The sequence below is a fragment of the Limnohabitans sp. 2KL-51 genome (assembly GCF_003063645.1).
In the GTDB taxonomy this organism is placed as follows: Bacteria; Pseudomonadota; Gammaproteobacteria; order Burkholderiales; family Burkholderiaceae_C; genus Limnohabitans_A.
Genome location: NZ_NESJ01000005.1, coordinates 219,952 through 277,622, shown reverse-complemented (window position 1 = coordinate 277,622; position 57,671 = coordinate 219,952). Strand labels below are relative to the sequence as shown.

The window sequence follows — 57,671 nt, the reverse complement described above, 5'->3', positions numbered from 1 at the left end:
TCGGCCAAAAACGACTCCATGCCCCCCCGATCGGGTGGAAAAAACTTGCCAACATGGAGCACGCGCACGGTCATACGAAGATGCTAACTGATGGCGTGATTTACCAAAGAAATGGCTTTTGATATAGATTGGAAATCTGGTTTCAGGACGAAACAGGAAAAACCAGCAATTTATTGAGCGTTTGTTTGGCCACATCTCTTGAAAAAGTTCGGCGAATATTGTCCTTGCCGTTGATGACCAAAGAGTTCCAAAGGGTCTCATCGCTGTAAAGCCGCAAGAGCTCACGTGCGAAATCCTGAGGGGTATCGGCCACCAGAACGTGTTTTTCGTGTAACAAGTCCATACCTTCAACCGCCATGGAGGTCGCAACCACAGGTAACCCATGAGCCATGGCTTGATTGATTTTTCCTTTGACACCCGCGCCGTAGCGCAATGGCGCAATCGAAATCCGGCTTTGCGACAACAGATCGTCTAAATCTTGGACGAATCCCAGCATCTCAACACCAGGAGCATCGAAGTTTTGCAATTTAACAGGCATCTTGCTGCCAACGATGCGTACCCTCATCTCGGGAACTTCGGCATGCACGATGGGCCAAACTTCCTTCAAGAACCACTCAACGGCATCCACGTTGGGCAAGTGCTGAAACCCCCCCACAAAAAGAAGATGGTGTCTTTGATCTGAGGCCTGCGTATGCTCAACAGGTTCATGGACATTGGACAAGATTTCCACCCGAGCATCGGGTAATTCCAGTGCGAGCAGGTTTTTCTCCACAGGACTGACAACGAGTGTGACATCACTGCTTCTCATGACCAAAAGTTCCTGTCGCTTGGTGGCGGCAGCCATCTCAGCGAGTTTCTCAGACCCTTCTAATTGGGCCATTCTCTCTTCGCGCAAATAGTGCAAATCGACGGTATCGAACCATAAGCGAGCCTGCGGTGCGAACATTTTCACGGCTTTCAACAGAGGATGCGCTATGTAGTGACGACACAATACGACAACGTCATAAGACGCACCATTTTGTTTAAGTAATTCTGTGACAGATTGAATGTGGGGGCCATGCCAAAATTCAACACCGAGTTGCTGCAAATCTTTAGCATAGGGTTGCTGATATTCCAAGTTATCAGCAACAAAGGTCACATGTAAGCCCATGCCCACCATGACATCAAGAATGGCGCGCATCCTTACAGAACCCGAGTCAGTGTCTGGTCGAACAATACAAGCATCCACAACCAGCACCCTTCCACGGGCATCACGATTGATCTCTCGGTTTGGATTGTCACCGTTGGGGCGATGTGCCTCAAGAGTGGTTTTCCAACGTTCATAGAATATTTTTTGGTTGAGAACTTGGTGACGTTTGATGCCCTGTCCGACATCGGTGCCAGAAGTAATGCCTTCGTGATGCACGATCAGTGCTTCAGGTTGGTAGTAGACCTTTTGACCCCTCTCGCGAATCCGAGAGGCAAGATCAGTATCTTCGTAATAAGCGGGTGCATACCTGGAATCAAAGCCACCGAGTTGTTCCCATTCTGATGTCCGAAGAATTAAGCAGGCGCCAGAACAATAGTCCACAGCCCGCAAGTAACGATAAGCAGGATTTTCAGGATCCTGAAGTCTTCCCCAGTTCCAGGCCGAGCCATCTTGCCAAACAATGCCTCCCGCCTCCTGCAATTGTCCGTTAGGGTAGACCAACCGCGCACCTACCATGCCCGCATCAGGGCGCTGGGAAAAAACCGCAAGAAGTGCATCCAGCCAACCATGTGTTACCTGCACATCGTTGTTGAGCAAAAGAAGGTAATGGCCGCGTGCATGTCTTGCAGCCGCATTGCAATTGCCAATGAATCCAGAATTGCGATCCTGACGAATCCATCTGACACCTTTTACACATTTCAGAACCGATTCAGCTGGCTCAGGTGAAGCATCATCGGTAATGATGATTTCGACGCGCTCCAGCTGGGTATATTCTTGCAAGCTATGGAGACAGTTGTAAGTATGAAGATGTTGCCCATAAACAGGAATCACAATCGACACCAACGGCACAACATCCACCGAACATGTTCCCAATATCAAGGGCTCGATGGTGTTGCGCCATGGAGGAATACGTTCATCCAGCGGCAATTGAGGCGGCTCAGGCAGTGTCAATTTGCTGCGGATACGAGAAAGCAATGCCGCCACACCTTGCGTAAGCAGAATTCGCCAAGCCATCGGCCATTGACGAGTACCTCTCTGGATAATTTGCTGTATTTTTCTGAGCATTGAATAAATTTGTCTAATAAGACCCCCAACAGCTCGAAAAGGAGCCGTCAGTCGCCATGATCGGCTCGTCTCATAAAACTGAACCAAGGCTTGCCGTTCATGATCAAAGTCCTTCACCACTTGATCTTGTAGCGACTTAAGCTCGTCAATCTTTGAATTGAGTTCGTCAATCTCTGAATTGAGTTCGTCAATCTCTGAATTGAGTTCGTCAATCTTGGGCTGGAGTTCACCGATTGTCCCGTGCAACTGATCCATGACTACAAACCATGGTCTGCCTTCTCTAGCTTGGATATCTTGTAACGAAGCGTAAAGCTCATCGACTTCACGCAATCGTACTTTCAATGCTTGACGGGATTGCTGGTGGCCACATTCGACTCCATGTAAAAAGAGCACTTGCAGAGACAAATTTTTATCGTCAATAACACCTCTGGTTTCCGAGACGTCCGACTGATTTTTCAGTGATGGCGTCCAAACCACATTAACACTTGAATTCTTAATCCAGCCTAGCCAAACTCGCAGATACGCATCACGACGGCTTAATTGGAATTGCAAATGATCCCCAGAGACAATCTTGGGTTTGGGGTGAGCTAGAACCAGCAAAGCATCGAGGATCTCTGCGCTGTTGGCATTGGATGGGTACAGTTGATGAACAACTTGGCTCTGCAGCAAACGCTCAGAGACTGCGCCAGATGATTCCTGCGCGAGTATAGGCAACCCCGTCATCAGGGCTGCGTCAAGCGTATAAGACCAAGTTTCCGGAACTTGGCCAGGAACCCACAAAACATCAGCGCGTTGTAAATCCAGCAAATGAGGTAGTTGAGCGTCCGGGTATTCACCGGTAATGGTCAGAGGTAGGGCTGGCCAAACGGGGACAGCGTCAGATGTGTACCCAACGATCGTAAAGAAGACCGCAACCTCATGTTTTTGAGCCCATTTGGCTGCTGCAACCACACGATGCAAGCCTTTGAAGCCGGAAAGCCCCCCTGGAATCAACACTTTCACAGGTGAGGGTCCGGACCCAACATGACTGATCCATTCGTGACGAGGAGGATGCGCCATCAATTGAAATGTGATGTCAGGAAAATGTTTTTGCATCCGGCTGCTTACAGCCTGAGATGGCGCAATGACACGTTCGGCTTGCCGAAGTAGCGCGTACATCTCTTCTCGCCAAACCTCCACCCGCCATTGCCATGGGTTGGGCCTCAGTTGAATGCATTGCTCGCATTTTTCGAGTTCCGGTTCACCACAGTAGTTGACATCGTCTTGACTAAGATTATTGCGCGGACAATAAAGGCCAAAGTCATGCATCGTGATGTCAAGAGGCACCAACAACTGACGGTGCAATTGCAAAATTTCAGGCAGATGTCCATGCCAGTGGTGCAAATGCATTCTCTGGTAATGCCGGTCACGCAGTAAATTGATCGTCTTGTTGCGATCAGATTGTTTCCAAACGATCCTTTGCCCACTGCTATCTTCCAGACTCAAACCATTGGAGCCAAACGGGCGCAAAATTTCAATGCGCAAGGCATGCCCCGCCAGCTCAATCAGGTCCTGAATGTGCTTTTCAATCCCGCCACCCATGGCGTGAGTGACGAACAGCACCGCTGGCGGCAACGGGTACCCCATTGGCGTCTTGCCTTGAGCACGCAAGTGTTGAACAACGCGTTCACGAGCAGGCTCAACAGGGTCATTTGCGATGAACTCTTCAATCTCTTTGTTGTAGTCGGGATACAGTTCCGTCAGCTGTGCCAAGTTAAGTTGCTTAAGTGCTGCTGTATCGTCCAAGAACGAACGGCCGCCATGGTGTATCACAAATGCAGCGGGACATAAGCGATTGATAAATCCGGCTGCACGGACTCGCATGCAAAAGTCATTTTCTTCACCATACCCGCGCCCAAAACGTACAGCATCAAAAAGCCCCACACGATCCAGCGCACGCCTCCTGATCAACATGCAAAAGCCTATGGCCGTTGGAATGATTGGACAGTGTCCATCGTGGGCCTCAACAAGCGCCTGAACAAGGCTGTTGACGTCAAAGGCATTCGCAGGTGTATTGCCACAGAGTTGTGGATAGGAGCAAATTTCAGCATTGTTTGAAAACGGCGTCACTGTGGCTGTTTGCGGATCGTTATCAGCACACTCTACTAGCCGCTCAAGCCACCCAGGGGTGACCAAGGTATCGGAATTAAGAAGTACAACATCATGATGGCTGAGTGCCATTGCACGGTTGACAGTTCCGACAAAGCCAAGATTTTCCATGTTGCGCAAAACAATCAAGGGCAACGGGGCATCTGTTAATTTTTCAAGCTCCAGCAACCAATCGTTGATCCGTTGATCAGTTGAAGCATCATCAATGAGCGTAATGCGGGCCGTGCCACCACGTGTATTTTTAAGCACGCTCTCAAGGCAAGCCTTTGCTTCATGATGCGCGTTATAGACTGGAATAATGATGTCGATCATGCTGCGTGCTTGCGAAAAATCAGAACCACGTTATCTTCCCAGGCCCATGTTTGATTGACTTGCCATAACTGCTCAATGAGTTTTTGCTGATGCGCCACTTGTGCTTGCAACGCCTGCAAGTCATCGGCTGTTTTCAAACCAAGCTGCTTGAGCAATGATTGCCATAAAGTAAGCGGCTTTTGAATTGCTTCGGCAACCAAGGTTGGTGGCGTCATTTCGAAGTGTCCCACACAGCGCGAAGGAATATCTTGGCTGTTGTACTCTAGGCTCAGGCCATGAACTTGCGCCACGCCAGCAATGAGTGCAGGGTGATAAAAACGGACATGCTCTGGATCACGCCAAAAGCCAAGCAGTTGACTGCGTATCGATTCCGGATCTGGAAAAGTAAAAACGGCAAGACCGCCTGGCAACAGCGCTTGTGCACACAATCCGACCAGCCGATCCACAGCACTCATTGGAAGATGCTCAACAAAATGTGAGCAATAAAGTGCATCGTAAATGGCGCTGGATTGCTCGAGAAAGTCTAGCGCGTCCGCATGATGCACCTGATGCCCCAAGCTACGGGCAAAGCGAACAGCTGCTGGGTCACGTTCAACACCCTGCGCATGCAAGCCTGCGCGGCACAAAGCCTCCAGCATGACTCCAGTGCCGCATCCCACATCAAGAATTTTTTTCGACTGCTCAAAGTAGGCGACATGTTGTTGTTGCATGCGAAGCAATAGATTGTGGTCGCGCATGCCCAGGGCATAGACCCCATAATTCCATTCATTTTTTTGACCCGATTGGCGCTTCTCGGTCGAAATATTCTTCAAAGAAGAAAGCCAGCGTTGAGCGTGCTCATCCGTCGGAGCCAACGGGTCCTGTTCTGACTCAACACGCATGGCCACCCCCATCGCCAGGGTGACACGAATCAGGTCCAAAGTGGCGCCACACAAGCACTCGAACACCACAGCATCCGGCTTATAGGCCATCAAATGGTTGACGAATTTTTCAATCACCTTGAACGGCAAAAAAACAGCCTGGATCTCTTGCCAACACGTCGAAAGCGTCAGAGTATTGCCAGCGATCAAGCAGTCTTGCGCCTGCAGACGATCGTCAAAATACAAATGAAACGGTGGAATTTGCGCTGCCAATCGCTCAAATCTCACCACCACAGGCATTAAGGATTGTGTAGAAGGCAGTTCCATTGGGTTAAACATTGATGAATGGTTCTGCTAAAGGAAGGTGACTTAGCCATTCATTTTACTCACCCCGTCCAAGCTGTGGGGCAGTTAAGGGCCTCCCACGCAGCATTGGCAATGTTTTCGCTCTAATCAATGCGTCTCTGGTCGGTTATGCGGTCATGCCCAAGTATGATTTCACAAGAGGATGAATATGGCATTGGGATTTTGGCGCTTTTTTCTAGCACTGTTGGTCGCGGTTTCACATTTGTGGGATGGCATGATCCATGGCCCAGCCGCTTACGCGGTATGGGGCTTTTTCCTGATCAGCGGCTATCTCATGACATTGGGCTTCCAGACGCGTTACAACGAAGGATGGGGTGGCCTGCGTGATTACGCTTTCAATCGATTTCTGCGCATTTATCCCGCCTACTATTTAGCTTGTCTCTTGGGCTATGTTGCCCTGTTGGTCATGCCCCTTCAGGGTGTCAATCCATCGATGCTCAATGGTCAATTCGTCCTGCCACAGCACTGGCGCGACTGGGCTACCAATATCACTTTGTTACCGATCTGGGGCGCAGGCAATCTTTTGGTGCCCGTATCGGGTGCACTTGGGATCGAGGTCGGGGTGTACCTGCTGATCCCCCTCATGGCCAGAGGTCCCTCAGTGGCATGGCTGGCGTTGATCCTCAGCGCCATGCTCAATTGGCAACACGGCATAGAGACACCAACATTTGCTGTTCGCTATTCTCTGTTTCTGACCTGTTTCATGGCCTTTGCTATTGGCGCCTTGGTCGCCCATTACCGGGCTTACCTGCAGCGCTTGCGCGCACCTTGGCTGAGCAGCATGACCTGGCTGGCGCATTGCCTGTTATGGCTACGCTGGGACCAGTGGCCTTGGACCTGGGGTTTGTATTTTTCGCTTCTGCTGACGGCTTGGGTAATGGTGTCTTTTGCGGAGCGCAAATCCCACGCTCTCGACCGTTGGTTGGGCGATCTTTCTTACCCTGTTTACCTCTTCCATACGGTCATGGCCCTGTGGTGGTTCGGGTTGTTTGGAATGCAGCGCAACCTGGGCTTCATGCTGGCTGGACTGGTCAGCACGCTGGCTTTGTCCTTGCTGGTGGTGGTGGTGCTCGATCGGCCTCTCGAGAAACGCTTCAAGCGCCGTCGCTTGTTAGTCAAGCCCTAGCTTTTTTTACAGCCTTAACCCAAGGATGGCGTGGTTTTTTGCTTTGACTGGTCACACAACAGCGGTGCACCCGAAGGACAATCAGACAAACAAATCAGGCGCAATCAATTTAGCCTCTTCATCTCTGCTCGCTTGAACTTGCTCCAGGCTACTGCTTGGTGCCAATGATGACCATACCGCTGGATCTCTCAGCGTTAAGGCTCAGGCTGCGCAACCTATATGGGGTAACCGATTTGTCCAAAAAAGCAATGCCCTGTAAGCGGGTGCCGTTGGCAAACGAGGTGCAAGCGCCACTGAACGTTACCGTCATATTAAAAATATTCTTACCACTGGCACGGGGCGTCAATTGCCCAACCCGCGTGCAACCATTCTCAAGATTAGAAAACACACCTTGCATGTTGATGTCCACATGGTTAGGAATGATGATGTCCCGATCAGAACGTCCGAAAATCAAGTATCGGCCTGTCAGGTCCGACAGGGTGGCCCGCGCATCGTATCCCGCGTTGTAGGTCAGCGTAGCGGAAAAGCCCGCCAGACTGTTTGTCACCAGCGTACTTTGGGGTTTAACTTGGGCCTTGAGCGTTCCCGTCGAAAAGCCCTCTGTGGTAAAGCTGTAACTTCGACCTGATCCCGTCATTTCAGCGCCATCCGTTTGGGTTTGCCCCTGAAGTGCGCCCGAGACGAAAGTGCCCTGCGTCGAGGTGTAAATGCCCCAGCTCTCACCGTTTTCCAATATGGCCAAATGGACAGAGGTGCCTGTCGCTGCGGTGCCCGACCAATAGCCTTCGGCGTTTTGCGGCCCCTTGATTTCGGTGCTGCCACCTATGGCGGACGACTGATCAACAGAGCCGACTCCGCCTCCGCCTCCGCCTCCGCCTCCGCAAGCCGCGAGCAAGGTCAAAGTCAAAAGCCCTAGGATGAGGGTACGTTTGGACATGGTTTTATTGATGTGTTGATCATGGACAATAATGTCAAACTTCATAATATGCAAACAAAATCGATAAACAATCTTTTTTTCAGCGCCATGAACACAGCGACCTCCCTGTTTGACCAAGCGCTGCAAGCGCACCACCTGGCGCAATTGGCCCTAGCCCATGATTTGTACGAACAAGTTGGCGTGTCTGACCCGCAGCATGCCCAAGCCCTGCACCTGCGGGGCGTTATATGTTTGCAGTGGGGGCAGCAAGACACCGGCATCGAGCTGATTGTTCGGGCCCTTCAGCTGCAACCGGCCAATCCCAAGGCCCATTTCAACTTGGCCAATGCCTATTTAACGCAGCAGCGCTACGACGACGCACTTGACCACTTTGACCAAGCCTTGCAGCACCAGCCAGAGTATGTACAAGCTCTGCTTGGGCAAGCCCAGGCTCTTCGCCAATCAGAACGACCTTACAGCGCCATGGCCAGTCTGGCGCGTGCCCTACAAATACAGCCGCAGTCCCTCGAAGCCCACTTGGAGCTGGCCATAACCCAAGCTCAGCTTGCTCAGTTTGAGCCAGCCCGCTTGCGGCTGGCCCAGTTGGCGCAACAAGCCCCGGGTCATGCAGCCATCAAGCAAGCGTTGCAAGAAGTAGATCGTTTGTACCAAACGCACTCCCGGTTATTGCGCTCGTTTCTTGGTGCGTCTCCAACCCCACCCCAGCCCTCCCAGCTGGCATTAATGGGCATACTCGCGCACAGTCGTCAGCAATACGAGGCTTCCATTGCTTTTTTCAATGCATCGCTGGCCCTAGATCCACGGCAAGCCAAGGTCTGCAGCCAAAAAGGCCTGTCACACCTGGGTCTTGGGCAGTACTACGGGGCGATCGAAAGCTTTGACCGCGCCACGTCGCTTGACCCGAGCTTGAGTGAAGCCTGGCACAACGCTGGCAGTGCTCTGTGCGAGCTGCAGCAATACCCGGCCGCCATCACCCAATTCAGGGAGGCCGTGCGGACCTCTGAAGACAAGACACTGTCGCTTTTCATGCAACTGACGGCCCAGCTCAACGTTTGCGATTGGACCGACTTCGACGACATTCAACGCCAGGTCATTGCTCAAATCAAGCGAGGCCACTGCCCCATGCAGCCCTTACAAGTCTTGGCCATTTGCGGCGAACCCGAGTTACAACTCCAAGCCGCGCAAGCCCACTATAAAGATACTCAGGGACACGTCATCGAAACGCCCCTTAAGAGCCGAACCCACAGCGACGCTCGTCTGCGCATCGGATATTTTTCACGCGACTTCCGCGAGCACGCCGTGGCCTACCTCACGGCCGAACTGTTTGAGCTGCACGATCGCCGTCAATTTGAAGTCATCGCCTTCAATTTTGGCGAGCCAACCCGTGACCGGATGCAAGAGCGCTTGCGCCAATCCTTTGACCAATTCCATGATGTCGCCCATTTGGATGATGGACAAATCGTGCAGCTTGCTCGATCACTGCCAATAGACTTGGCCGTGGATCTGGCAGGCTATACCGCCGACAATCGTACGGGTCTATTTGCCCGCCGCGTGGCCCCCGTTCAAATCAATTACCTGGGTTTTCCAGGCACACTTGGGCATCCGCAAATCGACTACGTGATCGGGGATCCCGTGATCACCCCCGATTCGGGGCACACCAGTTTCTCGGAAAAAGTCATCTCGCTGCCTTGCTTTCAGGTCAATGACCGACAGCGCCCGATTTCAGACCGCGTGTTCACGCGCGACGAGCTCGGCATCCCAGACGGACACTTTGTTTTCTGTTGCTTCAATTCCAGTTACAAAATCACCCCGGCCATGTTCAACACTTGGTTGCGTATTCTTCAGGCCTGCCCAGCCAGCAGCTTGCTGCTGGTCAAATTCCACGACCAGACCGAGATCAACCTCAAGCAACACGCCAGGGCTCAAGGGCTGGACCCTGACCGCCTTATTTTTTGCCCCAAAGTGCCAACGCCTGACTATCTCGCGCGGTTCCGGGTTGCCGACCTCTTTCTGGACAGCAGCCCGTTCAATGCAGGCACCACCGCCAGTGATGCATTATGGGCTGGCTTGCCCGTTATCACTATTGCTGGGCAAGCCTTTGCGGGTCGCATGGCCGCCAGTTTATTGCACGCCGTCGGATTGCCCGAGTTGGTCGCTGAAGATGTGCCTGGCTACGAGCAGTTGGCCATCCGCTTGGCCACTACCCCCGGCGAGTTGGCGCAATTCAAGGACCGGCTCGCAGCGCAGCGGCTGCGAATGCCTTTGTTCGACACCCCAGTTTTTGTCTCGCGTTACGAAGCCGCCCTGCTGTTGGCTCACCAAAGGCAGCACCAAGGCCTGCCTCCCCAAGCCATCGACATGTCTCACATGCAGGCCATGCCGTAGCTTTAACAGTGTTTGATCCGACGCAAATGCACCCTGGTTGGGGTTTCATCACACCTTCATTGCGTGCTCCGTGCTTCGCGCCTGTCGCGCCTGTCGCGCCGCGCCAATAACGGCAGCTCTAGGAAACGACGCGACACGCTTGCCACCAGCAAAGTGAGCAGCACTGTCCATAACACCAAAGGCAACCCGTTCAGCGGCCACTCCAGCAAAGCGCGGATGATCGGAAAATGCCACAGATACACGCCATATGATATCTGCCCCAGCCACACCAGAGGGCCCGCGCGCAGCCAAACCAGATGACCCTGCCAACGCCCATTGTGCAGGCCATGCAGCCACATAATGGTCATCATACTGACCCCTGTGATGCCCAGGCTGTAAACCACAGGGTGCGTCCAATCGGCTACCGCCATCCAAGTCAGAAGTGCCAAGGGCACGCCCCACTGCAGCCCGTGTTCATACCGACGCATCAATTCCAGAGTTGGAACGCTCGACACCATCAAAGCCAATGCCGCCCCCCACAACAAGGTTTCGACTCGCACGTCGGTACCGTTGTAAAGTCTGTCCAAAGACGCCCCTTGGTCTTGCAAATATACCCGCCACAGCCAAGAGACCAGCGCCAAGAGCACCACCAAGCCCACCCGCAGGAATGGTCGCTGGGCCCAACGCAAGATACCCCACAACAGCAGTGGCCAGATCAAGTAAAACTGCATCTCAACCGCCAGCGACCAGGTGTGTCCCAGATCCACCAGCTGGTGCCAGTTCAAGGCCCTGGCCCAATTGCTGACATACGCCATAACCAGCAGTAAGTCCCAGCCCCTGTCGGGCCATGACTCAGGTGGCAGCCGAACTGCCAGCACTGCAACATACACCAGCAACAACAACAAGGCGGCAGGCCCAAGACGCCACCACCTGCGAGACCAAAACCGACCCAGCCGGATGCGTCCAAGCTGTTGGTATTCGAGCAACAAAATGCCCGTGATCAGGTAGCCACTGAGTGCGAAAAAAACATCTACACCGATAAAGCCACCGGGCAACAGTTGCGGGGCGGCATGGAACACCAGCACCGCCAGCACCGCCAGAGCCCGCACGCCATCGAGTGCCGGTTCGTGGTTCAAAGACGTTACGTGCACGGCCTATCACCCTTGAATGACCACCGCATCTTGGTTACCCCAGAAATGGTGGGGGACCACGCTCACCCTGGCATTGTTACCCAACACCCTTCGAGCGGTATTGAGAACAAAGTCGGGGCTGGTGAAGGTGGTGCCATACGCCTGACCGGGAATCGCGCTGGACTCGCTGGAGTCAAAAAACGCATAACCATCTTGGAGCTGTACCCCGGCCTGCTCGGCGCACTTAAGCCCGTGCGTCGAGAAAATCAACAAACCACCTGGGCGCAAAGCCCCATACAGCTGCGCCAGCCAATCTCCCCAAGTGCTTTGGGGCAAGTGGCTGAACAAGGACAATACAAAAATATGCTCGAAAGCTTGCAGAAACTGCACGTGGTGCGGCTCGGGGGTCGAATAAAAGCCCTGAACCCCCAGCAAGTCCTGCAAGAAGCCGACACTTCCAGGCACCACATCGCTCACTGTCAAAGCGCCTTGGGGTAAGCGCTTGACCAAATGCCGGGTAAAGCGTCCGTGACCACTTGCAAATTCCAGGAAAGCCTTAGATTGGCCCAGCACATGCCCGTGCTGCTCCATCAATACCTGCAGCTCTGTCATGGTGCGCCAACCATCTGACAAGTAATCCCGAATAGGGTGCGTTGAAGTGGGGTGGCTTGCAAAAAACCTGAAGATGTCGTCGTCCGGCGAAATCTGAGCGTTCACTCCCATCCAACTGCCATAGTTGCCGGGTAAGGCGTGAGCTTCTCGCAGGTTGTGCGCCGTCAGGTGGTGTGGCTGCAGAGTCAGCACGCCTGACAAACAGGCATTGGCGGTTTCCGCATCGCCCTGGGCCAAGTGCTTTGTGGCCAGCGTCATCAATAATTCGATTTCCGAATTCATGGTCATGGTTTCAACCAGCGGTGCTTCAAGTGAACATAGCCCAGCTCACGTGAATCGCCCAGCACATCAAATGGGCGTTCCACGTGGTCAAACAGGCGCAAGCCTTCCGGGTCCATGGCATGGGCCCGTGCGACATAGCGACCGGGCAGCAATGGAAGATCGTCAAACACAATGCGAAAGGCAAATAATCCCCGGGCATCGGCTTGCAAGGTATGCCCATCCATCTCGCTGACCACGCCATAGACCGGGGTGCCATCAGCCCGCACCACGCCCACCGCTACTTGGGGGGTACGCCCATCGGGCGACGCCACCAGGCCTGAGACCACCAACTTTCCTTGCAGGTCCAACGTTACCGCTGCATCTTCGGGCAGATCGTTCAGGGACATTTGCTTGACCTGGTAAATTCCGCCTGCATCCGGAACGGCTTCACCGGCCAGAAGGTCCTGCGGTGGTCGGTTTTTTTCTTCGTGCCAGGCTAAATATTGGCGCGTTACCCTTTGGGCGTCATCCAGCATGTGCAAGCGGCCATGTTCTATCCAGGCTGCGCGTTGGCAAAGTTTTTCAATGTGGTACGTGCTGTGTGAACACAACAGCAAGGTGCCCCCCTCGTTCAAGTAACGCTGCATCCAAGTCATGCATTTTTTCTGAAACGATTCATCCCCCACCGCCAGCACCTCATCGGTGATTAGCACCTCGGGCACCACACTGGTGGCCACAGCAAAGCCCAAGCGCACCACCATTCCCGATGAGTAGTGCTTGATGGGTTGGTCAATGTGGGGTCCAATGTCGGCAAAGGCTTGGATATCGGCCACTTTGTCGCGGGTTTGCGATGGGCTCAGGCCCATCAACGCGCAAGCCAGATCGATGTTTTGTCGGCCAGTGTAATCAGGGTGAAATCCCGCGCCCAGTTCCAGCAAGGCGCCTACCCGACCTCGCACCTGCACCAGACCTTGGGTGGGCTTGACCACGCCAGCAATCAGTTTAAGCAATGTCGATTTGCCTGCCCCATTGATGCCGACCAAGCCCAATGACTGTCCCCGGAACACCTCCAAGTTGATATCTATGAGGGCCTTAAAAACTTGGGCGGGTTCTTGGCCTTTCAGTCGCGACCAGACTTGTGCCAGTGGGCTTCCCCTTTCTTGGCTCAGTGGGTAACTTTTACTGACCCCTGTCAGGCGTATCAACGGGGTATCTTCAGCATCGTGGTGGCCCATGGATGCTGAGCTGTCGAAAGTGGTGGCGAGATTGGCCATCAGAGCATGTCTTCAAAATAAGGCGACAAGCGCAAAAAAAACCAACGTGCCATAGCCAGCCCCATGAGCGTCATCAAAACGCCGGTGATCCAGGCTAAGGCATCAAATGGCAAGGAAGTCAGCAGGTGGGCGCGTACTGGATCCAGTGCGTGCACCAAAGGGTTCAACTGCATCACGTTCGCCAGCCAGTTGGGCACAATGCTCATGGGAAACAAAATGGGGGTTGTATAAAACAACACGCTAACGAACTGCGCCAACAACTGCTCGACATCACGCACGAAAACCTGCAAAGAAGACAAGACCAAAGCCAATGACATCGCCATCAGCCAGAGCACTAACAGCCACATCAGAGACGCACCCAGTCCTGCCCAATGGATGTTGAATCCAAACACACCGAGGACCAACAAGACTATTCCAAAACCTAACCCATGCACTGCAAAGCTGGCCAAAACGGCGCTGTAGACCAGAATTTCGTGGTCAAACGCTACTTTTTTGACCAATGCTGCATTTTGCTGGATGGCACTGGTGCCTCGCACCACGCCTTCTTGAAAAGCCATCCAGGGCCATAAGGCCAATGCCACAAACAAAACATAGGGTTGGCCGAGCTGCAAATCGGGGACTTTGACCCGAAAAATCGCCTCAAAAACCAACGCGTACAAAGCCAGAAGGGCCAAAGGATTGATCAAAGCCCATACAACACCGACCAACGATCCTGCGTAACGGTTTTGGATATCTCGGCGAGTCAACGCCAATAAAAGTGCCCTGCGGCGCCAAACGACACCCAGGGCTGTGGATTCCAACATGCTTGGGATCCGTGATCGTTTCAGGGCTTTGCGCCTAATGATTTCTCTAACGTTTGCAAGTTGCCTTCGTCAAATTTGGATCCCTGAAGGATGCGCTCTCGTTCTTTAACACGCCCTTGCATCACGATGGCGTTTTGCGCCTCACGCATGAGCTGATCCTTGACTTCTGCAAACATTTTCACGCCAGCGGCTTTCTTGTCGGTCAGTTGAATGATGTGAAAACCGAAGGGGGATTCAAACACTTCACTCAACTCGCCCTTTTTGTTCATTGCAAACACCACATCTTCAAAATTTTTGATCATGCGACCGCGTGAAAAATAGCCCAAATCGCCACCTTTGCTGGCGCTGCCCGGGTCTTGAGACCGCGTTCTGGCCATTTCCGCAAAATCAGCACCTTTTTTAAGTTGCCCGTGGATTTCCAGCAGTTTTTCTCGAGCGTTGCTTTCCCCCGATCGGATCAAAATGTGACTGGCTCGCACCTGCTCAGGTTCGCCAAACTTGCCTTGGTTCGCGTTGTACGAGGTTCTTGCATACGCCTCGATGTCTTGTAGCGTAGGCTGGTTTTTTTGATCAATGCTTTCCAGCATGGCATCCGACAGGATTCTTTCTCTTGCTTTTTCGATGGCCTCTTTGACCAAGGGATTCTGTTCAATGCCAGACTTGACCGCGTCAGCGGCCAGTACGCGCCTGACGTGGATATTGCTGACCAATGCCCTGACTGCATCAGATTTTGTCATCTGGTCTTTTGTATTGTCGGGGCTGCGTTCTATTTGCTGTCTAATTTCTGATGCATCTACCGAAACTCCATACCCTGACACCAGGTTTTGGGCTTGTGCAGTTACCGATATCGAAACCATCAAGGCTAAGGTTGACCATTTGATCTTCATCACTGACATATGCGAGTTAAATGTTGTTTAACAATGAAAAAAGGACGGGGTTTCCCCCGTCCTCTCAACCAGAGTAAGTCCGAAAATTAACGGGTCACTTTGTTGCTGTAGCTGAAGCCATAATTAATGGCCGTACCACTGTTGTTGTTGCTTGCGCGAACAAACGCTTGGCCGATGATTGGCAATCCATTTGGGTTCTGCGAAGCGGCAGTGTTCAGACGAAGCCAACCATTTTCGTAAGCTGCATTTGTGATGTCGTTACGAGCAATCACTGCGCTCAATGCAGATTCTTGGAAAGAACCATCTTTGTTGACCGCGTTGATGCTGATCACAGCAGCTTCGCCGCAAACACCCACCGTTGTGGCTGTTGTTGTAGCAACTGTGCCAGGCGAAATCACAAAGCTGGCCAGCGCAGTACTTGTGGTGCTACCTGGTGTTGTCTCTTCGCGATCAAAGATCGTATTTGCAGCAGGACCAGCGATCGAGTTCAAGCACAAGATACGTGGATTGGCTGTAGAGAACAACAAGTTAGCAGCTTGGGTAGAAGAAGCTGTACCTGTCGATGGACCGTAGTACGCGCTGCCGGCGCCGACAGCTGTTGCCAAGTTGACTGCAGCAGTTGCTGTGCCGCCGCCAATAGTACCAGTCGTGCCTGCGACTGCAACGTTGTAAACAACGTTATTGATCGAGGTGGGTGTCAAACCAGTCGTGCTAGCACCGCGGTAAAGCGCACGTGCCACAGTACCGTTTGTGGCCAAGGGCACTTGGAGTGTGTTGCCATTGCTATCAGTCACTGTGTTGGACTTGTAGTTCACCACAGCGCTGTAACGGCGCATTGGCTGCGAGAACATGATGTCGGTCACAGCAGCGATGTCGTCTGAAGTGACGAACTGGTTCGACAAGCTACGGATGGCCAACTGTTCTGTTGTGTCGTCAGCTTGTGCTGCCGGGGTAAGAGATTCAGCTGTGTAACGTGTGGACATGTCAGGCAAATCGTAGTTTTGCGCAGTCAGTACACCCGAAGTGATCAATGGGTCAGCTGTAAAGAGAGCAGCTGTTGCAGTGGCCACATCGCCCCGAATTTACGGGAAGAAAACCAAGTTGGCTGTCGATGGCTCATTGCTGGTAACAACATTACCCGCGATTGTTACAACGCGGGCTTCCAGCGCTGTTGCCGCACCGGACCAGGCTGCTGTGGATTTTTGGTTCAGGATGATCCAATCACCAGTCAAACCAGTTGTAGGCGCAGCCAGTCCACGGGCAGTCAAAACGGCAACGGTACCATCGGTCCCGAGCTTCTCGCTCAACACAGCAGCCGTGCAAGGTGCACTGCCGTTGGCGTGCTTGATGGCAGTGAACAGAGCCGTGGCTTTGACAGGGGCTGTTTCATCAGTGGCAAGGGGAGGAATGTTGGCCATGTTGATGACTTCAACATAACCTTCAAGAGTTTGAGCCGCGCTTCCACCATCTACGCGATCAAGCACAAATGTTGGGTTGGTGCCCAAGCGAATGGTTTCAGGGATGGTGCAAGACTTGTCGCTGGTGGCCAACTTGGCTGAGCCAGTGGTTGCGTCCATGGTGACAGCAGCAGTCCAGATGTCACCTGGAGACAAGGCCACTTGGAAGTCATAGACGTCGTCCGAGTTGGCTGCGCCACGGAAACGAACCTTCACCAATTTGCCGTTGGTGGTATCGGTGTTTGTGATGGACAGCAAGGTTGCGTTGCTATTTTGCACCGTGTAGTAAGGGAACACCAGTTGGTGACCAATACCGTTGTCGTTGCGATAGATAGCTGAGCCGGTAGCAGCGCCAGCCACGTCGGTCACCGCCAGCGCATTGCCAGCCAGACCCAGACCACCCAAAGAGGCGGCGATGCTCAGAGCGAGTGTACTCTTTTTCATGAAAACTCCAGTTGAAAAGTTAATTAGCGCATCGTGAGATGTTGGCGCTAAGAGGATATTAACACAGCATACCTAGTCGTTCAACGCCTAAAAATCGGCTGCGGATGGGAAATGTTAAAAAAACGCAACAGTTTTCTGTTTTAGTGACTCCTCCAAGAAAAAAGATGGTGCCAACTTTGCTCAAAGCTTTTCAAGCTTCCACCATTGGCCTTCTTCTAGAATCCAAACCTCATCGAACCCAGACACCAGCGGCGCTTTGTAAAAAGTGGGCATCCGGATCTGACTGACAACCTGGATCACAACGTTGCATTTTTTGGGTTCGCAAACCACACGAACCACTTCCGCGGACTTCCACTTCACAGACGCAGCACCAGTTGCGAAGGCATATTGCTCTTTGGGCTTGAGCTTGCGGTAGGCAGGATTCAAAAACTCATAGGCTTGGTCATACTTGCCCGCCAGCAAAGCCTGCCAACGTTGTGTGGCCAATTTGCGAACAGTTTCTTCTGGGGGCGCAGGACTCAGGCTGGCACAGCCTGCCGCTACGCAAACCACAAGACAAGACGCAGCCCATGCGGCGAAGCGCTTGCCCTCAGCCACTGGCCTTTTTTTGCTAAAAGACAGCATCAAATTCATGGTCAGAACCCCAATTTAAATAGTGCGTTGAATTTTACCGGTGCAAAAAACCTGATCAGCCTCGCTCATCCACTCTTGTCAAGGCTTCGTGGAGGTGACGGGGGTCATCAGGATTTTCAAATCAGGTGTCCAGTCCACCGGTGCGGTTGGAAACAGCTTGCCAGGCAACAGGCCTTTCATGCGTTCGCGCACATCGTTGGCCAAGTCCCTGATTTCCAGGTCAGAGCGCACCACACGCGGCGTGATCATGACCAGAAGCTCTGTGCGGCCCGAGTTTTTGGAACTGGTGCCAAACAGATTACCCAAAATAGGGATGTCGCTCAAGAAAGGGATGCCCGTGCGGCCCGCGGTGCTGTTGTCGCGGATCAGGCCGCCCAGCACGATGGTTTCACCCGAGCGCACCGCCACTTTGCTGCCGATTTGGCGCTGCAAAAAGCTGCGCTGACCGGTGGCTGCGTCAATGCTGCCCACATCGGTGACCGACTGGTTGAGCTGCATGGACACCATGTTGCCGGAGTTGACCGATGGCGTGACGCTGAGGTTGACGCCGGTGTCTTTGTATTGAATGTTGCTGGAGACGTTTCCCCCTGTGGTGATGGTTTGGCCCGATTGCACGGGCTGCTGGGTGCCTACAGCGATGCTGGCCGTGTGGTTGTCCATGACCATGAGCGAGGGGCTGGAAATGACCTTGACCAGCGATTTGTCGGCCAATGCGTTTAGTACAGCGCGCACATCCCCCGTTGAGGTGGCCCATGTGTAAGAAAAGCCGGCCGGGGTGCTGCCCAATGCAGCGCCTGCCGCCCTGCTGAGCACGCCTTGGCCAATGCCGCCGTTTTTTTGCTCACTGAAGGCCCATTGCAAACCGTATTGCAAGTCGTCGTTGAGTGTGACCTCGACGATGCTGGCTTCAATGAGCACTTGTGAAGGGGGTACGTCGAGCCGCTTGAGGGTAGCTTCGACCTTGGCGTATTCGGCAGCAGTACCGTAAATCAACACCGCGTTGTTGATGCCGTCGGCCATGACGCGCAGGCCGCTGGCAAAGTTGACGGTGGTGATGCCTGCGCCTTGCACATTGCTGCGTCCGGCGTTGGGGTTGAGGGCCGCACTGGCTCCGCCGCCACCACCTTGCGCGTTACCCCCCATCACGCCCGCGCCTTGCGCCAAAGCGGGAGCGACACCGCTGTTGGGTGTTCCAGGGGGCTGCGCTGAGCCCGAGCCAAACAGCCCGCTGAGCACGTTGGCCAAATGGGCAGCTGAGCCGTTTTGTACCGGAAACACAAACAATTGGGGTTCGCTGGCGCTGGTACCCGGGCGGTCTATTTTGTCAAGCCAAGCCTTGGCTTCGTCAATGTAGGCCGCTCGTGGGGTGACCACCAACACGCTGTTCAAGCGCTCCAAAGGCACCACCCGCAGGGCTCCGAACAACGGAAATGACGGCGACATGCTAGCGCCACCGGCAGCGGCCCCGGCACCTGGCAATGCGCCCGAGGGATTGGCCGGGTTTCTGGCCAAGGCTTGAGCGGGCTGGTTGCCTGCAGCAGGGGCCTGTGTGGCGTTGCCACTGGCGGCCGATGCAGCCAAGGCCGCGCCCCCGCCAGGCGAGAAGATTTGCAGCGCCAGTTGGACTTCTTTGGTGGTGATGTATTTGAGGGGGATGACGGCCACCGACATGCCTTTGAGCATGTCGACATCAAAAGTACTGACGATGTCAAGCCAGCCTTCAGCTTGTGAGCGGTTGCCGGTCATGACCAGCAGGTTACGGACCGTGTCCACGCGCACAATTGCTTCACCGGGAGCCATGGGCTTCAAAATAGCCGCCATTTCTGCCGCGCCAATGTATTTGAGCGGAATGATGATGGCCCCATGACCCGGGGGCATGGGGTTGCTTTTGATGGCTTGACGCACCGCAGGCACCACGTTGCGCACCACATCAGGGCGGCCAATGTGATAGGTGCCCCGTGCGTCTTGGGCCATGACGAAACCGTTGGCCAGCAAGGCGTTTTCGAGCAAGAAAACCGCGTCGTCGGCCGACACATTGCCTTGGGTAGACAAAGTGACAGCCCCGGTGATGGGGGGGTGGATCAGGTAGTTGACCTTGGCCAATTCGCGCATGATGACGTGCACAACGTCGCCTAAAGGGGCGTTTTCAAACTTGAGACCGGCTGCGCCGCCTGCCAACGGGGTGCTTGCTTTTGGGCCAGCGATGACCTTGTCGTCACCCCGGATCATTTGCACGCCTTGCGCCAAAGGGGCCGGAGGGCTTTCTGCGCTGGCAGAGGCAGGCGGTGTCACCTTGACCGCAGGCGCAGCCGTTGTGCCCGCCGGGGCAGGCGTGAAAGAGATCACCACATCACCCTGCATTGGCTGCGCTTGCGGCGCTGAGCTCGCGGGTGTGGCCCCAGGCGTTGGGCTGCTTGCACGACCACCGATGGTGAAAGGGTCTACCGCTGGCGTTTGAGCCAGTAGGGGCTGGATGATCAGGGCGACAGACAAGGCGAGAAGGGTTGGGGCGATTTTCATAGAGAATATTTCCCAAAATGGGCATTATTGTGATGGAAGGGCGCGCATGGCTTCTCGCCGCTTGCGTCGCGCTTCTAATTCAGCATTGGCGCCGTTAGGCAAATTGGGGGCGGCGGCGCCACTTTGAGCCGCATTCGTTCCCAGCAGGGGCGCAGCGGCTGCTGCGTTGACGGGCACACCGAGCTTGGCGTATTCAAGTGTGAGGGTGCGTTTTTCTTCTTTGCGTTCGAATTGCGCCGTGCGCTCTTCGATGTTCTTGAGCACCCAGTCACCCACGTTGTCGTTGAGTTTGACGCTGCGAATCTTGCCTTCGGCACGCAGGATCACAAAGCCTTGTTCGCCTGCGATCAAACCAAACAGGTGCGCCCCATTCAGGGCATCTGGCGGTGGCGGTGGCGGTGGCGGCGGTGGCGGTGTGGGTGGCGCAGGAGGGGGTGGAACTTTGCGGTCGGTGGCAAAAAGTGGCCGCTCAATGGTCAGGCTAAGCGTGGCTTCGTCCAAACCCATACCCACGGGTTCCTTGATGCTGACGGTCGGCACGACAGCGGCCACTGCCGGTGGTCTTGCCCACTGGCTGTTTTTGATGTTTCCGTCGGCATCGAACCAAAGCCAAGCCAAGCCGCCCCCTGACGCCAGCAATACAAGCACCAGCAAAACAGTGCGCAACAAGGGGTGCCTCATGGTTTGGCCCTCAGCACAGTGAAGTCGATTTGCCCGGTGATGCGTTGCACACTGGCTTTGAACAAGGGGCCTTCGTTGTTGAAGCGCATGGCATCCACAATAAGGACCGGGTTTTGCTCGCGCAGCAGCAACAGGGACCTGAACAGGTGGTTGATGTTGCCATCGAGTCGGGCGCTGACTTTGAGGCGCAGAAAGTCACCCGACTCGACACCTTCGCTGACGCGGATGCTTTCGACCCGGAAGCCGGCTTGTTCGAGCGCGCTTTTGATGCGTTGCTGTGCTTCATTGGCCACTTTGGTGCCGTCGGCTTCAGCGGGGTAGACAAAAACGTTCAAAAGGCTTTGCGCCAGCTGATTGGCTGTTGCGAAATCATTTTGCTGGGCCAGGATGCCTTGCAACCTGGCATGTCGGGGTTCCCACTGATCCATTTTTTCGAGTGCGGCTTCGTGCTTTTGCCAAACATAAAGGCCACCCATGGCAAACGGCGCGATGACCAACAAGACAGTGACGATTTGCAGCACAACAATGCGGAGACGCAGTCGGATCATGGCTTGCTCCCTGTGGCTGCAGTGGCTTGGGTGGCGGTCTCTTCTTGCGTGGGGGTCAGGACAAACTCAATGTTGAAGACCTCCCTGTCGCGTTCGCGGCGAGCTGCGTTGGGGGCTTTGACTTTGGTAATGCCGGGTTGTTTGCCCAGGTGCTGCATCAAGGCGGTGGCATTGGGGGTGACACCGGTGATGTTCACGGTGGATTCTTTGATGTCGAGCACCAGGATGTAGGTGTCTTCAGGGATGTAACGGGTGAGCAGCAGCAACACATGTTCAGGCACCATGCGCTGCCCCACCAGGGCTTGCAGTTGTTGCACTTTGTTGTTGAGCTGGCTCATTTGCTCGCGGGCCTTGACGGCGGGGGCTGCCTGGGTTTGAAGTTGCGTGAACTCGTCGTGGGCCTGCTGCACACGGTAGCGCAGTTGCAAAGAGGGTGTGACCGCTGCTGCCAAACCGACCGCCACAATGAGCGCAACCAGCAGCAAATTGACATTGCGCCAGCGGAGGGTGCGTTGCCAGCGTGTGGTCTCACCAAAGCCGCTGAACACCATGTATTGCCCGGTTGCGGGGTGTTGCGCCCACACTTCTGTCATGGCCGCAGGGATAAGCCCTGATTGGCGTTGCTTGTCGCTGTCCTTGGCCAGGTGGTCAGCGACCAGGCGAGTGGACGTCAGGGCCAGTTGCACCTGTTGCCCGGCATCCGAGGCGGTTTGTGTTCGTTGGGCCCACAGCAGTTCATCGGCAGGAAAGGGGTTGAGGCGATCGACCTCCAGGCGCACTGCGGCATCCAATTCATCGCCCTTGAGTCCGGGCAGTTTGAGGTTGCGCCACAAAACCAGGTCGTCTGGCAATACCAAGCCAACGTAAGGGGTGTCTTGCAGGCCTGGCAACACTTGGGTATGCCCGTTTTTCTCAAGGCAAGTGATTTGCCCGCCTTGGGGCAGCCGCAACCGTGTGGCGAAATGGGGTGTTAACCAACGCACACCGGGCCACCGGGCCATGAGCGCCAAAGCTTGGGCCCAGTCTTGACCCAGTTGACGCAGGTCAACGCCAAACAAACTGGGGGATAGGTTCAAGGGCTTCATGGACTTGTTCAAGGGGGGGTAGAGCTTGTGCTGATCTGGAAGGGGGGGTCTTGACCGAGCACCCGCCATGGCAACCCGTGTGAATCACCCGACAGCGCCAAGCGCCAGACCCGGACAACCGCCATATTGTCGCCTGAACTCAGGGTCGCTCGCACTGCGATCTGCCCGGTGCTCGAAATTTGAAGGTGATTACCGCTGAGTTGGGTGGTGTCGGTCGTGTCACCGCGTTCGATTCGGGTCTGAAAAACTTGCTGCGCCAAAGCGGCGTTGCCTTGGGCCAGCACAGTCAACACGGCCAGTGGGGCCGCCAAGGGATTGACTCTTTGGGTGTCTTCGAGGTCGGTGGTGAACAGGGGCATCACCAGGGCGGCCAAGTCGTAGTCGATGCCGGGTATGCGCAGCAGGTCCTCAGGGCTGTGCATTTTGGCCGCCTCGCCTTTGGCGTTGCGCTTTTGTCGCTCCAGGTCTATGGCTTGCGCAAGAGCCGTGGCTTGTTCTTTGGGCAGTCCCGCTGCGTATTGAAATGCATCGGCCAACAAGGCGATGGGGGCATGGTTGAGGTTGATCAACCCGTTCAGAGGAATGAATTCGACCTGAATGGTTCGATCAAACACCTGCACGGTGGTGACTTCAATGGTTTTGAACTCTTTTTTGTTTGCCAACAGGGTTTGCTGCAAGGCCAGCCGAATCGCTGCGTCGGCGATGCCGCTGTCGAGTGTGGTGCGTTGCAACTGGGCGGCCAGGCGTGTTTCGCCTTTGACCACATGGATCATGCCCACCACCATGATGCCCAGCGCAGCCACTACCCACAGCACCGCGATGAGGGCGATGCCTTGTTGCTTGGCGACTTGTTGGTTGAGGTGACTCATGTCTTAACGCCCTCCGCCAACAACAAATCCACCAGACACCGGGGCACTTCCGATGCTGGCATAGAGGGGCACAGTGATGGGGGGCCATGCACCCTGTTGGTCTTGAATGAGCAGGCTGACGCGTTGGGGCAGCTCTTTGGCCGCGGGCCAGCCTGCTTGCCAGCCCATGGGCCAGTCGGCTTGGGCGTCGGACAAACGTTTTGGCAGACCTTCGGCCATGATTTTCAAATCGATCGTGCGGTTGACCAAGACCTGGGTGTCTGCTTGGTTCCAGTCAGGAAACTGGGCCAGCGGCGTCCACGCCAGGTAGCGTAATACCAGTCCCCTATCACCGCCTTGAAGGTCCTCCATGGCCAAGCGGAAAAAGTGTCTGCCGCCCATGCCGGGCCGTGCGGGCATGTTGCCCACCCAGCTGATGCTGTCGGGATCGGCCTTGAACAAAACGCCCTGCCCGCCCTTGACATCGGGGTTGGCGTAGCTGGTGGCGTCTGTTCGTGTCAGCGCAGATTGCAAAAAGTGCTTGACGACACGCATTTGGTCGCTGCGTTGAAGCCGCTCGTCCACGCGAACTTCGGTTTGGCCCATGCTGCGAAAAGCCTGGCCCAAGCCGACCATGATCAAGGCCAGCATGGTCATGACGACCAGCAGCTCAATCAGCGTAAATCCGTGTTGAACACTGGGTGCCGGGGACAGAAGCTGCTTCACAGTGCAGGTTCTCCTGGAGCGGGTTTGCGTTGCGGCAACAGCGTTTGGGCCAAAACTTGACGCGTAGCGGTGCCATCGGCCCAGCGAACCACAATGTTGAGTTGATGCAGGGCCAGCGCACCAGGTGCGGTCTGCCCCCATAGCTCGGTGCTGGCTTGCCATTCGAAGCGCCCGTGGGTGCCCGATTCTTGCCAGCCTTGGCTGTTGACGGATTCGCGCGATTGCAACAAGGAGTCGGCCAACATGATCGCTTGCTGGCGCGTGACAAGATCGCCGGCGTTGCGGGCACTGCCCCCCATGGCTTTGTAAATGAGGCCCAATGACATGGCCATGATGGTGAAGGCCACCAGCAGTTCCAGCAAGGAAAAACCGCGCTGAGCCGAGCGGCGGCATGGGGATGCGCTGGGTGCGCCTTTGGCCTTGGCTTTCATGGCAAAAGCCGTTCTTGCGTGATCAAACCCGAAAACCAATCCACCCGCAGTCGCGTTCCTGTGCCGTTGCTGCGCAAGACTTCGATGCTGCCGCCTGTGGCGCCACCGCCGGGCAAAAAGACGATGGCAGCGGTGCCTTGCTGGATTTGATTTTGCCCAACAGTGGCTTGGATGCGCAGTTCTGCAGGCCATGTCTGAAAAGGCCGGCCCACGATGCCTTGCTGTCGGTTTTGCAAATCAATTTGGAAGGTGACCGGGATGCTTTGCGCCATGGCTTGCTGGCGCGCTTGGCGCATGTCAGCGGTCATGGTGCGCAGGGTGGTGCGGTATTGGGCCGATTCACGCGCTGTGCTGTAAGCCACAGGTGCCAGACCCACCAAGAGCGAGGCAATGGCCAAGACCACCAGCAGCTCGATCAAGGTGAAGCCCCTCTGCACTTTGACAGGAGGCCGGGGCATGGCCATCTCAGTTTTTGTTCTTGACGTCAGCGTTTTCACCTTCACCGCCGGGTGCACCGTCAGCGCCCAGCGACAAAATTTGGACATTGCCCCCTTCGGCGGGTGCGTATTGGTAAGGCTTGCCCCAAGGGTCGTTGGGCAAGGAACCTTTGATGTAAGGGCCATTCCAGCCGGTAGCACCTGCGGGCGCAGCCACCAGGCTTGGCAGGCCTTCTTCGCGTGTGGGGAAACGGCCAACGTCGAGCTTGAAGAGTTCGAGGGATTTTTCGATGTCTGCAATCTGGACGCCTGCTGTTTTGGATTTGGCTCCACCGAGTTGGCCCAGGACGCGCGGGCCCACCAAACCCGCCAGCAAGGTCAAAATGGCCAGTACCACCAAGAGTTCAATCAAGGTGAATCCTTGGGATCTGCGCGCTTGGCCGCTGCGCTGAGACGAAATGGTTTTCATGGCGTTTTGTTTCATCGAAAAACTGAAAAAATTATACGGCGAGGTCATTGACGGACAGGATGCCCAGCAGGATGCTGACAATGATGGAAGCGATCATGAGGCCCAACACAATGATCAAAAGCGGCTCCAACAAGGTTAGACCGCGTTTGATGCCTGTTTCCACATCCGCATTGAAGATTCGGGCCAGCTCAAGAAGCATAGGCCCCATTCGCCCCGTTTCTTCTCCGACTTTCATCAAGTTGATCGCCAGTGGCTCAAAAATGCCGCTGCTTTTGAGTGCGTCAACCATTTTACCGCCGCCCTTGACTTTGCCCGGGATCCCTTGCAAGGCATTGCGCAAGATGTCGTTGCCGATGGTTTGGGTGGCGATGTGCAGCGCCGATATCAGCGGCACGCCATTGCCCAGCAAGGTGCCCAAGGAACGGGAGAAAAGCGTCAGGTTGTACTTGAGAACCAAACGCCCCAGGATGGGCAACTGCAAAACATGGCTTTGCCACCAGCGTCGACCTGTGCTTGACTTGAACCACCGTTGGGCCAGCCAAAACACCACCAGCAACACCAAAGCCATCACTGGCGCGTATTCGGTGAAGGCTTTGCCCACCACCATGACGAGGCGTGTGGGTGCGGGCAAGGCGTCGCCCATGTCGTTGAACAGGGTCTCGAATTGCGGCACCACAAAGCCGAGCATGGCGATCAGGGAGATGACGGCCACGCCCAGCAAGATGCAGGGGTAAATGATGGCCGAGATGACGCTTTCGCGCAGGGCTTTGAGGCGTTCGAGGTGTTCGACCAGCCGTTCGAGCACGGCGCTGATTTGGCCGCTGGCTTCGCCCGAACGGATCATGTTGATATAGAAGTCGCTGAATTGCTGCGGATGTTTGCCCAGCGCTTTGCTCAGGGGTTGGCCGCTTTTGACGTCTTCGAGCAGGGTTTGGGTCAGCTGCATCATGGCGGGCTTGGCGTTCATGCCAATGAGCACGCGCAAGGCGTTGTCCAGCGCCAGCCCGGCTTTGAGCATGATGGACAACTCGCTGGACATGACCAGGATGTCGGCCTGGGTGACGTTTTGGTTGGAGAGCAGGCGCGACAGGCGCGAGCTTTGGCCGCCGTGCAGGTTTTTGAACTGGGTGGCTTGTTCTGCCACCAACGAGGTGCCGGCTTCGCGGATGCTCAGCAGGGTCAGGCCCTGGCTGCGCAGTTGCTGCATGGCGCGCGCTTGTGTGGGTGCGCTCAGGCGCCCTTCCTGGGTGCTGGCGTCGGCGCGGGCGGCTTTCCAGACGAAATCAGGCATCGGACTGGTCCTCGGTCACGCGCAGCAGTTCGTCCAGCGTGGTGACGCCGTCGGCCACTTTGCGCAGGCCGTCTTCGTACAGGGTGTGCATGCCCGCTGCCGTGGCTTTGGTGTGCAGCGAGGCCGAGTCAAGGCCATCCAGGATGCCTCGGCGCATGACGTCGTCCATGACCAACAGTTCGTGGATGCCGGTGCGGCCCGAGTAGCCGGTTTGGCGGCATTGCGGGCAACCCACGGCGCGCCAAAGCTTGGGGGCGCTCAGGCCCAGGCGGTCCATGCCGGATTCTTTGACGACTTGGGGGTCGGGCACGTAGGCTTCTTTGCAGTGCGGGCACAGGCGGCGCACCAGGCGCTGCGACAACACGCCGTTGACCGAGGAGGTGATGAGGTAGGGCTCGACGCCCATGTCTTGCAGGCGGATGATGGCGCCGGCAGCGGTGTTGGTGTGCAGGGTGGACAGCACCAGGTGGCCGGTGAGGGCGGACTGCACGGCGATTTGCGCGGTTTCGGTGTCGCGCATTTCGCCGATCATGATGATGTCGGGGTCTTGCCGCAGGATGGAGCGCAGGGCGCGGGCAAAGCTCAGGCCGATTTGCTGGTGCACCTGGATCTGGTTGATGCCCTCGAGCTGGTATTCGACGGGCTCTTCAACGGTGATGATTTTGTGCGCGTCCGAGTCGATTTTGGACAGGGCCGCGTACAAGGTGGTGGTTTTGCCCGAGCCTGTGGGGCCGGTGACCAACAAAATCCCGTGGGGCCTGCCCAACAGCTGGTTGAAGCGCGTCAGGGTGTCGGCTTCGAAGCCCATGGATTCAAGGCTGTAGCGCACGCTGGTGCGGTCGAGCACCCGCATGACCACGCTTTCGCCGTGCACGGTGGGGATGGTGGACACGCGCAGGTCAAGTTCGCGGCCCTTGACCCGGGTTTTGATGCGGCCGTCTTGCGGCAGGCGGCGCTCGGCGATGTCCAGGTGCGCCATGAGTTTGACGCGTGAATTGACCGCCGGGCTGAGCTGGGGCGAGACGATTTCTTCGGTGCGGATGACGCCGTCGACCCGGTAGCGCACATGCAGGCCGTCGTCAAAGGGTTCGAGGTGGATGTCCGAGGCGCGCATGTCAATGACGCGGCCAATGATGAGGTTGACCAGCCGGATGACGGGGGCTTCGCTGGCCAGGTCGCGCAGGTGTTCGACAAAATCGCCCACATCGGTTCCCAGCTCGTCGTCGTCGTCTTCGCGCTCGGGCTCGTCCTGGCTGCTCAAGGCTTTTTCGATGTCGGACGGGTTGGCCACGCAAGGGTGGATGCGCTGACCGGTGGCCAGACGCAGGGCTTTGAGCGCAAAGGGGTCGTCGGCCACGGCCATGGCCAGGCTCAGGCCAGACTCGTCGAGTTTGAGGGGGTAAATCAGGTGGGTGCGCAAGAAGTCGGGCTGCAGGCCTTCGACTTCGGGCATCACGTCAGGGAATTCTTCAGCCGCCACAAAGGGCAGCTGCAGCAGTTCGGCCAGCGCTTGGGTGACGTCGCCTTCGGACACCAGACCGAGGTTGACCAGCACTTGTTCGAGCACGCTGCCGGTTTCGTCGCGTGCGTTGAGGGCGCGGTCGAGGTCGCGGGCAGTGAGCTTGCCCTGGTTGACCAGCAAATCGCCCAAGCGCGAGCGGGGCAGTGGCGGAGCAACATCCATGGGAGCGGGTGCGGTGGACAGTGCGGTCATGGGGACATCGTCGATAGCTGAATAGCGATGGATGTTACCCCAGTCGCCCCCGTCAACGCCTGCCCCTGTTTCTGTCACCCCAGGCGAAGACCCGGGGTCCATGGTTCAACGCGGCCCTTTTTAAAAATTTAACTAAAATTATAAAAAATATCTTTATTTTCACAAACCCCAAAAATGACACTCTTCATCACCCTCCTCCGGAAAGCTTTCATCGGTTCAGTTTTGTCTTTGCTGGGACTGGTGGCCCATCTGCCCTTTGCGGTGGCGGGCGACTACAAGGACATCTGGTGGAACGCCTCGCAAAGCGGCATGGGCTTTAATTTGAGCCAGGTCGGCAACACGGTGTTTGGGGCCTGGTATTTTTATGCGGACAGTGGCCAACCGACTTTTTTGACTTTCTCGGGTGAGATTCAAAACAACCGACTGAGCGGTGCCCTGTATCGCAACACCGGGCCTGCACCGTCTGCCAATTACGATGCGTCCCGGGTCCAGTCGGCGGCCGTGGGCAATGCGGTCATGGTGTTTTCGGCCAATGACCCCCATGTGGCCCGGTTTGAATACGCTTTTGAAGGCAAAACCGGCGCCATCGATTTGCAACGGTTCAGCTTCGTGGACAACGCGCCAAGCTTGAACAAAGACTTTGACGGCATGGTCTACGGCATCAATACCTCGAGTGGCATTCCGGCCAATTTCAATTTTTCGTTGGGCAGCGGCAAATTCAAGCTGACTCGTGAAATCACCACTGGCAGCTGTGTTTTTGAGGGCACTTATGTCCCTCAGTCAGAGGCGGTGAGTGCGCGAGGCAGTTACCGCTGCACCGATCTGAGCGCGGGCACTTTTGTGGCCCCGCGCTTGCGCGTGACGACTGAGGGTGTTTATGTGGGGCAAATCATCAAAACCAGTTCCGCAGGTCAACTGGCCACCGAAACCCATGCAGGCATGAGCCTGGTCAGTTTGGCGGTGCTGGATTTCACGGGTAAGACGATTCGTGTTTCCGGTTCATCCAGCGAGTGCAGCAACAAAGAGTTCAGAGCCAGCTATGTCCTTCAAATAAATGCCACGACGCTGACATTCACGGGATCAGACAGCACGATCACCGACAGCAATGCGGCTGACCCCAATTTTTGCCGCAATGGCCCTTCGGTGTACGAGTTTCACAGCATTGCCGCTTTGCGCGCGGAAGAGCCCTCCGACCCATTTCTTCAATGCCTGCCCAAGTGCAATGTGGCCACTTTTAACCAGACTTGGACGGGGGTCGATCCGGACGGACGGACTTATCGGGGAACGTTCCAACACACGCCGGGTACGCAGGTGATTTATCACACCAAACAAGTTCTTCAGGACCCACGCCAACCCGGAAAAACCTCATTTTCTTTGGGCTCCCAAATTTGGATGGTGGAATGACCGATGGCTGTTCTTGCAGTGCTGTGTCGCCCTGAGTCGCTGACTGGCTCCGTCCATCGACGTGCGGCAGCTTGAGGGGTAGGTCCCCACCCCTGTGGGCGATGGGCGTGGAAAATTCCCACAACAGCATCGCCCTGCAAACCATCGCCCACAGGGTGGGCTCCTACAAAACGCATGTCTGACAAGGCAGGGGCAATTCAAACTTCATGGGGTCGGATCAATAGCTTGTCACCCCAGGCGAAGACCCGGGGTCCATGGCCCTCTTCCCTCGGCGAACATAAATCCCTGATCTTCAGTGGGCCCACGCCAAGGCTTGGATCGCCATGGCAGATCAGCCGGCCGAGCCGAGCGCCAAGCCCGCGTGCTCGCGCAGCGGATGGAAGTGGATTTTGGGGAAGCGCTCTTGCGCCAGGCGCACGTCGTAAGGGCTGGTGCACAGATACGCCAAGGTGCCTGCCGCATCCAGCGACATGCGCTGCGGGTAGGCGTTGGTGAACTCGCGCAGCTCGGCCGGGGTGTCGGCGGTGATCCAGCGGGCGCCGGTGTACTGGCAGCCTTCCAGTCGCACGTCGCAGTCGTATTCGGCCTTCAGGCGGTGTTGCACCACTTCAAACTGCAGTTGGCCCACCGCGCCCAGCAGCATGGGGCCGCCGATTTCGGGTTTGAAGACCTGGATCGCGCCTTCTTCGCCGAGTTGGTCCAGGCCGGTTTGCAATTGCTTGGTGCGCAGCGGGTTCTTCAGGATCACGGTCATGAAGAGTTCGGGTGCAAAAAAGGGCAGACCGGTGAATTGCAAATTCGCGCCATCGGTGATGGTGTCGCCCAATTGCACGCCGCCGTGGGTGGTAAAGCCAATGATGTCGCCCGCATAGGCTTCGTCGACCGCTTCGCGCCGTTGGCTCAGAAAGGTCACCACGCTGGTGGGGCGCAGTTCTTTGGCGGTGCGCTGCACCTTGAGCTTCATGCCGGGCGTGTATTTTCCAGACGCCATGCGCACGAACGCGATGCGGTCGCGGTGGTTGGCGTCCATGTTGGCCTGCACCTTGAACACCACGCCCGAAAACGCGCTGTCTTCGGGCTGGATTTCTTTGACCACGGGCTGCTTGTTGACCAGCAGATTGCTGGTGCGGGGCTTTGGCGCGGGGGCCAAATCGACCAAGGCGTCGAGCACTTCCATCACACCGAAGTTGTTCACGCCGGAGCCGAAGAACACGGGGGTTTGTTTGCCCGCCAAGAACGCCGCTTCATCAAACGCGGGCGATGCGCCAGTGGCCAGCTCCATGCTGTCCATGGCGGTTTGCCATTCCAAACCAAAGCGCTCGGCCAGTTGGGCCTGCTCGGTGAGCGAGATGGTTTCGAAGTCTTGCGGTAGGCGTTCGCTGCCGGAGTCGAACACGGTCATGGCCTTTGTGCGCAGGTTGATGATGCCGCCGAAGCTCTTGCCCTGGCCCACAGGCCAAGTCATGGGCACACAGGGCATGCCCAGCTCGCGCTCGACTTCGTCGAGGATGTCAAGCGGGTCGCGCACTTCGCGGTCCATCTTGTTCACAAAGGTGATGATGGGCGTATTGCGCTGACGGCAGACCTCGATCAGGCGGCGGGTTTGCGCTTCCACACCGTTGGCCGCGTCGATCACCATCAGAGCCGAGTCCACGGCCGTCAGCACGCGGTAGGTGTCCTCACTGAAGTCTTTGTGGCCGGGGGTATCAAGCAAGTTGATAACGTGGTCGCGGTAGAGCATTTGCATGACGGACGATGCCACCGAGATGCCGCGCTGCTTTTCGATTTCCATCCAGTCGCTGGTGGCGTGGCGCGAGGCCTTGCGGGCCTTGACCGAACCGGCGATCTGGATCGCGCCCGAGAACAGCAAGAGCTTTTCGGTGAGTGTGGTTTTACCCGCGTCGGGGTGGGAAATGATGGCAAAAGTCCGGCGGCGCCGGGTTTCGTGGGCGTAAGTCACAAGGGGTCCTGAGGTCGTGCGGGTGGCCAAACAGCCCCCGTGGTGGCCAACCCCGTGCGGGCTGGTCAAAGGGGCGATTTTACCGGGCCATGCCAGACCACCGAGGCAGTCTCGCAGGGGCGGGACGCAAGGCCCCTTTAGGCCTACACTGCCCTGCATGAACCCTAACCTCATCCTCCTCACGCTCTGCCAGGGCCTTTTCTTCACCAACAACGTCACCTTCATTGCCATCAATGGCCTAGTGGGTTTGTCCATGGCCCCGCTGGGCTGGATGGCGACTTTGCCCGTCATGGGCTATGTGGTGGGTGGGGCACTGTCGACCGGCTTGGTGGCCAAGAGCCAGTCCCGCTGGGGGCGCAAGGTGTCGTTTCAGCTGGGACTGGTCGTGGCTTTTTTCTCGGCACTGCTGGCCGCTTATGCCGCCTGGAGCCATAACTTCTGGTTGCTGGTGGCGGCCACGGTCATTGCGGGTTATTACAGCGCCAACGGCCAGCTGTACCGATTTGCCGCGGCCGAGCTGGCAGCGGATGGCTTCAAGGAAAAAGCGGTTTCTTTGGTTTTGGCTGGAGGTTTGATCGGGGCCATCGTGGGCCCCAACCTGGCCTCGCGCACCCGCACTTTGTACGAAGTGCCATTTTTGGGCGCTTACATGGCGCTGGGCATCGTGGCGATTTTGGCCATGGTGTGCATGGCCTTCATCCGATTCCCGGAAGTGCCCGCCAAAAAGCCCGGTGACAGCGCGGGGCGCCCTTTGAGCGAGATCATGCGCCAGCCAGTCTTCATTGTGGCGGCAGCTGCTGCGGCCCTGAGCTATGGCGTGATGAACCTGCTGATGGCGGCCACCCCGCTGGCCATGCAGGTGTGCGGCTTCAGTTTTGATGACGCGGCGCTGGTGCTGGAGTGGCATGTGATCGCCATGTTTGCACCGGGCTTTTTCACAGGCCACCTGATCAAAAAATTTGGCACGCTGCAAATCATGGCGGTGGGCGTGGTGATCAACTTTGTGTGCATCGCCGTTGCGCTCACCGGGGTTGAGTTGCACCAGTTCCTGATCTCGCTGTTCTTGCTGGGCTTGGGCTGGAACTTTTTGTTCACCGGCAGCACCACGCTGGCCATGAAGGCCTGGACGCCCGCCGAAAAAGACCGGGGTCAGGCGGCCATCAACTTCTTTGTGTTCGCCACCATGGCCGTGACCTCGTTCGCTTCAGGTGCCTTGGTCACCACACAGGGCTGGGCCTGGTTGAACATCGGATCGCTGTTCCCGGTGGCGTTGACTGGTGTGGCGCTGGTGTGGATGGTGCTCAAACAGAGGGACGCACAGAAAAATGCGCCAGCAGCCAGCGCTTGAGCGCCGTGAACACCTGAGCGCGGTAGAGGTCGTTGAAGATCTCGTGGTACATGGCCTCAAAGCACTCGGCCTGTAACACGGCGGCGGGTGCGGCCCGCGCAAAGTCGGCACTGGCCTGCGCATTGACCAATCGGTCTTGCCCCGCGTAGAGCAACAAAGTGGGCACCTGCCAATGCCTTGCATCTGCCAGTGTTTGCGCCCCTTGCGTCAGAATCCAGGCCGCCAGTCCCGCGCTGATGCGGCGGTGCACCAGCGGGTCGGCCTTGTAGGCTTTCACCACGTCGGGGTCGCGTGACACGAACTCGGGTTTCAGGCCGTTGTCCACCCGCAGGTGCGGCAGCACGCGGGGCAGGCTGGCCAGCAGCATTTTCTGAAAAAAGTTGGGGAACGCGCCCAACGCCGGCGACGACAAAACCACCGCATCGACCGGGCGCAAGCCCTCGGCCAGCGTGCGCGCCACCACCAAACCGCCCATGCTGTGGCCCAACAAGATGAGGGGTGTGCCCTGCAAAGACGGGTGCTGGCGCGTGTCGTCGATCACCCGGCACAAATCGGCTTGCAAGCTGCCGGGGCGCAGCATGTCGCCGCGCGCGCCTTCGGATTGGCCGTGGCCTTGCTGGTCGTAGGCCCTCACAGCAAAACCCCATTGGTGCAAGTGCGCCGCCACCTCGCCGTAGCGCCCGGCGTGTTCGCCCAGACCATGCACCAAGATCACGGTGCCCAGCGGCTTGTTGGCAGGCATGGCCCAGTCGTACAACGCCAGTGCGCCCGCCTCGCCATGCAAGCCCGACACCTGGGGTCGGGGCAAGGAGGGGCGTGCAATGAGGTTCATCAAGGCATCCGCGCCATCACTTCAGCCACCGCCGCCGTGAGCTTTTTGGCATAAGGCACATGCAAAAACTCGTTCGGTCCATGCGCGTTGCTCTTGGGGCCAAGCACACCGCAGACCATCATTTGCGCTTGGGGGAAACCGGCGCTCAACATGTTCATGAGCGGGATGGTGCCGCCTTGCCCGATGTATCCCACGCCTGCACCAAAGTGCGCCTGGCTGGAGGCGTTGAGGGCTTGCTCGAACCAAGGGGAGGTGTCGGGCGCGTTCCAGCCGGTGGCACCGCCGCCACTTTCAAACGTGACCTTGGCTTGGTAAGGCGCGTTGTCTTCCAGCAGGGCTTTCATCTCGGCCACGGCTTGTGCCGCATTCACCAGGGGTGGCAGGCGCAGGCTGAGCTTGAAGGCGGTGTAAGGCCGCAGCACATTGCCCGCGTCTTTCAGCGCCGGAAAGCCTTCGGCACCGGTCACGCTGAGCGTGGGTGTCCAGGTGCGGTTGAGCAGGGCTTGCGTCGGGTCGGTGGTGGTGGGCAGCGCAAAGCTGGTGGAGCCACCGCAATCGTAGTGCGCCCAAGGGAAGCGTTTGTACACCTCGTCACCCAGGATGGCGGCGGTGGCTTGCGCTTGCGCGAGGCGCTCGGCGGGCACTTCGCAGTGGAAGCTGGCGGGCAGCAAGCGGCCGGTGGCGCTGTCTTCAAGGCGGTCGAGCACCTGGCGCATGATGCGAAAGCTTGAGGGCACCAGGCCCGAGGCGTCACCCGAATGGATGCCTTCGGTCAGCACCTGCACCTTGAGCGTGCCGCTGGCCATGCCGCGCAGGCTGGTGGTGAGCCACAGCTGGTCGTAGTTGCCCGCGCCGCTGTCCAGGCAAATCACCAGGCCGACATCGCCCATGCGTGCGCGCAGCGCGTCCACATAAGGCAGCAGGTCATACGAGCCCGATTCTTCGCAGGTCTCGATCAAACCCACGATGCGCGGGTGAGGTGTGTTTTGGCTTTTGAGCGCCTGCACCGCGGCGATGCTGGCGTAGGCCGCGTAACCGTCGTCCGCGCCGCCACGGCCATAGAGCTTGCCGTCTTCGTACACCGGGGTCCAGGGGCCGAGATCGTTGCGCCAGCCGTTGAACTCGGGCTGCTTGTCCAGGTGGCCGTACATCAGCACCGTCTGGCCCGAACCCTCGCTGGCGGCGCGGGTAGCGGCCACTTCAAAAAACATGACCGGCGTGCGGCCTGGCAGCTGGATGATCTCGAGCGTGAGGCCTTCCACCTTTTGCGCCTCGACCCATTGCGCGGCGCGGCGCAGCACCGACTCGATGTGGCCGTGCGCGGCCCAGTCGGCGTCAAACGCGGGCGACTTGGCGGGGATTTCGATGTACTTTTTCAGCTCGGGCACGATGGTGTTGTCCCAAGCTTGGGTGACGTCGTTCAAGGCGCGGACGCTGTCGAGCGCGCCATCGGGCATTTCGCGGTGCAGGGGGGCGTTCATGTTGGGGGCTCCTCGGGTCGGCACAAAAGAAAAACACTGTAGCGTGTTTGGGATCGGCTGGCCACGGCAGGCATTCACAGAAGTGACGCCAACGCGGCAGCAGCTCCGAAGGACCCCGGCACAATGACCGGTGATTAACTGCATGGAGCGCCCGATTGAACGTGACACCGCTTGTTCAGCCCACACCGGGGCCCGCACCGCGCACAGGCGGCTTAGTGCTGGCCGCAGGCGCGGGCAGCCGCATGGGCCACCGGCCCAAATGCCTGCTGCAACTGAACGGCGTGAGTTTGCTGGAGCGGCAATTGCAGGCCTTGACCTTGGCGGGCGTGAGCCCCATTGGGGTGGTGCTGGGGCACCACGCAGAGCGCATCCTGCAAGACGGGGCTGTGGCCCGCTGGGCCGCTCAACCGGTGCTCAACCCGCAACCCGATGACGGCCACGTCAGCTCATTGCGCACCGGTTTGCGGGCCTTGCCTCCCGATCTGGATGTGGTGCTGGTGGCACTGGCCGACCAACCGTTGATCGACGCGCCAGCGGTGCTGGCATTGCTGCAGGCTTTTGCTCAGCGCCCGGCTGACACGCAACTCTTGCAACCGATCGTAAAAGGCTTGCCCGGCAACCCGGTGGTCTTCTCTGGTGCGGTGGTGGCGCAAATTTTGGCGGGCAGCAACGAAATGGGCGCACGCCAATGGATGCAAGCCCACCCCGAAGCCGTGTACCGCTGGGAAACCCCCCATAGCCTCTTCCGGCTGGATGTGGACAATGAATCAGACCGCCTGGCGGTGGAGCAGCTGACTGGGCAAAGCCTGAGCTGGCCACACGATTTGAACCTCTCAACAAGCGACAAGCATGAACAGCATCGACATTGACGTGATCCGCACCGCCCTGGACTGGCAAAGCCGGGGCCACCGTGTGGTGATGGGCACGGTGGTGCGCACTTGGGGCTCGGCCCCGCGCCCCCCAGGCTCGCTCATGATCATCCGGGACGATGGGCAGGTGGCCGGATCGGTCTCGGGCGGCTGCATCGAAGACGACTTGATCCGCCGCGTGGCCGGTGGTGAGCTGGCCCTGCGCCTGCCCGACACCACCACCTATGGTCAGACGGCCGAAGAGGTGCGCCGCTTTGGCCTGCCCTGCGGCGGCTCGGTGCAGGTGGTGCTGGAGCCGTTGTCGGCCCATTCGCAACTGCGCGAATTGCTGGTGCTGATTGAACAACACCAACGTGTGGAGCGCCGCATGGACATGGCTACCGGCATGGTGCGCATGGGTGCTGCCACCGAAGGCGACAAGCTGCAGTTTGACGGCAAAAGCCTGACCACCGTGCACGGCCCGCGCCTGCGTTTGCTCATCATCGGCGGCGGTCAGTTGTCCCGGTATCTGGCCGCCATGGCCGTGATGCTGGACTACCAGGTCACGGTGTGCGAGCCGCGTGTGGAATACCACGAGGGCTGGGAAGCCATGAGCGATGTGACCTTGTCCAAAGAGATGCCCGACGACCTGGTGCTGGCCATGCGCTTGGACCACAACAGTGCCGTGGTGGCGGTGACACACGACCCCAAGCTGGACGACCTGGCGCTGATGGAGGCGCTGCGCACCCCTGCGTTTTATGTGGGTGCATTGGGCTCGCAACACAACAACGCGCAACGCCGCAAGCGCTTGCTGGATTTTGATGTGAGCGAAGCCGAAGTTCGCCAATTACACGGCCCCGTGGGCCTGAACCTGGGCGCCTTGACACCCCCCGAAATCGCCATGAGCATCGTGGCCGAAATGACCGCCTTGCGCCGTGGCACCGATCTGAGCCAAGCGCTCAGCAATTGGGAAGGCTCGAAGACGGTGTGCGGGCTGGTCAATTGAGGCGCTGAAAGACGCCTTACAATAAAGTAAGGATTTTGGAGTTATTGCATGACAACTGCCACGGTGACCGGTAAAGGTCAAATCACCATCCCGGCCCAGATTCGTGCGGCCTTGCATGTCGGCACTGGGGATCGGGTTGAATTTGTAGAGATCGAACCTGGTCGCTATGAATTCATCGCCGCAACGCGGTCTTTGAGTGAACTCAAGGGCATGTTCAAAAAACCCAGCAAATCCATCTCCATTCAAGACATGAATGCTGCCATTGCCGCACGAGGAGTCTCTGCCAAATGATGGGGCTCGACAACAATGTGATGGTGCGCTACATCATGCAAGACGATGCCAAACAATCAGCACAAGCCGTTCGTTTGCTGGATGCCCTGAGCGTGGATAAACCGGGCTTTGTCACACTGGTGTCGGTCGTTGAGTTGGTTTGGGTGATGTCGTCTTGCTACGACTTGAGCCGCTCGCAATTGGTGAATGCACTGGAATCCCTGCTCAGAACCAAAGAATTGGTGATTGAAAACGTCGAAGTGGTCTGGCGTGCGGTGCGCCTTTTTCGGGATTCCTCGGGTGACTTTGCCGACTGCTTGGTCGAAAGATCAGCCGCTGCTGCGGGCTGCTTCCAAACGATGACTTTTGATCGCGGTGCAGTTAAAAATTGCGGCATGGTCCTGGTTCCCTGAGCCCAGTTGGAACAAGTGCTCTGGTCTTAAATCCAAACAGCCGCCCCTCGCCTCAGGGTTTGCCCGAGTTTGAGCCTTGGGCGACAAGCTGGCCACAGTGCACGCTTTAACTTCTTTTTTTCACGGTGCAGGCGCAAGACATGGGTTTTGCGCGGCCTCAGTCAGGCTGCACCGGCTGACACCACTGGAGACACGCATGGTTCGAATGAAAGTCAATGGCGAGGCCGTGTCGGTCGATGCCAAGCCGGAGACCCCTTTGCTCTGGGTCATCCGTGAAAAGCTCAACCTCACAGGCACCAAGTTCGGCTGTGGCATTGCGCAGTGCGGCGCCTGCACGGTGCACCTGAACGGTCAGCCCGTGCGCTCATGCTCGCTGCCCGTGTCGGCCGCCGAGGGCAAAGACATCACCACCGTCGAAGGTTTGATGAAAACGCCCACAGGCCAGGCACTGCAAGCCGGTTGGGTCAAAGCCCAAGCGCCGCAATGCGGCTACTGCCAGTCCGGTCAGCTGATGGCCGCGGCCAAGGTGATCAGCGTGGTCAAAAAGAACCTCAGCCGCACCGAAATCCTGGAAGCCATGAGTGGCAACATCTGCCGCTGCGGCACTTACAACCAGATCGCCAGCGCGGTCTCGCACGCCCAGAAAACCCTCCAAGGAGGCAAGGCATGAAAACGATCAACACCTCCATGACACCGAGCGTGTCACGCCGCTCCTTCATCCTCGGCTCGGGCGGTCTGGCCTTGGGCTTGTCGTTTGGCCTGACACAAACCGAATTGGCTTTGGCCCAGACACCCGGCGCGGGCAGTTTGGCCCCCAACAACTGGATCAACATCGGCCTCGATGGCGTGGTGACCTTGATGTCACCGGGTGCCGAGATGGGCCAAGGCACCATGACCGCCATGCCCCTGCTGTTGGCCGAAGAGATGGACCTGGACTGGAGCAAAGTGCTTGTGGTACAGGCCCCCAGCGACCCCAAGCGTTTTGGCAACCCCCGCTTTGGTGGCGGCATGACCACCGGCGCATCGCGCACGGTGCAAGGCTATTACGAGCCGCTGCGCCTGGCCGGTGCCCAAGCCCGCTTGGTGATGGTGAACGCCGCGGCGCAGGCCATGAGCGTGCCCGCCTCCGAGCTGCGCACCGAAGCCAGCCGCGTCATCCACAGCAGCGGCCGCGCCATGACCTATGCCGACATCGCCAAAGTGGCGACGGTTCCGGCCGAGTTGCCCAAGGTTGACAAAAGCATGCTCAAGCCGATGGCGCAGTTCCGCTTGATCGGCAAGGACATCCCCCGCGTGGACGTGCCCGCCAAGTCGAGCGGCCAGGCCCTGTACGGCATTGACCAGCGAATGCCCGGCATGCTGTGGGCCAGCGTGCTGCGCGCGCCGGTGCAAGGCGAGGTGCCCACGAGCGTGGACGATACGGCCGCCCGTGCAGTGGCGGGTGTGAAAAACGTGGTGCGGCTGCCCTACGGCGTGGCCGTGGTGGCCGATTCGTTTTTCACGGCCAAGACGGCGCGCGACCAACTCAAGGTGGGCTGGAGTCGCAATTCCAAAGCGCGTGTGCTGTACACGGACCAAATGCGCGTGGAATACACCAAGCGCGCCGAAGACCTGACGGACAAAGGCGTGGCCTTCATCGCCCATGGCGACGCAGCGGCCAAATTGGCGGGGGCAACCAAAACCTTCAGTGCCTCTTACATCAGTGAGATGGTCAGCCACATTTGCCTGGAACCCATGAACTGCACAGCGCGTGTGGACGGCGACAAGATCGAGGTCTGGGCACCCGCGCAATCGGCCTCGTTTGTGACCGGCACAGTGGCGCGCGCGGGCGGCTTCAAGCCGGAGAACATCAACGTCAACATCACCATGATGGGTGGCGGTTTTGGCCGTCGAATCGAGGCCGACTATGCGGCCGATGCCGCCCTTGTGGCCAAGGCCATGCCTGGCACGCCGATCCAAGTGATCTGGACCCGCGAAGACGACATGGTGCATGACAAATACCGGCCCATGACCGGTCAGCACCTGGTGGCCGGGGTGGATGCGCAAGGCAAGTTGGTGGGCTTGTTGCACCGCGTGGTGTCAGAGGGCATTTACTCACGCGTGGTGCCACCGGCCTTCAAGGCCGCGGGCGGCAAGGATGCGCCTGTGATGGAGGGCGTCGAAATCACCTACGACATCCCGGACCACAGCGTGCAGTTCATGATCGAAGAGCGCGGCGTTGATGCCGGCTTCTGGCGTGCGGTGGGCCCGGGCTACACCAAGTTCGCCATTGAAACGCTGATCGACGAAGTGGCGCGTGGCGTGAAAGCCGATCCACTGGCCTACCGCATGGACTTGCTCCAAAAACACCCGCGTGGCCAAGCCGTGCTCAAGGCGGTGGGCGAGATGTCGCAGTGGGGCAAAGCCAAGCTGCCCAAGGGGCATGCACTGGGCCTGGCGTTTTCTGACGCCTGGAACACCTATTGCGGCATGGTGGTGCAAGTCTCTATCGAGAAGGGCCGCCCCAAGGTGCACAAGGTCTGGTCGGCGGTGGACTGTGGCCACGCATTGCAGCCACAAAACATCCAGGCGCAGATCGAAGGGTCGGTGATTTTTGGCTTGTCGGCCGCCTTGCACGAGCGCATGGACTTCAGGGCTGGTGAACCCCTGCAAACCAACCTGAACACCTACCAGGTGCTGCGTGCCAACGAAACGCCCGAAGTGTTTGTGAAGGTCATGCCCACCGACAACCACCCTGGTGGCATTGGCGAAGTGGGCCTGCCCCCCTTGGCACCCGCCATGGCCAACGCGATCGCCACACTCAACGGCAAGCGCTTGCGCGCTTTGCCTTTCCCGATGGTGTGAGCCAGTCCTCTGCGGGGCCAAGACGATCGGGCTCATCCGATCACTTGGCCCCTCATGGCGTGCCGCACCTCAAGCGCAGACCGCGTCCACGATCAGCTTGACAGAAATCGCCAGCAAGCCCACTTGCACCCATTTGAAGAACCAGTCGTCGGCGATCTTGCGTGTGAGGTAAGCACCCGCGACGGTGCCCGCCAGGGCAAACGGGATCAACACCAACGCGCCCATCAGTTCGTTGGAGCCATAGGGTTGCAGCGTGTGGTAAGGCCACAGCTTGGCCAAGTTAATGAAGGCAAAAAACAAGGTCGAGGTGCCTGCAAACACCAGCTTGGGCAGTTTTTGCGGCAACAGGTAAACCTGAAACGGTGGGCCACCCGCATGCGAGATGAAGCTGGTAAAACCTGACAAACTGCCCCACAGCAAGCCTTGACGCCAACTGGCAGGTTTTGGTGCTTGCTCTGCGTGGCGCTTGCGCCAGGCGTTGAGCACAAAGCCCACACCCAAGAGGCCGATCATCATTTTCACGGCCGTGTCGGACACCAGTGATGCAGTAATCCAGCCTACCAGCACACCGCCCGCGCCTGCGGGTATCAGGATTTTCAGGTTGATGGCACTGAAGTTCTTGCGGTACAGCCACAACCCCACGAGGTCAGAGATGATGTAAATCGGCAGCAGCATCACCACCGCTTTAACCGGGGACATGAACAGCGACAGTATGGGCACAGACAGCATGCCCACGGTGGGCAAGCCGCCTTTGGACAGGCCCACCATGGCCGCTGCCAGCCCGGCCCAAATCAGATAATTTGCATCGGCCATGTCACATCAGGCGCTGCTCTGTGGTCAGCCCCGATCGGATCTGCTTGCTCATTTCTGCGTGCTCATAAATAGCCGCGCGCCCAAGTCAGGCCGCGCGAGGTGCCACCTGCCGAAGCATCGGCCGGGTTGTACTCGCAGCCGATCCAGCCGTCCCAGCCGCACTCGGCCGACACTTTGTCGATGACCTGAAAGATGTGCGTCCAGTTCACTTCGCCCGTGCCCGGCTCGTGGCGGTGCGGCACCTCGGCGATCTGAAAATGCCCAACCCGACCTGTGGGCAAATACTGTGCAATCTTGGCGCTCAGGTCGCCTTCGACGATCTGACAGTGGAACAAGTCCATCTGCACCTTCACGTTGGACGCACCCACGGCCTGCACGATGCGGTGCGCGTGGTCTTGGCGGTTCAGGTGAAAGCCCGGTACGCTGCGGGTGTTGATCGGCTCGATCAACACATCACGCCCAGCTTTGGCAGCTTCGGCAGCGGCCCATTGCAGGTTGCTGATCAGGGTGGCGTCTGCGACCTCTGCGCTGGCGCCCTCAGAGCGCAAACCCACCATGGCGTGGATGCGTGGGCAGTTCAGAGTATCGGCATAGACCAGGGCTTGGGTAAAGCCCGTGCGGAACTCGGCTTCGCGTCCGGACACACTGGCCGTGCCCCGGCTGCCACTCTCCCAAGCTTGGGTGATGCTGGCGCTGTCGGTGCCGCCAGGTGGTGCGTTGAAGAGCACCTGCTGCAAGCCGTTGGCCTGCAAGCGTGCGGCCAGCTCTTGCGCTGGGAAGGCGTAGGGAAACAAATACTCCACGGCCTTGAAACCGTCTTTCGCCGCTGCTTCAAAGCGGTCCAAAAACGGCAAGTCGGGGTACATCATGGAGAGGTTCGCGGCAAAGCGTGGCATGAGAGTCTTTCAGAAAAAAAGTTATTCCACCTCGGGGTTTGTGACCCCGGACAGGATTCGAGTTCCATGTGCCAAGGACATCACCACCTCGCGCCAAAAGTCTGACGTAAATCGTCCAAGGCGCTTGCGTTCAGCGGTGTCGTGTGGGGCGACAGCAGCATGAGCCGGGCGGTTTCTTCCAGCTCTTCGAGCGTGGCCATGGCTGCAGCGGGTGTGTTGTGCCAAACATTCGGCCCCAGGCGGGACAGCATCACGGCGCGGATTGGAGCGGCCTGAGCCGCGTATTGGCGGATCAGCGTGGCCACCTCTTTGGCCGCATCGGGGCTGCCGGGGCGGTGGTAACGCACCAGGGGCACATGGCCGACTTTCATCACAAAGTAGGGGGTGATGGGCGCCAGCAATTCAGGGCCGACGGCGTTCAGGCTGAGCGCCACACAGTGCGTGCTGTGGGTGTGGATCACGCAGCGCGTGTCGGCATCCTGTTCGCAAGCCGCTGCGTAAATCTGGCGGTGCATGGCGATGGTTTTGCTGCCCTTATCACCACTGACTTGCTGGCCTTGCAGGTCGAGTTTGGCCAAGCGGGCCGGATCCAAAAACCCCAGGCACGCATCGGTGGGCGTGATGAGAAAGCCATCGTCCAGGCGCACGCTGATGTTGCCCGCCGTGGCGTGCACGAAGCCGCGTTCAAACAGGCTGCGGCCTACGCGGCAGATCTCTTCGCGGACTTGAGATTCGGTCAGGTTCATGCCAACACTGTAAAGGCTTTGCTGAAAAAGTCTTCAGTGCCAAAGTTGCCCGACTTGAGCGCGATGTGCACACCGCCGTGGGCTGAAGGCGCATGACACCACGGCACGCCCGGGTCAATTTGTGGGCCGATTTGCAGCTGTGCAATGCCCAGCGCCTGCACGCAGGCGCCCGAGGTTTCGCCACCGGCCACCACCAGCTGCTGCACGCCCAAATCGACCAGGCCACGCGCCACAGACCCCAGGGCGTGCTCCACCAGCGCACCCGCCTCGGCCACACCCAGCTGCGCTTGTACGGCTTTCACGGCGTCGGGCTCGGCGGTGGAATACACCAGCACCGGGCCATCCTTCAAGAGCGGTGAGGCCCAAGCCAGCACCTGCTGCACCACGGCATCGCTTTGCCCGTTCATCAGGCCTGCAGGGTTGATGGCCATCGCCGGTCGACCGGTGGATTTGAAATGCGCAACCTGTGCGTTGGTGGCCACCGAGCAGCTTCCAGACACCACCGCCTGCAGGCCCGATGCAGCAGGCAATTGGCTTGCTTGCAACGACGGCTGCAAGCCGAAGTTGGCGGGCAGGGCAATCGCCACACCTGAACCGGCGGTGATGAGCGGCATGCCTTTCAAGGCAGGCCCGAGAAGGTGCAGATCATCGTTGCTGGTCGCGTCCACCACGGCCACGCCCACACCTTCGGCACGCAGTGTGGCGATGCGCTCGCGGATGTCCCCTTCGCCAAGGGCTACTGTTTTGTAATCGATCAGACCCACCTTGCGCTTCGTTTGCGCTTGCATCACGCGCACCAGGTTCGCATCGATCATGGGTGTGAGCGGGTGGTTTTGCATGCCGCTCTCATTGAGCAGCACATTCCCCGCGAACAAATAGCCCTTGAACACGGTGCGACCGTTGTCCGGAAAGGCCGGGGTCGCGATGGTGAAGTCTGTGCCCAGCGCGTCCATCAGCGCCTCGGTCACCGGGCCAATGTTGCCCTCGGGCGTGCTGTCAAAGGTGGAGCAGTATTTGAAATAGATTTGCTCGGCGCCTTGCGCTTGCAGCCACTTTAAGGCCTCCAGCGATTGGGCGATGGCTTCGGCAGCCGGGTTGGTGCGCGACTTGAGCGCCACCACCACCGCGTCCACGTCCGCCGCAAGCGGTCCTGCAGGCACGCCAATGGTCTGCACCACCCGCATGCCCGAGCGCACCAGGTTGTTGGCCAGATCGGTCGCGCCGGTAGAGTCGTCTGCAATGCAACCGAGTTTCAAACCCATTTTCAAAGTGCTCATGTCAAATCTCTTGTGATTGGCTGTTGTTGTGTGTCGGCACCACACCGTGTTGCAAAGGGCTTGAGCTGCATTTTGTAGGAGCCCACCCCGTGGGCGATGGGCGTGGAACACGCCCTCAAAAACCATCGCCCACGGGGTGGGCTCCTACGGGGGGATCAGCCCGGTGCTTTTGGCAACTCAATGCCCGGAAAAATCTTGATCACTGCGCTGTCGTCTTCTTTGGCAAAGCCTGCGGTGCTGGCTTGCATGAACATCTGGTGCGCGGTGCTGGAGAGCGGCAGCGGGAACTTGCTGGCACGCGCCATGTCGAGCACGATGCCCAGGTCCTTCACAAAAATGTCCACGGCCGACAGCGGCGTGTAGTCGGCCGCCAGCACATGGGCCATGCGGTTTTCAAACATCCAACTGTTGCCTGCGCTGTTCGTGATGACTTCGTACAAAGCGGTTGGGTCCACGCCTTCGCGCAGGCCCAAGGCCATGGCTTCGGCCGCTGCGGCAATGTGCACGCCCGCCAGCAGCTGGTTGATGATCTTGACCTTGCTGCCAGCGCCTGCGCTGTCGCCCAGCTTGTAGACCTTGGCGGCCATGGCGTTCAAGAAGGGCTCGGCCAGCGCATAAGCCTCTGGCTTGCCCGCGGTCATCATGGTCATCTGGCCCGAGGCTGCTTTGGCAGCGCCACCCGAGATGGGCGCATCCACATAACGCAGGCCCAGGGCTTCGAGGCGCGACTCCAAAGCCACCGACCAGTTGGGGTCGACAGTGGAGCACATCACAAACACGCTGCCAGGCTTCATGCTGGCGGCGCAACCGGGGGTTGTGCCATCGCCAAACAACACGGCTTCGGTTTGCGCTGCATTGACCACCACCGACACCACCACATTACAGGCCGCACCCAACGAGGCCAGCGAGTCGTGCGCCGTACCGCCCGCGTTCGTGAAGGCGTCAGCCACCTCGCGTCGCACGTCAAACACCTGCACGCTGTGCCCTGCTCGGCGCAACGATGACGCCATGCCCGAGCCCATGGCCCCCAAACCGATCAGACCTACTGTTGTCATGTTTTGATTCCTCAATCCAAAGTGATCTTGGCGAAGCTCGCCACTTTTTTCCATTGCGCCGTGTCGGCCTGCATGAAGCTGGCCAGGCCTTGGGCGTTGGCCCAAGCGGGCTCTGCACCGGCCTTAAGCATGGCGGCTTTCACCTCAGGCTGGTTGGCCACGCGCTCCAGCGCTTGTTCCAGCTTTTGCGCAACCGGTGCAGGCAAGCCCGCAGGCGCGGCCACACCAAACCAGGCAAACACCTGGTAGCCCTTCATGCCCGCTTCTTCCATCGTGGGCACATTGGGCAAGGCGCTGCTGCGCTGGGGCGTGGTCACGGCCAGGGCCTTGAGCTTGCCGCCATTGATCAGGCCCAGCGCCGAGGGCAGGTTGTCAAACATCATGTTCACCTCTCCCGCCATCAAGCCCGTGAGACCTGCGGCCGCACCGCGATAAGGGATGTGTGTGACAAACGCGCCCGATTGGCTTTTATACAGCTCCGCACTCAGGTGCAGCGAGGTGCCCTGACCGTTGGACGCGTAGTTGAGCTGGCCCGGCTTGGATTGGGCCAGCGCGGTGAGTTCGGCCAGGGTGTTGATGCCTGCAGCCGGGTTGACCACCAGCACATTGGGCACGCGGCCCAGCAAGGCCACCGGGGCGATTTGCTCGGGCTTGTAGGGCAGCTTGCTGTAAAGCGCCGGACTGATGGTCAGCGGCGGCGAGGCCATGAGCAAGGTGTAGCCATCGGCAGGGGATCGCGCCGCCTCGGCCGCGCCCAGGTTGCCACCGGCACCCGGCTTGTTGTCGATCACGATAGGCTGCCCCAACTCTTGCGCCAGCTTGGGCGCAACCAGACGGGCCATGTTGTCGATCAGGCCACCGGGCGGAAAGGGCACCACCAGTTTGATGGGGCGGGTGGGCCAAGCTTGGGCAGAAGCGGGGCTGACCATCAAAGGCGATGCGGCCAGGCATACGGCTGCAGCCGCGATCCAGTTTCTGCGTTTCATGGGGTATTTCCTGATGTGAATTGATCAGGTCATCATACAAATTCTGAGGCAAGTTTGCATCAGGGTCATCACGGGGGCATAGCCGATGTGGACGCCCCAACGGTGGAATCGGGCCATGCGTCCTGTCGATGAAGGTACCGCACCGCCCGATAAAAGCCAAGCCCAACTTGCCGTTGAGCTTGGCTTGTCTCAATTGACAATGGCTTGAGAAACCAGATTTTTCATCAGTCTGCGATAGCTGGCACGCAATGGACTGGGGGACTGTGTCATGTAGACAGCGCACAATTTTTCTTTGGGTTCAGCCCAGAAAAAAGTCCCTGCAAATCCAGCCCACATGAACTCGCCCGCCGAGCCATGCACAGGGGCAATGCCGTCTTGCGATCGAACCAGAAAACCCAGTCCAAACGTGTACCCGTTGGTGCCCAATAAGAGTTGACCCGGGTTGGTGGTCGTGTTGATGGCAGTGCCCAGGTGGTCGGCAGTCATCAACCGCACGGTAGAGGGAGACAGAATCCGGGCACCGTCCAGCGATCCGCCATTCAACATGGCTTGGCAATACCGCAAGTAGTCGCCCGCTGTGCCCACACCGCCAGCACCGCCCGAGTCATTGCCTGGCACTTTGGAAACGTCGATCAATACGTTGGCTGCGCCGGTCAACGGGTCCTTGGCAAACGCCTCAGCCAAACGCGATGCATTGGCCGCAGGAACATGAAAACCTGTGTCCTTCATTTTGAGAGGTCCAAACATGCGCTCGTTCATGAAGTCATTCAAGCGTTTGCCACTGACGGCTTCAACGACGCGCCCTTGAATGTCCACAGACAAGGAGTATTCCCAGGTGGTGCCGGGTTGTTGTGCAAGGGGTGCTTTACCAACGCCCTCCGACATCTCATTGGGTGTCACACCTCGCGCATCAAACGGGACACTGGGAAGAAAAACCTTGGCTTTGGTGTAAGCGTCTTTGACCGGTGTATTGGCCGTGAGTTCGCCATAAGCGATACCCGATGTGTGCCGCAACAAGTCCTGAATCGTGGGCTCACTGTTGGCAGGCACCATTTTGAAGGTCACGGCACCCGATACGGGATGGATTGATGGAACACTGACTTGGGGGCTTTTGAAAGCAGGAAGAAATTTGGAGACGGGATCTGTCAGTTGAACTTTCCCGTCTTCAACCAGCATCATGAGTGCGGTGGATACCAGCGGTTTGGTCATCGAATAGATTCTGAAAATCGAATCTTCTTTCATGTCCGCACCACCCGCCTGGCCTGATTTGCCAAACGCTTCCGAATAGACCAGTTTGCCATTTCGCGCAATCATCACGACAGCACCAGGCAGCCGATTGCTGGCAACCTCTTGTTTCATGGTGGCGGACAACACCGCCAATCTTTCTTTGGACATCCCTACAGATTCCGGGGAAGCTTTGGGCAAGGCTTGCGCCAGAGCAGATTGCGCGAGAAACAAAGCAGCGCCAGCCATGAGCAAACAGGGTTTGAATGAAATCGGTTTTTTCTTTAACGTGATGGTCATGGAGGTCTCCAAAAAATGTGTGTGATGGGGTTTGTGAATCCAGTTCAAAATTCTGCAGAAACATCAATGCACTGAACTCGTCATCATCTTGTTGGGTGAATACCCATCAATATGTCGCTTTCGTTACATGGGCTTTTCGCGATCAATCCCGCTTTATCGGACGTTGGCGTCTGGCCTGTGAGGATCGACACAACCGGTCCTGTCACGCCCACAGCTGCCCTTGCTCAGAAATCCGGTTACCCTCCAAATCTCACAACACCCTTGCCCTGTCTGGTTACGCCCATGCCCAAGTTCACCCGCCTTTGGCCCCTTGTGGCCCTGTTGCTATTGCAAGCTTGCAGCAGCCTGCCCCCTGAAACTTACGCCCCCAAGCTCGGCCAGATGGGCAAGGACGTGATGTGGCTGCCCACCCGCGATGAACTCGTCACGCAAATGCTGACGGCAGCGCGGGTCGGCCCCAATGACGAGGTCGTTGATTTGGGCGCAGGCGACGGCAAAATCCCGATCGCGGCGGCGCGGCAGTTTGGGGCGCGGGCTTGGGGCATCGAATACAACAAAGACCTGGCCGCACTGGCCCAGCGCAACGCACAGCGTGCGGGTGTGGCCGACCGGGTGCGCATCGTGCATGGCGACATCTTCAAAGAAGACTTTTCCAAAGCCACAGTGGTCACCATGTACCTGCTGGAAGAGCTGAACGCGCAATTGCGCCCCACCATTTTGGCCATGCGCCCGGGCACACGCGTTTTGTCCAACACGTTTTCCATGGGCGACTGGGAGCCCGATCAGGTGATCCGCGCAGGCACCAACACGGGCTATTTCTGGACCGTACCCACCGCTGTGGCAGGCCAATGGTCGGTGCAGGGCCTTGCCCCACAAGGGCCAGTTTTGTTGCAATTGACCCAGCGCCACCAGCGACTGGGCGGCACCCTGACCTTGGGCGGGCAAACGCAAACCCTGCTCGGTGCGAGCCTGAACGGCGTTGACCTGCACTTCAGCTTTGTACAAGCCGACGGGCAGCTCAAAGCTGTTCAGACCCGGGTGCAAGGGGCTTCGCTGCAGGGCGAAGTGGTCGGGCCCTATGGTATGGGCGATTTCCAGCCCGAAGTCGTGAAAGTCACGGGCCAACGCCTGAGCGATTGACGGTCGCCCTCAACCTCACGTGTACCGCTCATGCGCATGTTTTCTTACCGCGACCGTCCCGTGCACTTGGGGCCTTACCCGCTGGAGCGCCTGCGACGAACGCATGCCGCCCCCGAAGACAGCGGCCTGCCCCCCATGGAGGCGTTGCGCTTTGCACACTCTGATCCTGAATCTTTGTCGCACGCCATGGCGCGTTACATGGCGATGTTCGACTTGGTGCGCGATGGCGCAGTCAACCCCAAGGAAGGGGAGATTCCAGTCGACCCGACCGAGCGGGCCCAGCACCTGAAAGCAGCGGGTTATTACTTCGACGCATCGATGATGGGCGTGTGCGCACTGCCCGCGACGGCCTGGCTGGTCGAGCCGATCCGCAACCCCGCCGTGCCTGCGCTGGGCGAAGAGTTGGCGCAAAGCCAGCCGGCCAGTTTTGCGGCAGGCATGGACATGATCCTGGCCGATGTGCTGGACTCGGCGCGCACGGTGTACGGGCCGATAGCGCACCATGGCCACGCCATCGTGATCCTGGTGGAATTTGCGCGAGACCCGAAACCGGCAGAGCCCGGTTGCGACTGGTTGGCGGGCACACAGGCGCAACGCGCCAGCGTGTTGGCCGCGCAAACGGCGGTTTTGCTATCGAGCTATTTGCGCATGCTGGGCCACGAGGCCCGCGCCCACAGCGCCAGCTGCAGCGACTTGGATTTGGGCCGTTTGGCTTTGTCCGCCGGCTTGACGCTGGGCGACGGCGAGAACCCGTATGTGGGCCAGCGTTATGCCTTGGCCGCGGTCAGCACCACGCTGGCCATCGCCCCCGATCAGGCGCTCGACCCTCAACAAAACCGCTGGCAAAGCCACGGCCCAGCTTGGTGGTTAGGGTTGGGCACATTCAAGAGCGCGTTTCACCAAGACGCGTTTGCGCAACGCGAGTTTCGCCAAGGCGCACACCCGTTTGAAACACTCAAGCGCCGCGACACGCCCACCACCTTCATTGACCACGACCGGGTGCCGCGCTTTCCCAAACGGGCCGACTTTTTTGCCCGCGCCTTGTTTGGCGATTTGGGCAAGTCGGTGCAAGACGACGCCAAGAACGCGCACTACGTGATGAAAAGCCCGATCGGCGCTTGCGCTCGCCGGGCTTTGGGAGCGCTGTTGTTGCTGCAGTTTGGCCCGGCGCGTGGCCCGGTGGCCGCCAGCACGCAAGACCCGCAGCGCAATGCCGACAACTTGAAAGCGGCTTCGTACTATTTGGGGGTGGACGCGGTGGGCCTGTGCGCTGTGCCCGAGTGGGCCTATTACTCGCACGACGCGGGCGGCAACCCCATGCCGGCGTACCACGCCAACGCGGTGAACCTGCTGATCGACCAAGGCCACGAGACCATGGAAGGCGCGAGTGGCGACGACTGGATTTCGGTGGCGCAGAGCATGCGGGCTTATTTGCGCTTTTCGCTGATGGGCGGCATTTTGGCCGAGCAGATTCGGCGGCTCGGTTATTCGGCCAGGGTGCATTCGGTGCTGGACGGCGATGTGCTGCAGCCGCCTTTGTTGCTGCTGTCGGGCTTGGGCGAAGTCAGCCGCATTGGCGAGGTGATCCTCAACCCGTTTTTGGGCCCACGCCTGAAAAGCGGCAGCGTGACCACCGACATGCCCATGGCCCCTGACCGGCCCATCGACTTTGGCCTGCAAAGCTTTTGCGAAAGCTGCAACAAGTGCGCCCGCGAATGCCCGTCCGGGGCCATCACCGCAGGCCCCAAGCTGATGTACAACGGCTACGAAATCTGGAAAAGCGACGCCGAAAAATGCGCCCGCTACCGCATCACCAACGCGGCGGGCGGCATGTGCGGCCGCTGCATGAAAACCTGCCCCTGGAACCTGGAAGGCCTGCTGGCCGACAGCCTGTGGAGGCAAGTGGCCATGAAGCTGCCCGCCGCTGCACCGGCGCTGGCCCGGCTCGATGACCTGCTGGAGCGCGGCAGCATCAACCCGGTCAAAAAGTGGTGGTGGGACATCGAGCTGGACAAAACCTCTGGCCGCTATGTTCAGGCCGCGCAAACGCACCGCCGCACCCTGCAAAAAGACCTGGACCTGCGCTACGAAGACCAGACCCTGGCCGTGTACCCGGCCGACAAAATGCCACCGCCTTACCCGGTGACCTACCCCGTCAACCGCGAAGAGGGCATTGCCCGCTACCAAGCCTTGCTCACGCCCGCGCAGTACCAAGCGCGATTGGAGGCAGGACAGACCGACGGCTTGGCCCCCGGTCCGCAGCCACTGCCCGCCGAGCCGCCCGTGTTCCCGGTGGTGTTGCACCGGCGCGAAGAGATGACCGAGGGCCTGGCGCGTTACGAGTTCAAAGCGCCTGATGGTGGCGAGCTGCCGCCGTTTGAGGCGGGAGGCCACATTGACGTGGTGATCGCCCCTGAATACCAGCGGCCCTACAGCCTGGCGGGCGACCCGGCCGACCGCAGCAAATATGTGCTGGGCGTGTTGCGCGAGCCGCCCGAGTCAGGCGGGCGCGGCGGCTCAGCGCTGATGCACCGGGTGTTTCGCGAGGGGCGGCGCGTGTTTGTGACGCGCCCCGCCAACCACTTTGAACTGCACGAAGACGCTACGCACAGCTGGCTGTTTGCGGGCGGTATTGGCGTGACGCCTCTGATCGCCATGGCGCACCGCCTGCATGCGCTGGGCAAGGCGTTTGACTTTCATTACAGCGCGGCCAGCCGAACAACGGCGGGCTTTTTGAAAGACCTGACCGAAGCGCCGTGGGCCGAGCGGGTGCAGTACCACTTCAAGGACGAAGGCCAACGCGCCGACCTGATGCAACTGATGCCCGAGTTCGCTGCGGGTGGGCATGTCTACACCTGCGGTGCGCCGCGTTTCATGGATGGTGTGTTCGAGGCTGCCTGCGCACATGGCTGGCCAGAAGACGCGCTGCACCGCGAATACTTCAGCGTGCCCGAGACCGATGCTTGGGTGAACCAGCCCTTTGAGTTGGTGCTGAAAACATCCGGTCGCCGCCTGCAAGTGCCTGCCGATCGCAGCGCCACCGAGGTGCTGGCTGAATCTGGCGTGGCCATCGATGTGAAATGCAGCGACGGTTTGTGCGGCGTCTGCGCCCGGCATTACGATGCGACGCTGTCCGATGACATCGAGCACCGCGACTTTGTTCTCAGCCAAAAAGAGCGGCAACACAAAATCATTTTGTGCTGCTCACGCGCCCAGCATTCCGGGGGTGTGATCGCCCTGGATTTTTAAAAGCAGCAAGGGAGAAATTTCATGAACACGGCCCAAAAAGTCTTCATCACCGGCGGCACCAGCGGCATTGGGGCGGCCATTGCCCGGGCCTTTGCCGCCACTGGAGCCAGCGTGACGGCCACCGGGGCCACGCCTGCCGAGGTAGAGGTAGCGCAAGCCCTGAGCGCCAACCGCCTGGTCGCCTTTCATGTGCTGGATGTGCGGCAAAACGAGCGTGTGCAAAACGTGCTGGTTGAGTTTGGTGAATTCGATGTGCTGGTCAACTGCGCGGGCATCATCCAGCGCAACGCTGAACACGATCCCGAGATGTTTGCCCAAACCGTAGACATCAACCTGAACGGCACCATGCGCGCCTGCGCCGCCGCCCGTGCAGGCCTGAAGGCCCGCCAAGGCTGCATCGTCAACACAGCCTCGATGCTGAGCTTTTTTGGGGGAGGCCTCACGCCCGGCTACAGCGCCAGCAAGGGCGGCGTGGCGCAGCTGACCAAGTCGCTGGCCATTGCCTATGCGGCCGACGGCATCCGGGTGAATGCCGTGGCCCCGGGCTGGATCGCCACGCCTTTGACGCAAGCCTTGCAAGACGACGCCACACGCAGCGCGCAAATTGTGGGCCGCACGCCGATGGGCCGCTGGGGCCAACCTGAAGACGTGGCCGACCCGGTGCTGTTTTTGGCCAGCCCGGCGGCACGCTTCATCACGGGCGTGGTCTTGCCCGTGGACGGCGGCTACTTGATTCAATAAGCCCAGCCAAGGCTCAAGGCTGAGGGCCCCATGGCGCGGACAGCATGAGCTTGTTTTGCTGCTCGGCAATCAGGGGCCGAATTTTGGCGGCAAAGGCCATGAAATCCGGATCGCCGTAGACCCCGGCCCAAAAAGCCCGGCGGTCGGCATCGTCGTCAAACTTCCAGATGTGGATCAGCTGGTTCAAAGCCCCCACATCGCCCGTGAAGTAACCCACCAGTTTGGACGGGTGCTTGGACAGCACAGGCCAGCCCTCGTTTTTGTAGTGCGAGGTGAGTTCCGACATTTTCCCGACGATGGCGTTGTAGGTGCGCAGCTCATAAATGGCCATGAAAAAACTCCTGTTAGATGGGCTGCCCACTGTAGGCGGGCCGAAGCGGCTGCGCTGTCGGCAAGGTGACGCTGCCGGTTCTGGCGACCTGTAAGATGATTCCCATCCTGATTTCTTTGGACGGAACCCCATGAATGCCCCTCTCTCCCGCGCAGCCCTGGCGAATGTGCAGGCCACCGACTTGGCCGCCCTGCCCCTGATCGAAAAATGGATCGCCTTTGCCACCGTCTCGCGCGACAGCAACTTGGCCCTTCTGGACTGGACCGAGGCTTACCTGAAGGACTTGGGTATTGCCTGCAGCCGAACTTATGACGACAGCGGTCAAAAAGCCAACCTTTGGGCCACGCTGCCCGCACACGATGGCGAAACCAAAATCGGCGGCCTGGTGCTGTCGGGCCACACCGACGTGGTGCCGGTGGACGGCCAGCCCTGGGACACCGACCCGTTCAAGGTCGAAATCAAAGGCGACAAGATGTACGGCCGGGGCGTGACCGACATGAAGAGTTTTGGCGCCATCTGTTTGATGATGGTGCCCGAGTTGCTGAAAAGAAAACTCAAGCGCCCGATCCACCTGGCTTTCAGTTACGACGAAGAAGTGGGCTGCATCGGCGTGCGCCGCATGATTGCCGACATGCAGGCCCAGGGCTTCAAACCCGCGGGTTGCATCGTGGGCGAGCCCACGGGCATGCAGGTGGTGATTGCGCACAAAGGCAAGCACTCTTACAAAACCACGGTGCACGGTTTTGAGGCGCATTCCTCACTCACCCCTTTGGGCGTGAACGCCGTCGAGATCGCCTGCGAATTTGTTGCTAACCTGAAAAGCATGCACCGCGAGCTGGTACAAAACGGCCCGTTTGACCCGATTTACGACGTGCCCCACACCACCGTGCACACGGGCGTGATCGCGGGTGGCACGGCGCTCAACATCATTCCCCGCCAGTGTGAAGTAACTTGGGAAATCCGCCACCACCACCTGAACACGCCCGAAGATTTGTTTGCCCGCGCCAAAGCCTTTGGTGAGAGCCTGGTGCCCGCCATGCAGGCGGTCGCACCGGGCACGGGCATCACGCACGAGCTCAAATCGGTGTTGCCCGGTTTTGCCACGGCCGCCGACAGCGAGATCGCCAACCTGTGTTTTGACTGCGCCGAAGTCGACCCGGCCAGCGGCGCGGGCAAGGTGTCGTTTGGCACGGAAGCTGCTCTGTTTCACCAAGCCGGTGTGCCCACCATCGTGTGCGGCCCCGGCCACATTGCGCAGGCGCACCAGCCCAACGAATGGGTCACGCTGGACCAGTTGGCTTGGTGCGAGCGCTTCATGCGCCGCCTGGCCGACCGGGTGTGCGTGGCCTGATTTTTTCAAACGATCGAACCCTACTCAAGGAAACTCACATGATTCAACGTCGTGAAATTTTGACCTCCAGCCTCGGCATGGCCATGCTGTCGGCCGTGGGCTTGGCCCAAGCACAATCCACCAAAACGGTGCGAATCGTGGTGCCCTTTGCCTCCAGTGGTGTGCAGGACACCTTGGCCCGCGCACTGTCGCAGGAAATGGGCGTGGCCCTGGGTCAAACGGTGATTGTGGAAAACCGACCCGGTGCAGGTGGCACCGTCGGCACCGGCTACGTGGCCCGCGCCGAGGCCGATGGCACCGTGATGGTGGCTGCGGCCGCCAGCCACAACATTGCCGGATCGCTGTACACCAAGCTGGCCTACGACCCACAAAAAGACTTCACCCCACTGGCCCACATTGGCAGCGCGAGCTACGTACTCATGGTGAACCCCGATGTGCCCGCCAAGACCGCTGCCGAATTCATCCGTTACGCCAAGGCCAACCCCGGCAAGATGAACTACGCGAGCGCGGGTGTGGGCAGTGCCACACATTTGGCCATGGCGTACTTCACGGGCTTGGCGGGCATCGATGTGGTGCACATCCCCCTCAAGGCCACAGGCGAAGCCATCAACGAAGTGCTGTCGGGCCGCGCCCAGGCCGTGATTGCCGCCAGCATTGGCGCGCTGGCCTTTGCCAAGGACAGCCGCGTGCGTTTGTTGGGCGTGACCTCGCCCCAGCGCAGCAAATACTTGCCCGACTTGCCCACCATTGCTGAGAGCGGCTTGCCGGGTTACCAGTTTGATTCTTGGTTCGGTTTTCTGGGCCCTGCGGCCATCCCGGCCGCCGAGGCCAACCGCATCAACGCGGCTGTCAGCAAGCTGCTCAAAGACCCGGTTGTGCTTGCGCGCTTGGACAAGCAAGGCATCGAGCCCCGCGACATGAGCAACGCCGACTTCAGTAAGTTGCTGGCGGCCGACTATGTGCGCATGGCGCAAGTGGTCAAGGCCTCGGGCGCGAAGATCGACTGAGTCCTGAGGGGGCTGCATCCAAAGGGCCTTGCGGCCCCGGAGGGCTCAATCCCCACGCACCACACGCACCGGCCGCAAGTATTCAATGTCTCAAGCAAAGGCGTAGCCGTCCATGGCGATGACGTGGTCGCTGATGCCCCGGAAAAACGCCTCGGGCTGTGCATCGGGCCCCGCCGCGCCCAAAGCGGTGAACAGCGGCAGCAGGTGTTCATCGGTGGGATGGGCACGCTGACCGACAGCTTGCTGACGATAAGCTAGAAGACCGGGCACATCACGGGCCGTCATGTGGGTGTGGATCCAGTCGGCAAAGGCCGGAACATAGTCGGGCGTGGCGCCGCCTTGCGTGCGCACGGCCATCAAATCGCGCAGGTTGTGGGTGATGTTGCCCGAGGCCAGCACCAAAATGCCTTGCTGAGCCAAAGGGGCCAGCGCCTGGCCCACGCGGTAAGCGTGTTCGGGACCCAGGTGGCTTTGCACCGACAGGGGCACCACGGGCACTTGGGCATCGGGGAACATCTGGCGCAGGGGCGTCCAAGCGCCATGGTCAAGGCCGCGCTGGGCGTCTTGCGCCACTGAAATGCCCGCCGCTTGCAGCGCACTGACCACCTGGGCCGCCACTTCGGGGCTGCCCATGGCGGGGTATTGCATCTCGTACAGGCGCGGGTCAAAGCCGCCAAAATCGTGAATGGTTTCGAGCCGGGTGGCAAAGCCCACGGTGGGCACAGCAGTGTCCCAGTGCGGGCTGACCACCACAATGGCGCGCAGGGCGCCAAGTTGAGGCACCAAGGCGCTCATGGCCGCGCCTGCGGCACCGGGGTGCAATGCAAACATGGGCGAGCCATGGGGGACAAACAAGACGGATGAGGGTGTGTGCATGGCGTTGATTTGGCTCAGAATATTTGGGCCTCAAAATGTGGCTTTGAGGTGCCCCACTGTAGGCCAATGCAACGGTCAACTCTCTGTCTGTCTCGGGTTTGACCAACTTGTCGCAAAATGCGGCCACAATTTACCCATGGCCAAGGGCCTTTATTTTTTTTCATCGCCACCCACTCGAATTCAGGAACACGACATGACCTACCCCAACACCCAACTCTTCATCAACGGCCAATGGTGCGATGCCGAAGGCGGCCGCACCCTGGCCGTGTTCAACCCCGCTACCGGCAACGAAATCGGTCGCTTGGCGCACGCGGGCATCCCCGACCTGGAGCGTGCCGCGCAAGCCGCGCAAAAGGGCTTCGAAATCTGGCGTGACACACCCGCCAATGAGCGCAGCGCCATCCTCCGCAAAGCCGCCGCCTTGATGCGCGAGCGCGCCCCGCAAATTGCCGAGCTGCTCACACAAGAACAAGGCAAGCCCCTGGCCGAAGCCAAGGTCGAGGCCATGTCGGCCGCCGACATCATCGAATGGTTTGCCGAAGAAGGCCGCCGCGTGTATGGCCGCATCGTGCCGCCGCGCAACATCAACGTTCAGCAGCAAGTGCTCAAGCAGCCTGTCGGACCTGTGGCCGCGTTCACGCCCTGGAACTTCCCA

General features: G+C 58.6%; 51 protein-coding genes (2 of these 51 only partly in view). 16 read left to right on the top strand and 35 right to left on the bottom strand.

Features of this window, described 5'->3' with window-relative positions; all coding sequences use genetic code 11:
• The 3 genes from B9Z49_RS07440 to B9Z49_RS07430 form a co-directional block, all read right to left on the bottom strand.
• Positions 1-74, bottom strand: partial view of a glycosyltransferase gene (locus B9Z49_RS07440; RefSeq protein WP_233254545.1) — the 5' portion only. Its footprint begins 1,831 nt before the window's first position; 74 of the gene's 1,905 nt are visible here — the first part of the coding sequence; its start codon is at positions 72-74; its stop codon lies beyond the left edge, outside the window.
• 68 nt (positions 75-142) lie between these two features.
• Complete coding sequence (locus B9Z49_RS07435; protein WP_108352782.1) at positions 143-4,714, bottom strand: glycosyltransferase; 4,572 nt, start codon at positions 4,712-4,714, stop codon at positions 143-145.
• Entirely contained in the window at positions 4,711-5,901 is a 1,191-nt protein-coding gene (locus B9Z49_RS07430) for a bifunctional 2-polyprenyl-6-hydroxyphenol methylase/3-demethylubiquinol 3-O-methyltransferase UbiG (protein ID WP_158273442.1), read from the bottom strand. The genes B9Z49_RS07435 and B9Z49_RS07430 overlap by 4 nt, the downstream gene beginning before the upstream one ends.
• A gap of 187 nt (positions 5,902-6,088) precedes the next feature.
• Here B9Z49_RS07430 and B9Z49_RS07425 point away from each other — a divergent pair, with 187 nt between their 5' ends.
• Positions 6,089-7,066 carry an acyltransferase gene (locus tag B9Z49_RS07425; RefSeq protein WP_158273441.1) on the top strand — a complete coding sequence of 326 codons (978 nt, stop codon included), beginning with the start codon at positions 6,089-6,091 and terminating at the stop codon, positions 7,064-7,066.
• 148 nt (positions 7,067-7,214) lie between these two features.
• Here the strand turns inward: B9Z49_RS07425 and B9Z49_RS07420 are convergent, their stop codons facing one another.
• On the bottom strand, positions 7,215-8,129 hold the full coding sequence (locus tag B9Z49_RS07420) for a hypothetical protein (protein ID WP_158273440.1): 915 nt from the start codon (positions 8,127-8,129) through the stop codon (positions 7,215-7,217).
• Between B9Z49_RS07420 and B9Z49_RS07415 the strand changes: the two genes are divergently transcribed.
• On the top strand, positions 8,091-10,388 hold the full coding sequence (locus B9Z49_RS07415; protein WP_158273439.1) for a tetratricopeptide repeat protein: 2,298 nt from the start codon (positions 8,091-8,093) through the stop codon (positions 10,386-10,388). The two genes, B9Z49_RS07420 and B9Z49_RS07415, sit on opposite strands and share 39 nt — an antisense overlap.
• Before the next feature lie 56 nt (positions 10,389-10,444).
• Here the strand turns inward: B9Z49_RS07415 and B9Z49_RS07410 are convergent, their stop codons facing one another.
• The 19 genes from B9Z49_RS07410 to gspE form a co-directional block, all read right to left on the bottom strand.
• Positions 10,445-11,503: an acyltransferase gene (locus B9Z49_RS07410; RefSeq protein WP_158273438.1), complete on the bottom strand. Its 1,059-nt coding sequence runs from the start codon at positions 11,501-11,503 to the stop codon at positions 10,445-10,447.
• Between the two features lie 21 nt (positions 11,504-11,524).
• Complete coding sequence (locus tag B9Z49_RS07405; protein WP_108352776.1) at positions 11,525-12,397, bottom strand: class I SAM-dependent methyltransferase; 873 nt, start codon at positions 12,395-12,397, stop codon at positions 11,525-11,527.
• The gene (locus B9Z49_RS07400; RefSeq protein ID WP_108352775.1) at positions 12,394-13,644 is read right to left on the bottom strand and encodes an ABC transporter ATP-binding protein; all 1,251 of its coding nucleotides are present in this window, start codon (positions 13,642-13,644) and stop codon (positions 12,394-12,396) included. The genes B9Z49_RS07405 and B9Z49_RS07400 overlap by 4 nt, the downstream gene beginning before the upstream one ends.
• Positions 13,644-14,447, bottom strand: a complete 804-nt coding sequence (locus B9Z49_RS07395; protein WP_108352774.1) for an ABC transporter permease — start codon at positions 14,445-14,447, stop codon at positions 13,644-13,646. The genes B9Z49_RS07400 and B9Z49_RS07395 overlap by 1 nt, the downstream gene beginning before the upstream one ends.
• Before the next feature lie 20 nt (positions 14,448-14,467).
• The gene (locus B9Z49_RS07390; protein WP_158273437.1) at positions 14,468-15,334 is read right to left on the bottom strand and encodes a peptidylprolyl isomerase; all 867 of its coding nucleotides are present in this window, start codon (positions 15,332-15,334) and stop codon (positions 14,468-14,470) included.
• A gap of 86 nt (positions 15,335-15,420) precedes the next feature.
• Positions 15,421-16,317, bottom strand: a complete 897-nt coding sequence (locus B9Z49_RS07385) for a hypothetical protein (protein ID WP_146188491.1) — start codon at positions 16,315-16,317, stop codon at positions 15,421-15,423.
• A 99-nt stretch (positions 16,318-16,416) separates the two neighbouring features.
• Positions 16,417-17,235, bottom strand: a complete 819-nt coding sequence (locus B9Z49_RS07380) for a hypothetical protein (RefSeq protein WP_108352771.1) — start codon at positions 17,233-17,235, stop codon at positions 16,417-16,419.
• Between the two features lie 180 nt (positions 17,236-17,415).
• Positions 17,416-17,868: a hypothetical protein gene (locus B9Z49_RS07375; protein ID WP_108352770.1), complete on the bottom strand. Its 453-nt coding sequence runs from the start codon at positions 17,866-17,868 to the stop codon at positions 17,416-17,418.
• Between the two features lie 78 nt (positions 17,869-17,946).
• Positions 17,947-20,388 (bottom strand): type II secretion system secretin GspD, encoded by a 2,442-nt coding sequence (gene gspD / locus B9Z49_RS07370; protein WP_158273436.1) that lies wholly within the window; start codon positions 20,386-20,388, stop codon positions 17,947-17,949.
• 24 nt (positions 20,389-20,412) lie between these two features.
• On the bottom strand, positions 20,413-21,069 hold the full coding sequence (locus tag B9Z49_RS07365) for a hypothetical protein (RefSeq protein ID WP_108352769.1): 657 nt from the start codon (positions 21,067-21,069) through the stop codon (positions 20,413-20,415).
• Positions 21,066-21,617, bottom strand: a complete 552-nt coding sequence (gene gspM / locus B9Z49_RS07360; protein ID WP_108352768.1) for a type II secretion system protein GspM — start codon at positions 21,615-21,617, stop codon at positions 21,066-21,068. The genes B9Z49_RS07365 and gspM overlap by 4 nt, the downstream gene beginning before the upstream one ends.
• Positions 21,614-22,702 carry a PilN domain-containing protein gene (locus B9Z49_RS07355; protein ID WP_108352767.1) on the bottom strand — a complete coding sequence of 363 codons (1,089 nt, stop codon included), beginning with the start codon at positions 22,700-22,702 and terminating at the stop codon, positions 21,614-21,616. Before B9Z49_RS07355 ends, gspM begins: the two co-directional genes overlap by 4 nt.
• Positions 22,703-22,710: 8 nt before the next feature.
• A complete protein-coding gene (locus B9Z49_RS07350) occupies positions 22,711-23,571 on the bottom strand; it encodes a general secretion pathway protein GspK (RefSeq protein WP_108352766.1) in 861 nt (286 codons plus the stop codon).
• Positions 23,572-23,574: 3 nt separating this feature from the next.
• Positions 23,575-24,276, bottom strand: a complete 702-nt coding sequence (locus tag B9Z49_RS21755) for a prepilin-type N-terminal cleavage/methylation domain-containing protein (RefSeq protein WP_158273435.1) — start codon at positions 24,274-24,276, stop codon at positions 23,575-23,577.
• A complete protein-coding gene (locus B9Z49_RS21750) occupies positions 24,273-24,707 on the bottom strand; it encodes a prepilin-type N-terminal cleavage/methylation domain-containing protein (RefSeq protein ID WP_108352764.1) in 435 nt (144 codons plus the stop codon). The genes B9Z49_RS21755 and B9Z49_RS21750 overlap by 4 nt, the downstream gene beginning before the upstream one ends.
• Positions 24,704-25,165: a GspH/FimT family pseudopilin gene (locus tag B9Z49_RS07335; protein ID WP_233254544.1), complete on the bottom strand. Its 462-nt coding sequence runs from the start codon at positions 25,163-25,165 to the stop codon at positions 24,704-24,706. Before B9Z49_RS07335 ends, B9Z49_RS21750 begins: the two co-directional genes overlap by 4 nt.
• 7 nt (positions 25,166-25,172) lie before the next feature.
• Positions 25,173-25,613 (bottom strand): type II secretion system major pseudopilin GspG, encoded by a 441-nt coding sequence (gene gspG / locus B9Z49_RS07330; protein ID WP_108352825.1) that lies wholly within the window; start codon positions 25,611-25,613, stop codon positions 25,173-25,175.
• A 31-nt stretch (positions 25,614-25,644) separates the two neighbouring features.
• Positions 25,645-26,904, bottom strand: a complete 1,260-nt coding sequence (locus B9Z49_RS07325) for a type II secretion system F family protein (protein WP_108352762.1) — start codon at positions 26,902-26,904, stop codon at positions 25,645-25,647.
• Positions 26,897-28,618 (bottom strand): type II secretion system ATPase GspE, encoded by a 1,722-nt coding sequence (gspE, locus tag B9Z49_RS07320; RefSeq protein ID WP_108352824.1) that lies wholly within the window; start codon positions 28,616-28,618, stop codon positions 26,897-26,899. Before gspE ends, B9Z49_RS07325 begins: the two co-directional genes overlap by 8 nt.
• Before the next feature lie 174 nt (positions 28,619-28,792).
• Between gspE and B9Z49_RS07315 the strand changes: the two genes are divergently transcribed.
• Positions 28,793-30,022 (top strand): hypothetical protein, encoded by a 1,230-nt coding sequence (locus B9Z49_RS07315; protein ID WP_108352761.1) that lies wholly within the window; start codon positions 28,793-28,795, stop codon positions 30,020-30,022.
• Positions 30,023-30,353: 331 nt separating this feature from the next.
• On the opposite strand, the gene B9Z49_RS07310 is transcribed toward B9Z49_RS07315, so the two are convergent.
• Positions 30,354-31,982 (bottom strand): peptide chain release factor 3, encoded by a 1,629-nt coding sequence (locus B9Z49_RS07310; RefSeq protein WP_108352760.1) that lies wholly within the window; start codon positions 31,980-31,982, stop codon positions 30,354-30,356.
• 157 nt (positions 31,983-32,139) lie between these two features.
• Between B9Z49_RS07310 and B9Z49_RS07305 the strand changes: the two genes are divergently transcribed.
• Positions 32,140-33,330 carry an MFS transporter gene (locus tag B9Z49_RS07305; protein ID WP_108352759.1) on the top strand — a complete coding sequence of 397 codons (1,191 nt, stop codon included), beginning with the start codon at positions 32,140-32,142 and terminating at the stop codon, positions 33,328-33,330.
• Here B9Z49_RS07305 and B9Z49_RS07300 read toward each other — a convergent pair.
• Together B9Z49_RS07300 and B9Z49_RS07295 are read right to left on the bottom strand one after the other, a co-directional pair.
• A complete protein-coding gene (locus B9Z49_RS07300; RefSeq protein WP_108352758.1) occupies positions 33,284-34,162 on the bottom strand; it encodes an alpha/beta hydrolase in 879 nt (292 codons plus the stop codon). The genes B9Z49_RS07305 and B9Z49_RS07300 overlap by 47 nt on opposite strands.
• Entirely contained in the window at positions 34,162-35,643 is a 1,482-nt protein-coding gene (locus tag B9Z49_RS07295) for a M20 family metallopeptidase (RefSeq protein WP_108352757.1), read from the bottom strand. The genes B9Z49_RS07300 and B9Z49_RS07295 overlap by 1 nt, the downstream gene beginning before the upstream one ends.
• Before the next feature lie 161 nt (positions 35,644-35,804).
• On the opposite strand from B9Z49_RS07295, the gene B9Z49_RS07290 reads away from it, so the two are divergent.
• The 6 genes from B9Z49_RS07290 (at position 35,805) to B9Z49_RS07265 (ending at position 41,024) form a co-directional block, all read left to right on the top strand.
• Entirely contained in the window at positions 35,805-36,512 is a 708-nt protein-coding gene (locus B9Z49_RS07290; RefSeq protein ID WP_233254551.1) for an NTP transferase domain-containing protein, read from the top strand.
• Complete coding sequence (locus B9Z49_RS07285; RefSeq protein WP_108352756.1) at positions 36,493-37,497, top strand: XdhC family protein; 1,005 nt, start codon at positions 36,493-36,495, stop codon at positions 37,495-37,497. The genes B9Z49_RS07290 and B9Z49_RS07285 overlap by 20 nt, the downstream gene beginning before the upstream one ends.
• Before the next feature lie 48 nt (positions 37,498-37,545).
• Positions 37,546-37,788 carry an AbrB/MazE/SpoVT family DNA-binding domain-containing protein gene (locus B9Z49_RS07280; RefSeq protein WP_108352755.1) on the top strand — a complete coding sequence of 81 codons (243 nt, stop codon included), beginning with the start codon at positions 37,546-37,548 and terminating at the stop codon, positions 37,786-37,788.
• The gene (locus B9Z49_RS07275; RefSeq protein WP_108352754.1) at positions 37,785-38,180 is read left to right on the top strand and encodes a PIN domain-containing protein; all 396 of its coding nucleotides are present in this window, start codon (positions 37,785-37,787) and stop codon (positions 38,178-38,180) included. Before B9Z49_RS07280 ends, B9Z49_RS07275 begins: the two co-directional genes overlap by 4 nt.
• Positions 38,181-38,376: 196 nt before the next feature.
• Entirely contained in the window at positions 38,377-38,850 is a 474-nt protein-coding gene (locus B9Z49_RS07270; protein ID WP_108352822.1) for a (2Fe-2S)-binding protein, read from the top strand.
• The gene (locus B9Z49_RS07265; protein ID WP_108352753.1) at positions 38,847-41,024 is read left to right on the top strand and encodes a xanthine dehydrogenase family protein molybdopterin-binding subunit; all 2,178 of its coding nucleotides are present in this window, start codon (positions 38,847-38,849) and stop codon (positions 41,022-41,024) included. Before B9Z49_RS07270 ends, B9Z49_RS07265 begins: the two co-directional genes overlap by 4 nt.
• Before the next feature lie 69 nt (positions 41,025-41,093).
• Here B9Z49_RS07265 and B9Z49_RS07260 read toward each other — a convergent pair whose 3' ends face one another.
• The 7 genes from B9Z49_RS07260 to B9Z49_RS07230 all read right to left on the bottom strand — a co-directional run bounded on the left by B9Z49_RS07260 (position 41,094) and on the right by B9Z49_RS07230 (position 48,321).
• Positions 41,094-41,837, bottom strand: coding sequence for a sulfite exporter TauE/SafE family protein (locus B9Z49_RS07260; RefSeq protein ID WP_108352752.1), 744 nt, complete (start codon positions 41,835-41,837; stop codon positions 41,094-41,096).
• A gap of 62 nt (positions 41,838-41,899) precedes the next feature.
• Positions 41,900-42,733, bottom strand: a complete 834-nt coding sequence (otnI, locus tag B9Z49_RS07255; RefSeq protein WP_108352751.1) for a 2-oxo-tetronate isomerase — start codon at positions 42,731-42,733, stop codon at positions 41,900-41,902.
• A gap of 80 nt (positions 42,734-42,813) precedes the next feature.
• Entirely contained in the window at positions 42,814-43,473 is a 660-nt protein-coding gene (locus tag B9Z49_RS07250; protein ID WP_108352821.1) for an aldolase, read from the bottom strand.
• A 2-nt stretch (positions 43,474-43,475) separates the two neighbouring features.
• Complete coding sequence (gene otnK, locus B9Z49_RS07245) at positions 43,476-44,741, bottom strand: 3-oxo-tetronate kinase (protein WP_108352820.1); 1,266 nt, start codon at positions 44,739-44,741, stop codon at positions 43,476-43,478.
• 170 nt (positions 44,742-44,911) lie between these two features.
• Positions 44,912-45,811, bottom strand: a complete 900-nt coding sequence (gene ltnD / locus B9Z49_RS07240) for an L-threonate dehydrogenase (protein WP_233254543.1) — start codon at positions 45,809-45,811, stop codon at positions 44,912-44,914.
• Positions 45,812-45,822: 11 nt separating this feature from the next.
• Positions 45,823-46,797 carry a tripartite tricarboxylate transporter substrate binding protein gene (locus B9Z49_RS07235; RefSeq protein ID WP_108352749.1) on the bottom strand — a complete coding sequence of 325 codons (975 nt, stop codon included), beginning with the start codon at positions 46,795-46,797 and terminating at the stop codon, positions 45,823-45,825.
• Positions 46,798-46,986: 189 nt separating this feature from the next.
• Entirely contained in the window at positions 46,987-48,321 is a 1,335-nt protein-coding gene (locus B9Z49_RS07230; RefSeq protein ID WP_233254542.1) for a serine hydrolase, read from the bottom strand.
• Positions 48,322-48,603: 282 nt separating this feature from the next.
• Between B9Z49_RS07230 and B9Z49_RS07225 the strand changes: the two genes are divergently transcribed.
• The 3 genes from B9Z49_RS07225 to B9Z49_RS07215 are packed head-to-tail and all read left to right on the top strand — an operon-like array spanning position 48,604 to position 53,451.
• A complete protein-coding gene (locus B9Z49_RS07225) occupies positions 48,604-49,461 on the top strand; it encodes a class I SAM-dependent methyltransferase (RefSeq protein WP_108352748.1) in 858 nt (285 codons plus the stop codon).
• A gap of 30 nt (positions 49,462-49,491) precedes the next feature.
• The gene (locus B9Z49_RS07220) at positions 49,492-52,710 is read left to right on the top strand and encodes a 4Fe-4S double cluster binding domain-containing protein (protein WP_108352747.1); all 3,219 of its coding nucleotides are present in this window, start codon (positions 49,492-49,494) and stop codon (positions 52,708-52,710) included.
• A 21-nt stretch (positions 52,711-52,731) separates the two neighbouring features.
• Entirely contained in the window at positions 52,732-53,451 is a 720-nt protein-coding gene (locus tag B9Z49_RS07215) for an SDR family NAD(P)-dependent oxidoreductase (protein ID WP_108352746.1), read from the top strand.
• A 13-nt stretch (positions 53,452-53,464) separates the two neighbouring features.
• Here B9Z49_RS07215 and B9Z49_RS07210 read toward each other — a convergent pair whose 3' ends face one another.
• Entirely contained in the window at positions 53,465-53,782 is a 318-nt protein-coding gene (locus tag B9Z49_RS07210) for an NIPSNAP family protein (protein ID WP_108352745.1), read from the bottom strand.
• A 130-nt stretch (positions 53,783-53,912) separates the two neighbouring features.
• On the opposite strand from B9Z49_RS07210, the gene argE reads away from it, so the two are divergent.
• Positions 53,913-55,133 carry an acetylornithine deacetylase gene (gene argE / locus B9Z49_RS07205; protein WP_108352744.1) on the top strand — a complete coding sequence of 407 codons (1,221 nt, stop codon included), beginning with the start codon at positions 53,913-53,915 and terminating at the stop codon, positions 55,131-55,133.
• Positions 55,134-55,171: 38 nt separating this feature from the next.
• Positions 55,172-56,140: a tripartite tricarboxylate transporter substrate binding protein gene (locus tag B9Z49_RS07200; RefSeq protein WP_108352743.1), complete on the top strand. Its 969-nt coding sequence runs from the start codon at positions 55,172-55,174 to the stop codon at positions 56,138-56,140.
• Between the two features lie 90 nt (positions 56,141-56,230).
• On the opposite strand, the gene B9Z49_RS07195 is transcribed toward B9Z49_RS07200, so the two are convergent.
• Positions 56,231-57,016, bottom strand: coding sequence for a class III extradiol ring-cleavage dioxygenase (locus B9Z49_RS07195; RefSeq protein WP_108352742.1), 786 nt, complete (start codon positions 57,014-57,016; stop codon positions 56,231-56,233).
• Positions 57,017-57,209: 193 nt separating this feature from the next.
• On the opposite strand from B9Z49_RS07195, the gene B9Z49_RS07190 reads away from it, so the two are divergent.
• On the top strand, positions 57,210-57,671 hold the beginning of the coding sequence (locus tag B9Z49_RS07190; RefSeq protein ID WP_108352818.1) for an NAD-dependent succinate-semialdehyde dehydrogenase. 975 nt of this gene lie beyond the right edge of the window; only the first 462 of its 1,437 coding nucleotides appear in the window; its start codon is at positions 57,210-57,212; its stop codon lies beyond the right edge, outside the window.

Coding starts and splice junctions, on each gene's coding strand:
- B9Z49_RS07390 (WP_158273437.1), bottom strand. CDS start 15,334: ATGAAGATCAAATGGTCAACCTTAGCCTTGATGGTTTCGATATCGGTA.
- B9Z49_RS07275 (WP_108352754.1), top strand. CDS start 37,785: ATGATGGGGCTCGACAACAATGTGATGGTGCGCTACATCATGCAAGAC.
- ltnD (WP_233254543.1), bottom strand. CDS start 45,811: ATGACAACAGTAGGTCTGATCGGTTTGGGGGCCATGGGCTCGGGCATG.
- gspG (WP_108352825.1), bottom strand. CDS start 25,613: ATGAAAACCATTTCGTCTCAGCGCAGCGGCCAAGCGCGCAGATCCCAA.
- B9Z49_RS07200 (WP_108352743.1), top strand. CDS start 55,172: ATGATTCAACGTCGTGAAATTTTGACCTCCAGCCTCGGCATGGCCATG.
- gspD (WP_158273436.1), bottom strand. CDS start 20,388: ATGAAAATCGCCCCAACCCTTCTCGCCTTGTCTGTCGCCCTGATCATC.
- B9Z49_RS07280 (WP_108352755.1), top strand. CDS start 37,546: ATGACAACTGCCACGGTGACCGGTAAAGGTCAAATCACCATCCCGGCC.
- B9Z49_RS07335 (WP_233254544.1), bottom strand. CDS start 25,165: ATGCCCCGGCCTCCTGTCAAAGTGCAGAGGGGCTTCACCTTGATCGAG.
- B9Z49_RS07315 (WP_108352761.1), top strand. CDS start 28,793: ATGACACTCTTCATCACCCTCCTCCGGAAAGCTTTCATCGGTTCAGTT.
- otnI (WP_108352751.1), bottom strand. CDS start 42,733: ATGCCACGCTTTGCCGCGAACCTCTCCATGATGTACCCCGACTTGCCG.
- B9Z49_RS07285 (WP_108352756.1), top strand. CDS start 36,493: ATGAACAGCATCGACATTGACGTGATCCGCACCGCCCTGGACTGGCAA.
- B9Z49_RS07375 (WP_108352770.1), bottom strand. CDS start 17,868: ATGAATTTGATGCTGTCTTTTAGCAAAAAAAGGCCAGTGGCTGAGGGC.
- B9Z49_RS07260 (WP_108352752.1), bottom strand. CDS start 41,837: ATGGCCGATGCAAATTATCTGATTTGGGCCGGGCTGGCAGCGGCCATG.
- B9Z49_RS07195 (WP_108352742.1), bottom strand. CDS start 57,016: ATGCACACACCCTCATCCGTCTTGTTTGTCCCCCATGGCTCGCCCATG.
- B9Z49_RS07395 (WP_108352774.1), bottom strand. CDS start 14,447: ATGTTGGAATCCACAGCCCTGGGTGTCGTTTGGCGCCGCAGGGCACTT.
- B9Z49_RS07385 (WP_146188491.1), bottom strand. CDS start 16,317: ATGTCCACACGTTACACAGCTGAATCTCTTACCCCGGCAGCACAAGCT.
- B9Z49_RS07210 (WP_108352745.1), bottom strand. CDS start 53,782: ATGGCCATTTATGAGCTGCGCACCTACAACGCCATCGTCGGGAAAATG.
- B9Z49_RS07435 (WP_108352782.1), bottom strand. CDS start 4,714: ATGATCGACATCATTATTCCAGTCTATAACGCGCATCATGAAGCAAAG.
- B9Z49_RS07230 (WP_233254542.1), bottom strand. CDS start 48,321: ATGACCATCACGTTAAAGAAAAAACCGATTTCATTCAAACCCTGTTTG.
- otnK (WP_108352820.1), bottom strand. CDS start 44,741: ATGGGTTTGAAACTCGGTTGCATTGCAGACGACTCTACCGGCGCGACC.
- B9Z49_RS07265 (WP_108352753.1), top strand. CDS start 38,847: ATGAAAACGATCAACACCTCCATGACACCGAGCGTGTCACGCCGCTCC.
- B9Z49_RS07355 (WP_108352767.1), bottom strand. CDS start 22,702: ATGAAGCCCTTGAACCTATCCCCCAGTTTGTTTGGCGTTGACCTGCGT.
- B9Z49_RS07220 (WP_108352747.1), top strand. CDS start 49,492: ATGCGCATGTTTTCTTACCGCGACCGTCCCGTGCACTTGGGGCCTTAC.
- gspE (WP_108352824.1), bottom strand. CDS start 28,618: ATGACCGCACTGTCCACCGCACCCGCTCCCATGGATGTTGCTCCGCCA.
- B9Z49_RS07235 (WP_108352749.1), bottom strand. CDS start 46,797: ATGAAACGCAGAAACTGGATCGCGGCTGCAGCCGTATGCCTGGCCGCA.
- B9Z49_RS07215 (WP_108352746.1), top strand. CDS start 52,732: ATGAACACGGCCCAAAAAGTCTTCATCACCGGCGGCACCAGCGGCATT.
- B9Z49_RS07430 (WP_158273442.1), bottom strand. CDS start 5,901: ATGGAACTGCCTTCTACACAATCCTTAATGCCTGTGGTGGTGAGATTT.
- B9Z49_RS07305 (WP_108352759.1), top strand. CDS start 32,140: ATGAACCCTAACCTCATCCTCCTCACGCTCTGCCAGGGCCTTTTCTTC.
- gspM (WP_108352768.1), bottom strand. CDS start 21,617: ATGATCCGACTGCGTCTCCGCATTGTTGTGCTGCAAATCGTCACTGTC.
- B9Z49_RS07425 (WP_158273441.1), top strand. CDS start 6,089: ATGGCATTGGGATTTTGGCGCTTTTTTCTAGCACTGTTGGTCGCGGTT.
- B9Z49_RS07415 (WP_158273439.1), top strand. CDS start 8,091: ATGAACACAGCGACCTCCCTGTTTGACCAAGCGCTGCAAGCGCACCAC.
- argE (WP_108352744.1), top strand. CDS start 53,913: ATGAATGCCCCTCTCTCCCGCGCAGCCCTGGCGAATGTGCAGGCCACC.
- B9Z49_RS21750 (WP_108352764.1), bottom strand. CDS start 24,707: ATGAAAGCCAAGGCCAAAGGCGCACCCAGCGCATCCCCATGCCGCCGC.
- B9Z49_RS07405 (WP_108352776.1), bottom strand. CDS start 12,397: ATGACCATGAATTCGGAAATCGAATTATTGATGACGCTGGCCACAAAG.
- B9Z49_RS07400 (WP_108352775.1), bottom strand. CDS start 13,644: ATGGCCAATCTCGCCACCACTTTCGACAGCTCAGCATCCATGGGCCAC.
- B9Z49_RS07300 (WP_108352758.1), bottom strand. CDS start 34,162: ATGAACCTCATTGCACGCCCCTCCTTGCCCCGACCCCAGGTGTCGGGC.
- B9Z49_RS07380 (WP_108352771.1), bottom strand. CDS start 17,235: ATGAAAAAGAGTACACTCGCTCTGAGCATCGCCGCCTCTTTGGGTGGT.
- B9Z49_RS07270 (WP_108352822.1), top strand. CDS start 38,377: ATGGTTCGAATGAAAGTCAATGGCGAGGCCGTGTCGGTCGATGCCAAG.
- B9Z49_RS07350 (WP_108352766.1), bottom strand. CDS start 23,571: ATGAGTCACCTCAACCAACAAGTCGCCAAGCAACAAGGCATCGCCCTC.
- B9Z49_RS07225 (WP_108352748.1), top strand. CDS start 48,604: ATGCCCAAGTTCACCCGCCTTTGGCCCCTTGTGGCCCTGTTGCTATTG.
- B9Z49_RS07365 (WP_108352769.1), bottom strand. CDS start 21,069: ATGAGGCACCCCTTGTTGCGCACTGTTTTGCTGGTGCTTGTATTGCTG.
- B9Z49_RS07295 (WP_108352757.1), bottom strand. CDS start 35,643: ATGAACGCCCCCCTGCACCGCGAAATGCCCGATGGCGCGCTCGACAGC.
- B9Z49_RS07325 (WP_108352762.1), bottom strand. CDS start 26,904: ATGCCTGATTTCGTCTGGAAAGCCGCCCGCGCCGACGCCAGCACCCAG.